The organism is Dendronalium phyllosphericum CENA369, from assembly GCF_016056275.1.
Lineage (GTDB): Bacteria > Cyanobacteriota > Cyanobacteriia > Cyanobacteriales > Nostocaceae > Dendronalium > Dendronalium phyllosphericum.
In genome coordinates this window covers 1-40686 of record NZ_JAECZA010000034.1, presented here as the reverse complement: position 1 = coordinate 40686, position 40686 = coordinate 1, and the positions used below count along the sequence as shown (strand labels likewise).

The window sequence follows — 40686 nt, the reverse complement described above, 5'->3', positions numbered from 1 at the left end:
ATACAATGGTAGACATAGCCGAGACCTTGATTTTTCTTAGATATTTTTAGTCTCGGCATTTTTTGTCACTTTTTTACCGATTCTCAATCAATCGTCGCGATCGCCTTTTTGTATAATCAGTTGAGTAAATTCATACATAGCAAGCTTTTTGTGCTTTCCTATCCGTCGAACTCACGTTAAATTAAAATGAAATCAAATTTTGATTTGTAGCTTTAAATAGAATTTTTTATAGTTACTTTTTGTCTCAGTCCTAATAATTATTTTGGGTTACTTCTAAATAAATATGCTCCAACCGCACTGGTTGACGGGCAATTGAATCAATTGCTATCCCTTCAAAGCGGGTAATAATTTCTTTTAATTCCAAAGGTTCTGGCAACCAAAAAGCTAGTTCGTTACCATAATATCTATAGGTGAAGCCGTATTCTGCGGCACGAGCGATCGCTTGTTCTTCTTGTGTGGTTTGCACAGCTACAATTTCTTTTGCCGGAATTAGTGTGCGTAACTCGGCTAAACTACCCTCAGCCAAAATTTGACCCTTTTTTATAATACCAATCCTTTGGCAAAGACGCTCTGCTTCATCTAATAAATGAGTTGTTAAAAAAATTGTAATTCCTTGATTTTGGAGTTGACGAATTAACCCCCAAATATCGTAACGCGCTTCAATATCTAATCCAGTTGTAGGTTCATCAAGAATTACTAACTTAGGTTGATGTACCAAAGCTACAGCAATATTCAACCGTCGCCGCATTCCCCCGCTGAGTGATTCTACTGGATTTTTTGCTCTATCTAATAAATTTACTGCTGCCAAAGTATCATTCACTTGTCTCTGACGAGTTGCCCGATCTAAACCATAAATGTCAGCAAAAAATTTGAGGTTTTCTTCACAAGAGAGAGTTTTATAGAGTAAATTTTCTTGAGGTGCGATGCCAATTATCTTTTTTGTTGCTTCAGAAATAGGTTGATTATTGATTGCAATATTACCACTATCAGATTGTAAGAGATTACAAATAATATTAATTATTGTCGTCTTTCCGGCTCCATTTGGCCCTACTAAACCGTAGATTTCTCCTGAGTGAATATGCAAATTAAAATCTTGTAAAACTTTTATTTCTTTATAAGATTTATTTAAATTTTCAATCTTCAACATACAACAAAACTATTCATGCAGGTTAAGAACAAGGACTTTTCAAACATCCTCTTAGCCGAGCTTAAGAACAACATCGAAGATACGACCGGATTCTTCTTCCTCTGCTCTCCCCTGCTCGTTTCGTTTCTGACTTTTCACGGGAAGTCTTAAAACCTTCGTTTATGCTGGGGGTAGGGGGTAGGGGGTAGGGTGTAGGGAAAATCATGAAAGTCTTACCACACCCCACACCCCATACCCCGTCCCTTTTTCTAGATGACGTGAAAAGTCAGGTCTCGTTTAGGGTCGATGACTGCGACGAATCTCTGTAATTTGGTCTGCCACATCTAAAAGAGATTTCGGCATTTCTGGCCCTGTGAGAATAATATCAATGTGGGGAGGGCGTTTTGTCAAAAATGCTAAAACTTCAGCTTCGGGAATTAATCCAAAGTTAATTGCCAAACTTAACTCATCTAAGACAACTAGAGAATACTTATCTTCACACACTACTTGTTGTGTATGCTGCCACAGTTTTTGTAAAGCTTGATTTTCTACATCGTCGAGGTGCGGTGTATCGATACAGCGAGGCAAATCACAGCGAATCCAATCTAAATTTTGTCCTAACTGAATGGGTCGGTCGTGCCCTTGACGAATTCCGCCTTTGAGAAACTGCACAATTAATACTGGTGTACCTTGACCAGCAATTCTCAGTGCTTGTGCCATAACACTTGTAAAAAAATTACGATGCGTACTGGTGAAAACTTGTATAAGTCCTTCAATTGGATGTGGAAGGCTAAGAACCGAATTTATACTTGGGGTTTCTAACTGAGCAACCATAGCAAAAAGTTAAAAAAGTTACAAAAATTTAAGAAATTTTACGAAAATATTTACAAATTTACTTACTATGCCGATTCCGTTTTTAACAATTTAGAGTACCTGCTAATCTGCATCTTAGTCAAACACTAGGTTTATGCCGAAGTCAAGTCTTATGGATATTGACATTTTCGGTTTTTGCATAAAACTAGTCGTAACAATCAAAATACTTAATTGACATTTCCAAACATTTCTGAGTGTAGAAGTAGAAAATGTCAATATTAGGCTGATATCCAGTTGTTAGATGTCTTGTTGGTTTGGGCAAAACATATTTAAAATGTGATGAATTTTACCTATTGAGGAGTGAGTTGTTGTGAGATTAGTGATTCTGGGAGGGTCGGGATCTGGGAAAAGCACTCAAGCGCAAAGGCTTTGCAGATACTTTGAAATTCCTCAGATTTCTACGGGGGAGATTTTGCGGCAGGCGATCGCTAAAGTTACGACTTTAGGTCGTCACGCACAGCCATACTTGGCAAAGGGGGAATTAGTCCCCGACGAAATGATAATTGACTTAATTCGGTTACGGCTTAAAAAGGCTGATATTAGTTGTGGTTGGGTATTGGAAGGTTATCCTCGTACTGCCTTCCAAGCGGAGGAATTAGATTTTTTGTTAGATAATTTAGGACAAAAGTTAGACTGGGCAATTTATTTACAAGTACCAGAAGCAGTGATGGTAAGTCGGTCTTTGGGGCGATCGCTTCCAGATGACCAACCCGAAATCGTGCATCGCCGAGTTGAAATTTTTTACGATCGCACTGTCCCCATCTTAGAATACTACGATCGCCGCCGCCGATTATTGACTATTAACGGCGATCGCTTACCAGAGATGGTAGAACAAAATATCTTGACTCTGCTCGGTGTCCCTTAAGGGGAATGGGGGAGATAGAGAGACAAGACAAAAAGCTTCCATCGTATTTCAATTAGCAACGCTAGAAATAAGAACTAATTAAGCTGTTACGCTTTGAAATTGCACATTGACCAAAGTTGCCTGTTGAGTAGACCTATGAGCAAAAGTTATTTTTGCACTCCTATGGGAAAAGGGGAAAGGGTAAAAGTAAAAGGTTTTTCTTATTCCTTTCCCTTTTCCCGACTTCTTTTTGAAGTCCGGTGTCAATACTCAGCGGTCTACAACCACTATGAGTATTTCTGAAAATTAAATGCGCTTTAGCTTAATTGGACTATGTAAAACAGTGTTTAGTTATCCTGACATCAACTTTAAGGAGTTGCTGTATACTTCTCAGTAAATCCTTTAATAGTGGCCGTTATTCAAATTTCATATTTCATCCTTCGAGTTGGATGCTGCCCCTAGAGTACAGCACCTAGATAAGTTGCAACACTAAGGTAATCTTAAGGCAGTATTCTTACTACATAAAAATTTTGAGGCTACTCCAATGGTTTGGCAGCGTCCCGACGGTCGGCAACCCTACCAACTCCGTCCCGTAGGCTTTCACACAGGTTTTACCCACTTTGCTCCTGGTTCTGTTCTAACAAAATGTGGCGATACTCAGGTACTTTGTACTGTCAGTTTCAGTGAGGGAGTACCCAAATTTTTAGCAGGAACTGGCAAGGGTTGGTTGACATCTGAGTACCGAATGCTACCTGCTGCTACTCAACAACGGCAAGAAAGAGAATTGCTGAAATTATCTGGACGGACTCAAGAAATTCAACGTTTAATTGGGCGCAGTTTGCGCGCAGCAATAGATTTCGAGGTTTTGGGAGAACGCACCCTGACTGTCGATGCTGATGTTTTGCAAGCAGATGCTGGCACTAGAACGGCAGCAATTACAGGTGGATTTGTCGCATTGGCTAATGCGATTTCCCAATTGATGCGGCGGGGAGTAATAAAGCGATCGCCTCTGTGCGGACAAATAGCAGCAGTTTCTGTAGGTTTATTACAGGAAGAACCATATTTAGACTTGAATTATGTTGAAGATGTGGCCGCAACAGTAGATTTAAACGTCGTCATGAATCAGCACCTGGGAATAATTGAAATCCAGGGAACAGGTGAGGAAGGCAGTTTTAGCCGTACTCAGTTGAACCAATTGCTAGATTTTGCAGAAAAAGGCATTCAGCAGTTGTTGATCGCTCAACGAGAAGCGATCGCTGACTGGGAGGAAGTGTTTGTAGGAGTTAGGAGTTAAAAGAGACGCGATTATACTCTTACTAGTGTCTACGCGTACTAGCATTTTTCCTTGTTAGGCAGCTGTTGAATATCACAATTTGTTACTTATTACTTAGTCCAAAGCCGAAAAATTAATGATTTAGATGAATCTTTAATAAGATTTGAGAAGTAGACTCTACCAGTTCTAAGTAACAAAATATAGCGGTTCTGACTTTGTTGCGAACGAGACAATCATCACAGCGGTAATTTATTTAGTAAAACTGACTACTGATTTTTAATTAAGGTACAGACGCGATTCATCGCGTCTCTCCCAATACACGATTAATCGCGTCTCTCCTAAATATGCGGTGAATCGCGTCTTTTCTAACTTTTAACTTCAGCCTCCCATCCTTGATGTTAAAAGTTTCAAAAGTTAAAAAGGGAGGTTGTCATAATTTAGCTATTGTATTGCTGGAAGTCGGCAATGATGAAGTCATGAATAAAACGGTTGAAGTCCTACCGGATCGGTCAGCGCTGGTTGCGCGATCGCTGGAATTGATCCTGTCCAAATTGGAAACTGCCATTGAGCAGCGGGGGCGATTTACTATCGCTTTAGCCGGCGGCAGTACACCTAAGCCGTTGTACGAAGCGATCGCCGCTGAAAAACTGCCTTGGGATAAAATCCATGTCTTCTGGGGGGACGAACGTTATGTACCACCAGAGCATCCCGATAGCAATGAACTGATGACGCGGCAGGCGTGGCTAGATCGCGTTGATATCCCAGCAGCTAATATTCACGCCATTCCAACTTTAGAAGGCGATCCAGCAGCATCAGCCGCGAAATACGAACAGCATCTACAAGAATTTTTTAATTCTAGACCTGGAGAGTTCCCCTCTTTAGATGTAGTATTGCTAGGAATAGGTGATGATGCCCATACCGCATCTTTATTCCCCCACACTGAAGCTTTAAAAGTGCGCGATCGCTTGATTACTGTGGGTAATAAAGACGGTAATCCCCGCATAACCTTCACTTACCCATTCATTAACTCTGCTCGCAGCGTCATTTTTCTAGTTACTGGTGCTAATAAACGACCAGCTTTAGCTCAAATTTTCGCACCCGTAGCAGATGAGTTAACTTACCCATCTCGCTTAATCCAACCCCAAGGAGAACTTTGGTGGTTACTGGATGCGGAGGCAGGTTCGGAACTATAACATTAACTAGCCCATCAGCAGTAATTGTTAAAATCGAAAGCTAGAGTCGCTCTTTTAAGATTCTGCTTGATGGGAGCTGCCGTACCTGCGGAAATCCGTAGAAAAGCGTTCATATAGTTCTCTCTGCTTGCCAGTACTATTTTACGATGATCTTGAACAAAGGCTTAAATCGATGATCGTCTGCCCTAATTGCAATCACCCCAATCCCAACGGCGCTGTCCAGTGCGAAGCTTGTTATACACCGTTACCAGCTACAAGTAACTGTCCCAACTGTGGGACAACTGTGCAGGCAGATGCTTCTTTCTGCGGTCAATGTGGTTTTAATCTACACTCAACTGCTGTACCTGCTGCCGCTACTGCTGTGGCAACAGCTGCTCCAGATATGACATTAGAAGTACCGCCATTAGTTACTCCTGACCCACTTTTAGAACTTTTACAACCAGATGCTCTAGGAATCAACTCAACTCCTTCAAATTTGCCACCGACGGCGATGGCAGCACCACCCGAACCAGCACTGGAACCCGCAGCCCCACCACCAACTGTGGCTGCTTCTCCTGCCGTGTCCGAGCAAGTAATTTCTACGCCGCCCCCAGAACCAGCAGCATCTCCAGAGCCAGCGCCAGCAGTAGCAACCCCAGAACCAACACCAGCGCCCCCAGAACCAGCGCCATCGCCTACACCACCAGCGCCTGTGGCAGCAGCTTCCAGAACGCAATTACAGCAGGTAACGGCAAGATTATTCCACATCCAAAGCGATCGCGAGATTGAATTACCGCAAAGTTTGTCTGTGATTCATATTGGTAAGCCTAACGATCGCATTCCTCCAGATGTGGACGTTTCCGGATTTTCTAATTCAGAAATTGTCTCGCGGATTCATGCAGATATTCGTGTAGAGGGAGATGCTCACTATATAGAAGATGTGGGCAGTTCTAATGGCACTTATATTAACAATTTGCCCCTGTTACCGGGAAATCGACACCGTTTGCGCCCAGGCGATCGCATTAGTCTAGGTAAGGGAGACTTAATGACGTTTCTCTTTCAGTTAGCATAGTTAAGAAGTTAGAAGGCAAAATAACCATTGCTGATAAAGCAAACTTTTAGCTTTTTTAACCGCACAATTATTTTTGCCGTGCTGAAATAGTGCACTATCATGCATAACTGATAATTCGTAATTCGTAATCAAGAACTAGTAGTTAGAAATTACGAATTACGAACTACGAATTAAAAAGCCACCTATGACAGAACCAGGAAAATTTGAACCTTTACTCGCTAGAGAGGCCCCGCCAGAAGTGGAACGTATGGGGCTAACTTGGCTAACGGTTGCAGCGATCGCCACTATCTTACTATGGCAAGTTCCAGCGGGAGATTATATTTTATACCCGTTTACCATTCTGGCAACTTGGTTTCATGAAATGGGTCACGGCTTAATGGCACTGCTATTAGGAGGACAATTTCAGAAATTAGAGATTTTTGGTAATGGTTCGGGTGTCGCAACTTATGGCATTTCCCGCTCATTAGGGCCAATTGGCCCTGGTTTAGTCGCCGCCGCCGGGCCAATGGGGCCGCCGATTGCTGGTGCAGCTTTGATTCTGGCTTCCCGTAGTTTTAAAGCAGCTTCTTTAAGTTTGAAAATTTTAGGAAGCTTTTTACTGCTTTCAACATTAGTTTGGGTGCGTTCTTTGTTTGGATTGGTAGCAATTCCCCTGCTAGGCTTAACTATCCTCGGTATCGCTCTCAAAGCTCCTCGGTGGATGCAGGGGTTTGCCATTCAATTGCTGGGCGTACAAGCTTGTGTGAGTACTTACCACCAACTCAATTATCTGTTTAGCTACAGTGCTGGCCCTTTGGGACTGTCTGATACAGCGCAAATGCAGCGATATTTGCTGTTACCTTACTGGTTTTGGGGTGGATTGATGGCGATCGCATCTCTAGCGATTTTAGTTCAAAGTCTGCGCGTCGCCTATCGTTCTACGTAATGCGTAAGAAACATCACAGAAAAGCCATTGACTCTTTAAATCAAAGGATTGCTGAACATCAAGAAAAGATTAGACTGGAATCAGAGAAGGATTTCCCTGACAAAGGTTTAATTCAGCATTGGGAAAAAGAGATTCGTGCTTTTGAAAAGGCAATTACTAATTCAACTCTCAGTAACTTAATTACTGAATTGGGTATAGAATGCGGTAGAGTACAAGCCTTAATTAACCAGCTTCTGTTACCTAGTTTAACTACTAACCAACAAGCTGAAATTTTAGCAGAATTACTAGCTGCCGCAGTTCATCTCCACACTCACTGTGACGAAGATTTTCAGATGCTAATCGCTGATGAATTGGAAAAGTTGCCTGATGATGAGTTGTGATAAGGAAAAGCGATCGTATCGTTGATTATTTCTAGTATTACTGCTAGAGAATTTCAGCTAAACTATGATTGAATCTTAACCGAATCGTCCGCTGATATACTCCTCAGCCTCCCTCGTTTCCGGAGAAGTGAACATTTGCTGTGTAGAACTAAACTCAACTAATTTACCGCGACGTTTGCCATGTTCGTCAATTTCTGTATTGAAAAACGCCGTCCAATCTGCGACTCTTGAAGCTTGCTGCATATTATGAGTCACCATGATGATGGTGTATTGCTCCTTCAGTTCTAAGCAGAGTTCTTCGACTTGACGGGTAGAAATTGGGTCAAGAGCAGAACATGGTTCGTCCATTAATAATACATCTGGCTTCATGGCGATCGCTCGTGCGATACAAAGCCGTTGTTGTTGTCCGCCAGATAATGCAGTACCCTTTTGTTTGAGTTTATCCTTAACTTCATCCCAAATCGCGGCGCGTCTTAAAGAATCTTCTACCAATTCGTCAATATTACCTTTATAGCCATTAGAACGCGGCCCAAAGGCGATATTTTCGTAAATTGATTTCGGAAAAGGATTTGGTCTTTGAAAAACCATTCCTACTTGGCGGCGCAATTTTACAGAATTGATTTTTGGGTCGTAAATATTGCGATCGCGATAATTTAACCTCCCCTCTACCTTAGCTCCAGGAATGAGATCGTTCATGCGATTGAAGCAACGCAGTAGGGTACTTTTACCACATCCTGAAGGCCCAATAAAAGCAACAATTTGTTTTTCGGGAATTTTTAAATAAACATCTAGAAGTGCCAAAAATCCACCATAATATACTTTCACACCTTCAACATTAAACACAGAATTATCTTGTTGGTTGAGTGTGGCATTATCTAATTGACTTCTACTATTGCTATATGACATTTTGTTTCTCTCCCAATAACCGTAAATACCTAAAATTACCGTGAATTAATTGGCTTTATTACCTAATTGATTGTGAAGCGTTGCCGAATATAAATTGCCACACCATTTAAAACTAAAATCAAGATTAACAAGGCGATAATTGTCGCTGCTGCTGCATTAGCAAAACCTGGCTCTGGACGAGTAATGTAACTAAAAATTTGAATAGGTAATGCCATAAACCTCTGGAACAAACCAGGATTGAATGTGAGAAAACCCACAGCACCAACAACAATTAAAGAAGCTGCATCACCAATGGCACGCGATATTGAAATAATCACTCCTGTCAAAATACCAGGAATAGCATAAGGTAAAACATGACTGCTAATAGTTTGCCATTTTGTCACACCTAAGCCATAGGAAGCAAGTCTTAGAGAATCTGGAACGGCGCGAATTGCCTCTCTAGCTGTGACGATAATTACTGGTAAAGACAATAAAGATAAAGTTAATGCTCCAGAAATTAAGGCGGGGCCAAACCCCAGCAGATAATTAAAAACTCCTAAACCAAGCAATCCATAGACAATAGAAGGTACTCCCGCTAAATTGCTGATATTAATCTCAACAATTGCTGTCCACCAAGCTTTGGGTGCATATTCTTCGAGATATAAAGCTGCTCCCACACCAATTGGTACGGTAACACAAATCACGACAATTCCTAAAAGAATGCTGCTAATAATAGCAGGACGAATACCACCTTGGTCGGGAAAACGCGAAGGTGTTTCTGTCAAAAAGCCAGGCGACAAAAATCTCGATAATCCGTCTCGGAGAATATCAAAAAGTAGCAATGCTAAGATAAATATCCCAACCAGCAAACCTAAGAGAAAAAGTATTTCAAATACTTTGCCTAATGTTTCTCTACTTTCAACATTATCGGTAAATTCTGCTGCTGAATCCCAAGATTCATTTCGTTGATAAGTTGTAGCCATGCTTATTACTCGTACTTTTCTTTAAAGCGATTAGCAATCCAGTAACTGACAATATTTAAAATTAAGGTAATTAGAAATAAAACAGCACCAACGGCATATAAAGTCTTAAAATTGAGACTACCGCGCGGACTATCCCCACCAGAGATTTGTGCCATGTAAGCTGTCATTGTTTCGACTGATTCTGCCAGATTAACAGTTAGTCTTGGTTGTTGTCCGGCGGCGATGAGAACGGTCATTGTTTCACCCACAGCACGAGAAATTCCCAGAATAATCGAAGCGATAATTCCAGAAAGTGCTGCCGGAAGAACGACTCTAAAAATTGCTTCTAGTTTAGTGATACCTAAAGCGTAAGCACCTTCTCGCAAAGACCTTGGAACCGCTCGAATCGCATCTAAGCTGATAGAACCAACAGTAGGAGTAATCATTACTCCCATCATTAATCCCGCACTTAAAGCGTTGAATATTTCTAGAGGTACAATATGCCGCAGTAATGGCGTGACAAACAATAGCGCAAAATAACCATAGACTACCGTTGGTATTCCTGCTAACAGTTCTACTGCTGGGCGTAAAATTGCTGCAACTTTGGGTTGAGCGTACTCACTTAAATAAATGGCAGAAGATAAACCTAAAGGAATAGCCACAGCCATAGCGATCGCAGTTGTTAAGAAAGTACCATTAATCAACGGCCAAACACCAAAATGTTTATCTGCAAATAAAGGTGTCCACTTAGTATCAAGAAAGAATTGGGCAAAGGAAACTTCTTGGAAAAAGCCAAATGTCTCTTGAAATATAATTACGACAATACCAAAGGTAGTTAAAACAGAAACTAAAGCACAACCAAATAAGATAGTTGCTATAATTTTTTCGGAAATATCTTCAGATGCATTTTTATCTAATGCCTGTCTAGATATGCGATCTGAGTTGTCTGGAACGTTATAATTTTGCATAAATTCAGATTTTACTACAATCAAACTTCGATAAATAGCAATTGTCTAAATAAATTTTGCGATTGGTTCGCCCGGTTTAGCTTTCTTAAATTTTGTACCCGTTTCACCAGTTGCAAATTTTTGTTTTACTTTTACATAAGCTTCATCAGGTAATGCCACATAACCAACACTATCTACCCATTTCCAAGAATTTTCTAGATAAAAATCGACAAATTCTTTGACTGCTGGCTTAGTATCTAGGGATTTTTTGCTGACATAGATGAAGAGGGGACGAGACAAAGGTGTGTAGATATTTTTGATTACATTGTCTACTGGAATTGGTTTTTCACACTTGCCTTGAGGACTTTCTACTGCAACGAGATTTAGTTTGTCTTGGTTTTGAATGTAATAAGATATCCCTACATAACCTAACGCAGAGGCATCACCTGCTACTCCTTGTACTAAGAGGTTTTGATTTTGAGTAGCAGTGTAGTCAGTACGCCCATTTTTGGCTTTACCTGTCACAGCTTGAGTCATATAATCAAATGTTCCCGTATCAGAAGCCGGAGCATATAACTTGAGTTTTTGCTTAGGAAACTTGGGATTAACTTGATTCCACGTTAAAATTTTGCCGTCTGATTTACCGCCCCAAATTTTCCCTAGTTCTTTAATAGTTAGACATTTGGCAAAGTTATTTTTTTGGTTGGCTATTACAGCAATACCATCCAAAGCTATAGGCAACTCAACGAATTCAATCTTCTTACTTTGACATTTTTTAATTTCTTCATCTCTAATGGTACGAGAAGCACCAACAATATCTAAGTCGCCACCACAAAATTTACTGATACCACCACCAGTACCACTTGAGGCAACACTAACTTTAGCTTCAGGTTTTACTTTAGCGTATTCTTCTGCAACTGCTAGAGAAATCGGGAAACCAACAGCTGCTCCATCAATACTCACTTGGCTTTTCTTTTCTTCAGTGCTGCTACAAGCAGTGATACTAGAAGTAACAACCATTAGAAATGCTAGTAAAAAGCTTTGTTTAAATAGGCTATGATGACAGATCATAAACTCAAAAAATATTCAAATAATTAAAATTATTGATGCTCGATTTTTGCTTTTTAGATAATGCTATACAAGATAAAGCTTAAGCTTTTTTAGCAGCTTGAACTTTGTCAAAAATCGCTCCATCTCCAAAAAACTTTTCTTGGATATTATCCCAACCACCCAAATCCTGAGATGTGAATAAAGTATCAATTTTGGAATATTGTGATGATACTTCTTGAGTAACGGTAGGGTTAACAGGACGATATTGCAATTTAGCAAATTCGCGTTGGGCTGCTGTTGAATAAAGGTAATCAACAAATGCTTCTGCAACTTCTCTTGTACCGTGCTTATCAACATTTTTATCGACTATGGTTACAGGATTATCAATAGAAATATTGATTGTTGGTACAATATAAGGTAGTTTTGTGCCGTTATTTTCTGCCAAAATCACCTCATTTTCGTAGTTAATTAAGACATCTCCTTGACCTTTTTGGAAAAATAAATTGCTAGCCTCACGAGCATCTTTTGTCAGTACGTGAGTGTTTTGATAAACTTTGGTGACATAATCTCGTGCTGTTGTCTCTTCACCACCTGTTTGAGTCACCGAACCCCACAAAGCTAAGAATTCCCAAATACCGATACCAGAAGTTTTTGGGTTAGCTGCAATTACTTGCACGCCATCCTTTGCCAAGTCTGCCCAAGTCTTTATACTTTTAGGATTGCCTTCACGGGTAACAATAGCAGCAACCGATCTGCTAACAATGCCATTTCTGGGAGATTTTATTTCCCAACCAGACTTAATTAACCCTGCTTGTTGAATTCTATTGATATCCAAAGGAAGCGCTAGGTGTACGATGTCTGCTTCTTGGGAACCTTTAATTACAGCAGCGGCTTGAGCGCCAGAACCTCCATAACTCTGCTCAAAAGTGATGTTTTGATTGTGTTCTTGTTTCCACTTTTGCACAAATTTGGGAATAATTTGATCGTGTGCTGCTTTAGTAACAGAGAAGGAAACGAGCCTAAGTTTTACATCCGCTTTGGTAGCTGAACCACTTCCAGAACAGGCGGCTACTGCTAAACTCAAGATAGTACCAACTAAAAATAGACACACAAAGCTTTGCATAGAGCTTTGGTTCGGGCAAATTCTGATTATTCGTTTATACAAAGCTTGTATAGTCTGCAAAGTTTTCACAAAATAAATCTGCATTCCCGCTATGATGTAGGTAGCTATCTGTGTTAGATGTGGCAACTTGCTCATTAGAATTGTCTCCTAAATTCTCCGGTATCTTGAGCGAAATACCGTAATTATGAGAATTATAGAGCATGTAGAACAAAAGTTCTCATCTCGCTTCAATTTTTTTTACTAAGTGAGCAAGTCATCATAGAAGTTAACAATGAAACATAACTAGCTAATATGCGTTTATTTTGCAGCACGCGTGTAGTAACACCAATTCGTAATTCGTAAATAATACGAATTTCATTAATTTTTGCGACAAATGAATTGTTTGTAAGGGCGAACTTAACAGCGCCCCTACCAAGATATCTGTTGCATTCTTTTTTCAAATTGGTATAACTATGAGACTTGACACGATATTTGCTGTATGGGAATTTTTATCCAGAACTCACAACCGTTACCAGGTTCGGAAACACACTCGATCTGGCCGCCGTGTTTTTGTACAATAATCTGGTAGCTAATAGACAGCCCTAAACCAATACCTTGACCGGGTTGTTTGGTTGTAAAAAAAGGCTCAAAAATGCGCGATCGCATACTGCTAGGAATACCACAACCATTGTCAGCAATACGAATCTGGATAGAATTGCCTTCTACAAGTTCTGTGCGAATCTGAATCTGTGGTTTGTCAGTTGTGTTTGTCTTGACTATTGCATACTCACCACTGTTTGCTGAGTGTTCTAAAGCATCAATGGCATTGTTGAGAATATTCATAAATACCTGATTCATCTGAGCTGCATAGCAAACTACCAAAGGTAGATCGCCATATTCCTTAATTACCTCAATAGCAAGAGAATGAGTCTGAGGTTGCAGTCGATGTTGTAAAATATACAAAGTACTATCAATGCCTTCATGAATATCGACAGGCTTCATTTCTGCTTCATCAAGTCGAGCAAAAGTTCGCAATGACAGGACTAATTGCGAGATTCGTTCTGCCCCCATCATCATTGAAGTCAGAATTTTCGGTAAGTCATCAGCAATGAAATCTAAATCTAGTTCTGTGGCTTGTATTTGGATTTCCGCTTTTGGCTTGGGATAATTTTTTTGGTAAAGACGCAGCAATTTAAATAAATTTTCAGTATGTTCGGTAACGTAAGTAATATTGCCGTAAATAAAACTAATCGGGTTATTGATTTCATGCGCTACACCAGCTACCAATTGCCCTAAGCCAGCCATTTTCTCACTTTGAATTAATTGGCTTTGAGTGTGTTGTAATTCTTTAATAGCCAGGGTGAGTTCTTCTTTTTGACGCTGCGTTTGTTCGAGTAATTCCGCTTGTTGCAGTCCGACTCCTAACTGAGTACCAATTTGCATCAATAAATCCACCTCATCTTCTTGCCAATGACGAGGTTCGGTATTTTGATACGCCGCAAGTAATCCCCAGAGGTTCTCACCCTGAAAAATCGGCACAATCATACATGCCCTAGCTTCCATTAGTTCGAGCAAAGCAGTATGACGGCTAGAAGAATTGGTGATGTGAATGTCTTCAATAATTAGAATCTTGCCATTGGCAAAGTCTCCGCCTTGGGTGTTTTGCAAGTAATCATCTGCGATTACAGGTACGAGTTCCCGCACCTGTTTCCAACCCTGAGCTAAAGACTCAGCCACAAATTCACCACTCCAATTAGACCCAAAGCGATAGATAGTTACTCGGTCAACTTCTAATAATCGCCGGACTTCTTGAGTGCTAGTAGCAAAGATTGTTTTTAAGTCAAGAGACTGGCGAATTTTCTCTACAGTTGCAGCTAAGGTCTTCTGTCTTTGTGTAGCTTTGCGTTCTCGTTCTGCGGCTTTAGCCAATTGCTCGGCTTGCACTTGTACTTGTTTTAAAGACTCAGCTTGCTGTAATGCCACTCCCAGTTGCACGCCAACTTGTGCTAACAAATTGATTTCATCATCTTGCCAATAACGGGGCTGAGAGTTTTGATAAGCTACTAACAATCCCCACAATTTCTCACCCTGGCGAATCGGTACAAAAACTTCATTACGTGCATACTTACCCGCCTGCGTTCCCTGCAAAAAAGCGCGTTCTGTCACAGGTTGTGGCTTGACTATTGGTGTCCAACCATCAACAATGGAATCGGCAACAAATTCACCACTCCAATCGGGATAGAAGCGATAAATTGCCACTCGTTCTACTTCCAATAGCCGTCGGACTTCTTGAGTAGTGGTTTTAAAGATAGTGTCAATATCCAGAGATTGGCGAATTTTCTCTACTGTATTTGCTAGTCCTCTTTGCCTTTCTGCGGCTTTGCTGAGTTCAGCTGCTTGGCTCTGCACTTGCTGTAAGAATTCTGCTTGCTGCAAAGCTACACCTAGCTGAGTGCTAACTTGGGTGAGCAACAACACCTCATCTTCTTGCCACTGGCGTTGTCCGCCGTTCTGGTAAACTGCCAGTAAACCCCAGAGCTTTTGACCGTGGTAAATAGCGATGATTACATAAGCTTTTGCTTGATAAATCTCTAAAATTTTAATGTAGCAATCACTAAAGCCAGCATTGTAAATATCATGACAAACACGATATACTTCACTTTTGCTAAAGACACTACCCCTTGTAGCTTGTAAGTAAGTATCTACAACTGGGCTTGAAGCTAAATCTTTGACACTACATTCGCTGACATTTTCAAGCAATTGTGGTTGTCGTAACTGCTCGTATATCAAGGAAGACCAACCCTCTGCGACTGATTCAAACACAAATTCGCCACTCCAATCTGGATTGAAGCGATAGATAGCTACGCGATCGGCATGTAGTAGTTGCCGGATTTCTGCGGTGCTAGTACGAAAAATACTTTCCAAATCAAGAGACTGCCGAATTTTCTCGATAGTTATAGCTATGGTTTTCTGCCATTCTGCTACTTTTTCTCTTGCTTTTGCTTGCGCTAGCTGTGTAGATTGTATTTGTACTTGTTGTAAGTAATCTGCCTGCTGTAAGGCAACTCCTAAATGTTCGGCGATTAGTTGCACAAACTCAATTTCTGATGCTTCCCATTGCCGAGGACTACTACACTGATGAATACACAGCAACCCCCATAAATCTTTACCTTTCATCAGAGGAGCGGCTATATTGGCACGTACTTGGAATCTTTCTAAAATCTGGGCATGGCAATCACTCACGCCAGTTTCGTAGATATCAGCTATTACTTTGATCCGACCTTGTTGATATAGTCCGGCAAACTCCGCAGCAAAGCAGTGGTCGCGTAGTTTAGCTGTGAGTGCTGAACCCCATTCTGCTCCCACATCCTCATAGATAAATTCTCCTTCCCATTCCAACTCAGGATAAAAACGAAATACTCCAACTCGGTCGGCATTCAACAGTTGTCGCACTTCAGTGACAGTAATTTTAAATATGGTGTCAGTATCAAGAGATTGGCGAATCCGAGCAATGACTCTAGATAAAGCTTTTTGTTTATCGCTATGATGCTGGTAATATTTTATATCTTGCTGATATTCTTGTTGGTCTGGAGTTGTTGGTATAAGTTGGGGAATAGAAGAATTTTCCATTGTCAGTGGAACTTTAAATATTGAAAGTCTTCAATCTTATGATTCCCTCAGTTATGGAAAAGGTAACAGTGATTTCCTATGTCTGTAGATAAAAAAGTGTAGGGACATAATATTTAGAGACTTTCAAATCAAAAAATACCACTAGCTAAGAGTTAATTGTCGACCATTAACAGTCAAAAACCAATAGTAAAGAGTAATTTTTTGGTAAAAGTTCTCCTATCCTGTCCCTACAAAAATATTGTGCAACTACAAACGAATTATCGCCGTTTAGGAGATGTACGTCGGAGTTCGCGTTTTTCTTGTTCTCGGCGACGGCGATCGCGCCAGTCTGCCAGCGTCAAGTATCCAATGCCACCAGTAACCGCTACCAGCAGCACAAAAGCAACTAAAGCCAAAATACTCAGGAATGGACTTTCCACAATTCCTCTACAATCCGTTACGTCCCCAAACTACCATTGCAATTGACCAAGTAAACACGACCAAGAGTGATACCCAACCTAGTGTCAAAATCGCCATAGTCTTAATTTTTAAAACAATTACGAAACGTCTCTAATATTTATCATACTGGGAAAGCAGGGATCGCAAACAAGGCATCATCTTCTGTGGGACTTTCCAATCGAGACAACTGTAAAAAAAATGCGATCGCGCTTTACTACTCACCCAAATGGGAATACTAACGGTTACAGGTATTTCAAATCTAGTAACCTCTAGTATCATGTTGACTTTCAACTATCCTTTCCATTCCCTCGGTTTTATTGCCCACGGACATTGTTATCTCTGGAAAACTGGACTAGTTTGGCTGCATATTATTTCTGATGCCACTATCGCCCTTGCGTATTATTCGATTCCTTTTCTCCTGATCTACTTTGTTTCCCAGCGCAAAGATGTTCCTTTCAACTGGGTCTTTCTGTTATTCGGTGCTTTTATCATTGCCTGCGGTACTGGACACTTAATAGAAATTTGGACGCTTTGGCATCCAGATTACTGGATTTCAGGTAGTATCAAAGCTTTTACGGCGATTATTTCGATTTATACGGCATTTGCATTAATTTATCTCATGCCTCAAGCTCTGACACTGCCAAGTCCAGCCCAGTTAGAAGCTATCAATCAAGTGCTTTCAACGGAAATTGTAGAGCGCAAGCGCATCGAGCAAGAATTACGCCAAGCTGAAGAAGTTGCAAAAAACTCCAGTCAGGCCAAGAGTGAATTTCTTGCGAATATGAGTCATGAGCTACGTACACCACTCAACGGTATCCTCGGCTACACACAAATCCTTCAACGCACAGAAGCCTTGACTGAGAAAGGACGTAAAGGAGTTGGTGTTATTTACCAATGTGGTTCTCACCTATTAACCCTGATTAATGATGTCCTGGATCTCTCCAAAATAGAAGCCCGGAAGCTGGAATTACACCGTGTAGATTTTTACTTACCTGCGTTCATCGACAGTGTAATTGAAATTTGCCGTATCCGCGCAGAACAAAAAGTCATTGCCTTTCACGTCCAACTCGATCCTAATTTGCCAACGGGCGTTTATGCTGATGAAAAACGCTTGCGACAAGTATTAATTAACTTACTTAGTAATGCTATTAAATTTACTCATCAAGGCAGTGTTACTTTCAAAGTCAAGATCGTTAGTCAAGAATTAAACAATCGGGAAAAAACCACATATAAAATTCGCTTTGAGGTAGCAGATACTGGTACTGGTATCGCCCCCAAACAAGTCGATAAAATCTTCTTGCCCTTTGAACAAGTAGGAAATCAGAAACGACAAAGTGAAGGTACTGGTTTGGGATTAGCTATTAGCCAAAAAATTGTTTTATTGATGGGCGGTCAGATTCAAGTACAAAGTGAAATAGATAAAGGTAGTACTTTCTGGTTTGAAGTACAATTGCCAGAATCTAAAGAGTGGGCAAAGGTTTCAAGAGTAGTTGAACAAGGAACCATTATTGGTTATGAAGGGTCAAAGCGCACTATTTTGATTGCAGATGATAAATGGGAAAATCGTTCGGTGATTGTCAATTTACTAGAGCCAGTAGGGTTTACTGTTGTAGAAGCTAGTCAGGGTCAAGAAGGATGGGAACAAGCTCTCGCCTACAAACCAGACTTAATTATTACCGACTTAGTAATGCCGATATTAGATGGATTTGGGTTCATCGCGCGTTTGCGCCAGTCTTCTGCATTTAAAGAGATTGCGATCGTCGCTTCGTCAGCAAGTGTGTTTGCTGTTGACCAATATAAAAGTATTGATGTTGGTGCAGATGCATTTTTACCAAAGCCTGTGGAAGCGGAAACACTGCTGGAACTGCTACGACAATTTTTGCAATTAAATTGGATTTTTGATGGCACGGTAGATGCAATCAAAAAAACTGATGCAGATAGTTTAGAGCATCCATTTGAGATGATTTATCCTGGCAAAGAGGTTTTACAACAGTTACTTGAACTGGTACAAGACGGGGATATTCAAACAATTTTAGAAATGGTTAAACAACTTTCGGAAAATGATAAAAAACTAAATACTTTTACTCAGCAGATTATACAACTTGCTAGCAATTTTCAACTAAAAAGGTTGGAAAGTTTTATTCAAGAAAACATTAATTAAAGGACTCGTTAATTCAAGAATACTATTATGTAATAGTTGACTGTTGATGATAACATTCCCAAAACGATCGCGCCAAATACTTTATTTATTGAGGTTCTCTACTTTTAAGTAATTTTCACTTTTAAATTCATCATGAACAAGACCGAAAAATCTGGATTTATTTTGATTGTGGATGATAATCCCACAAATTTGTCCGTTCTGTGCGAAGCACTCAATAGTGAAGGTTTTCGTTTCCGCGTTGCAGTTGATGGCGAAAGTGCGATCGCTCAAGCCGAACGCAATCAACCAGAGTTGATTTTATTGGACGTACAAATGCCAGGGATTAGCGGATTTGAAACTTGTCGTCGCCTTAAAGCTAATCCTCTGACTGAAAACATTCCGATTATTTTCACTACAGCTTTAGCAGATACCGAAAGCAAAACCAAAGGATTTTTTTTAGGGGCTGTAGACTATATCCCCAAACCGTTTGCTCATGAGGAAGTCATCGCTAGAGTGCGCGTGCATTTACAACTGAAAAAACTGACTGAATCTTTAGAAGAACAAGTCCGCGATCGCACTACTGCTTTGCAAAAGGCTCAAGTGCAATTGGTGCAGCAAGAGAAATTATCAACACTCGGAGAGTTAATCGCTGGTATTGCCCACGAACTCAACAACCCGATAAATTTTATTAGTAGTAATATTCCACCTTTGCAAGAATACCTTGCAGGAATAACCTATATTCTTCAACTCTATCAAAAAGATTATCCCAACCCAACAGCTCAAATTAACACTGCTATTAAGGACTTGGATCTCAACTTTGTTCTCGAAGATTTGCCAAAAATTTTGAGTTCGCTCAAACTCGGAACGGAACGAATTCAGCACCTTTCTAATTCCCTGCGTAGCTTCTCTCGCTCCGATAGCGATGCCAAACTACCTGCGGATTTGCATCTAGGACTAGATAGTACGTTGATGGTTTTGCAACACCGCCTCAAAGCTAATAGCGATCGCCCCGCTATTGAAGTTATGAGGTGTTATGAAAAATTGCCTATGGTAAACTGTTATATCGGGCAGATGAATCAAGTATTTATGAACATTCTGGCAAACGCAATTGATGCCCTAGATGAAGCCATAATACAAGGCAAAATAAAAGATGGAATTCCTCAGATTAAAATTGCAACAGAAATAAATGCCGAACAATGGGTTGTTATTCGGATTGCTGATAATGGGATGGGTATTCCCGAACGAATAAAACAGCGGCTATTTGAGCCTTTATTTACCACAAAACCCGTTGGTAAAGGTACTGGACTTGGCTTATCCATAGCTCATCAAATTATTGTGGAAAAACATCAAGGCTTATTGAAAGTAAAGTCTCAACCAGGTATGGGAACTGAGTTTACGATTAAAATTCCGAATATACAAGAATAAAATATAGTGTTGTTTTCTAAATAATAGGGCTTACCATGGGTTACGGAAAATCGAACCATAGAGGCGCAGAGTTCACGGAGTAATGAGAATTTGAGAGGTATTTTGCGTAAGTCCTAAAAAATTAGAAAACGTTTCTATTATTTTGCATACTGGGGATTGAGTACTGGAAAAATTTTCTTATCCCTAGGTAATATGAACGGAATTTCAGATAATCAACTCATGGCTGAACGCTTAGAATCCCTGAAAGCTGGATTTGTTGGGGGTTTTTCTGTGTGTTTTGCTTTTGTTATTACCTGTCTTGTCAACACTCTCGTTCTGGCAAAATATTTCCCTAGACTCGCCTCTTTGCAAGTTCATTTTAATTGGCACTGGTGGGTAAGTGGAGGAATTGCCATTGTTTGTGGTTTGCTGTTTGGTGTCACTTACCGCTATATCATCCGTTCAGATAAAAATCCTCAACTGCAAGCTGGTGGTGTGCTAGCTTTTGGCTTAGTGCGGGGATTAACTCAGGTAGAAGCTGGTTGGAATGTTGATATTTTACCTTGCGTACTGTTAGCTGGTGAAAGTGTATTATGGTTTGCAATAGCTGCGATCGCTATTAATACTGCTATTCAACTTGGCTGGCTTAAATCTTTTCCATCAATATGAATTACTTGCTCAAAATTGAATTTTGTAGTTTAACAAGCAGGTGAGAACTAAGCTATCAAGCTACTTTCTTTGCTTTTTTGCAGACTGAACTGCTCTTGACTCTACTATAAATGGTGGGATTTCTTGAAGTTCAACCTCGGTCAAACTATACTGTTCGCAAACCAAGCTCAAGCGATTTCCGGGAGTTTTTACAGCGTTGACAGAGTGGGTGAGATCGCCTTGAAAATAAACTAAAGTATTCACCTGAGGCTTAATTTGCCCAAGTTGGCGTTTGGGCGATCGCAGTACCAGTTCTCCTCCCTCCAGATTGGTAGGAACTCGCACATAAAGGACACTGACAACTAAAGGCGGTTCAATGGTTTTGCAATAAGAACGCAAAGAGCGATCGATATGCGGATCGACGCGGGAGCCTTCTTTTAGCTGTAAAGGATTGAGATAAAAAGCGTTACAGTGAGGCTGGAGAGCTAAATCAAGGTAAGGTTTGAAGTAGGGAAACTGTTGTTCGACTTGTGTTAAGTGCGATCGCTGGAATACTACAGAAAATCCCTTAGTACATACAAAATCGCGGTTGAGGTTGTTGATCGCAAAGTAAGGACAAGCCTGAATTTCTCCCCACAAGTTGTTTAAGTAATCGTTGGGGAAGGCGTTTGGTTGTTGTTGATAATGTTTCACTGTAGATGAGAAGATGGGGCGATCGCTAAAGTAAGCAGCGTTCAATTGTTGCTAAAACTGATTGAGAAAGTGTTGAGAAATCATAGCCGCCTTCTAAGCCAAATATAATTTTCCGAGTTATCCCCAGACAATAGTCAGTGAATAAAGCATAGTCTTGCGGTTGTAAATTAATACTTGCTAAGGGATCGTCTGCATTGGCATCATAACCAGCACTGACAATTAATAAATCAGGCTGAAAGTTGGCTAAAAACGGCACTACCTTGTTTTCCCACAATGGCTGATATACAGAGATATCGCTACCAGGAGGTACGGGCAAATTTAACACATTATTATGAAAGCCGCACTCGGTTGCTTTGCCAGTACCGGGATAACAAGGATACTGATGTAGGGAACAGTAGGCAATTTGTGGATTAGTTTCGACGATCGCCTGAGTACCATTACCATGATGCACATCCCAATCTAGAATGGCGACACGGTTAATTCCTGCTTGTTCTAGGGCATAGAAAGCAGCGATCGCCGCATTGGAAAATAAGCAAAATCCCATTCCTGCATCGCTTTCAGCATGATGTCCCGGCGGACGTGCCAATACAAAAGCCGGATTTGCTGTTGCTAGCACAGCATCAACTCCATCTAGCCAAGCACTCACAGCCAACAATGCCACATCATAACTGCGCGGTGAAACAGGCGTATCGCCATCCAAATAACCACCGCCACTAGAGGCGATTTGCCAAAGTTTCTTGATGTAGTTAGGCGTATGGGCTTGCACCAATAACGACATTAAAGATGGTTTTTCTGGTGTTGGAGTAGGCGATCGCCATGCAATTTTTTCTGCAAATGTCGCTTTCTTCAAGGCGTTGACAATCGCTTTCAAGCGTTCTGGGTTCTCTGGATGGTAGTTTCCAGTCTTATGATCCAGAAACTCGTCAGAATAGATGACTGGCAGCATAAGCGAAAAAGTTTGACAGCAGGACACTTAAGCCATTGTATCTTCATCAAAACAGTCCTGCGGAGCCACTGCATAGCTTTGGTCAAAACAGTTAAAGGTAGCCTTTCCTCTCTTGCAGCCCTGACTCAAACTATGATTTTTCATTACTTAACTAAAATCAGGAAGTTAGTAAATTTTATAACTTTTTATTTAGAGAATTTCCTGAATAACACTAACTTCTTCCGTCAAAAGAAGTAGTGGTGTTAGTCAACTGATATACAATGAGTGATATAAGTCTACTGATGGCTGGAATATTGACAGCAGGGCAAACAACTGCGCCCAATGATTTGCCGAAACAACCTGTAATTCAGTCAAACAGAGCAGTACAAGAATCAAAGCAGGAACAATTATCTCAAATATTCCCACCTGCTGAAATTACACCACCTGAATTCGTACAGCCAGACGGTAATTTTAACGTCACTACATCAAATCAAAATAAAGAGTATCGGAATTTACTTACAAAAATCAAACAAAAGAGTCACTCTCAAATCTCTTCTATTTTGGCTGAGTCCCAAGATTCCCAAACTGTAGCAACTCAAACGCAAAAGCCAGAAAGCAAAAAACAAAAAACAGGAATTTTATCTCCCCCTACTTCCTCATCTCCCTCATCTCCCCCTACTTCCTCATCTCCCCCATCTCCCCATCCCCTCGTCTCTAATCCTCCCATTTACCCAGCGCAAGAATCTGACACTCAAGAACCAGACAACCAGATGTCTCAAATAACATCAGTGTCGCAACTAAATGATGTGCAGCCCTCTGACTGGGTTTTTGGCGCTTTACAGTCTATAGTAGAGCGCTATGGTTGCATTCCTGGAGCTACTGCTAGTACTCGTGCTATTACTCGCTATGAATTTGCCGCTGGTTTAAATGCTTGTTTAGAGCAGATTAACGAAATTAATAACAATAAAATCAATACTCTTAACAAAGAAGATTTAATTTTACTGCAACGCTTACAAACCGAGTTTCAGAGTGAATTAACACAATTACAGCAGCGTGTGGCAACTGTAGAAGAACGGCATAACAAATTGCAGGCAAATCAATTTTCTCCAACTACCAGATTATTTGGTCAAGCTATTTTTAGCGTACAGGGGACAAATAGCACCGATGTAGATTTATTTCCTAGAGATGGAGTACCCGAACGTCGAGGACAAACGAACCTGACTTTTGCAGATAGCGTACAGTTAACGTTAGCAACTTCGTTTACAGGACGCGATTTACTGCTAACAGGGCTGTCTGCGGGAAATTTAGGTTCTAGTGCGTCTTTGCTGTCTACCAATATGGGGCGATTGGGTTTCGAGTCAAATACAGAAAATAATCTACAAATTACCGATTTGTCTTATCGATTTCTACTCTCGGATAACTTGGGAGTTGTTGTCGGGACAGCTGGTGTCAACCCAATTAATACCTTTCGTGGCATTAATCCCTTAGAAGGTTCTGGTGACGGTGCAATTTCTCAATTCGGTCAGCGTAACCCTATTTTAAGCATTGGCAACGGCACTGGCGGTATAGGGTTTGACTGGCAAATTAGCGATCGCATCAGTTTGCAAGGTGTTTATAGTGCTGAAATTCCCGGTTTTCCTGGTAATAGCCAAACGGGGGGATTATTTGGCGGTAGATTTACCGCTGGCGCTCAACTTACTTTAGCACCCACTGACAACATTGATATTGGAGTGCATTATCTTTATTCTCATTCTCCTGATGAATTATTGGGAACCAGTATCGGTGATGCTCAATTGATTTCTCCTTTTGCACAGCCTACAGCTTTCAATACCCATGCTGTCGGTGCAACTGTGGCATGGCGCGTTAACCCGAACCTACAATTGGGCGGTTGGGGTGGCTTTTCTTCTTCAAAGCCAGTTAATCTCTCTGGAAGCGTAGAAACCACAAATTGGATGGTGTTTGCGGCTTTTCCTAATTTGCTGCGTTCTGGCAATTTAGGCGGTATTCTCGTGGGACAACCTCCCAAAATTACTTCTAGCACCTTGCCCGATGGATTTAATTTTCCTAACTTTTCTAATGGGGGAACGCCAGGCGGACGCAGTGATACATCCCTCCATGTAGAACTTTTTTATCGCGCTCAACTCAACGAACATCTGGCGCTGACACCAGGGATATTTGTGATTTTTAATCCCGATCACAACGCTGCTAACGACCCTTTAGTAGTTGGGGCATTAAGAGCAACCTTCCGGTTTTAATTTTGTACTGATGTAAATGTAATCACAAGGGGTTTAACCCCCTAGTAAGTATTGAGTAAATACTTGCGATCGCTTGCAATTCTTATTTATCTGCCTTAATTACCCAAAAATGGCATTTAAAATCAGTTGGCATTAGTCATCTACCGAAAGCCGAAAAACAGCAACTAGTTTATCAAGCAGTTACATTTTGAACTTTTTTGTCACGCAATAGGAGCGGAGACTGTAAACCTATGCGTGTTTTTTAATATCAATTAAGGAGCATTTTTATGCAATTAAGTTCGTCAGCTACTAAATTTGGTTATGTAGTTTTAGGTAGCAGCAGTTTAGCAGCCTTGCTTGTTGGTTTGGGAGATACAAGCGCTTCCGCGCAAATTACCATTCAAAGCACTGGCGCATTATCAGGAACTATTCAACTTCCCAACAACAATCCTAATTTCAATAACAGAGTGACTCGTGTTGATACCGATTCCAACGGTACTTACCAACGCAACACGGGTTCTAAGAGTAATCCTAATTATGTTACTGTCTACCAGTCTAATTATGTGAAAGTAGAAACACGCTCAGACGGCAGTCTGCATTACTTTGTTGACTTTAAAGGTATTCCTGTTATCTCCTTTGATGGCGTTCTCAGTTCCTCGATTCTGTCTGGCGGTACGTTGACACCGTATACTTACCAAGGAAAAGTACCAGGAACCAAATTTCAAGGCGTAGTTCAGGATGAATTTGGACTCACAAAAGCCTTCTACACAGGTATTGTCACCGATCCAAATACTGGAAAGCAGTATCAAGGAACCTTTCAGGTAAGCGGACAAGGGCCGCGATATAGCGATCGCAACGGTGGTCTAAGTCCTACAGTCTTTGATTTCAAGTCTGATTTACCGGGTAAGCCAACGGTCACATCCTGGAAAATGAACAACGTACCTTTAGTGAGATTGACAATTACAGTACCAGCCGATGCTACTCCCATCAGTAGTAATAATACGCCAACTCCCACACCTACACCCACTCCCGCACCTGTTGTGAGTAATACGCCAACTCCCTCACCTACACCCACTCCCGCACCCGTTGTGAGTGTTAATAATACGCCGACTCCCGCACCTGTAGTAAGTGTAAATAACACACCGACTCCTGTAGTTGATACGAGTAGTGCGATCGAAGCAGCACCGCAGGCATATACTTCGCAAACACCAACAGTAGAAACAAATAAGGCTAATTTTTCGACACCTGTTACTACACCCAATATTGAATTCAGTAGCGGTAATTCATTTGCAGCTAATCCCGCAAGTTTAGCAGCTTCTACTGTCACCTCAAGTAGTTGTTCGACAAATTCTATCGATTGCCGCGCCAGACGTAATACCTCTAAACAGGCAATTGGCCCCCGTAGTCGAGTGTTAGTGCGTTAATCTAGGAGCTAAGGAATCAGCAATCTGAATTATTCTGGAATTAAGCCCAGCCAAATTGAAGTTAATTTAATGGCTATGGCTAGGGCATCTTTCAAAAAGACAAATTCTATAGGAAGTTTTTATTAGCACCAAAAGTTGCTAGTAAAAACTTCCTTTCTGTGACAGATTTACCCTTGATGATTTTCTGGCTATACTATGTGTTTAAGCTGGTAAAGTGAAAAATTAAGCATTAGCCATTTTTACTGTCCAGTATAGAACACACAAAAACCTTTCTCTGTTTTGACAGTTTCACCAAGTAATTACTGAAGTTAAGACTACAGAGCGAATCCATATCAATCACGCGTCTTGCCAGTCAGCATTTTATGAAAGAAGAATTCATTGAATTGATAGCCAGAGTTTTGCAGGTCTTGAATATTAACAAGAGCTGGATGACTTGGAATTTGTTTCTAGCTTTTATACCTTTAGCTTTAAGTGTTTGGCTATTTCGTCGTAGCAACCGCGGTCGCTCTTGGGTTTGGTGGCTAGGATTCTTGGTTTTCTATGCTTTTTTACCAAATGCGCCTTATCTGTTAACTGATATAATTCACTTGATAGATGATATTCGTACAATTCAATCTGTGTGGATAATTACCCTGATACTCATTCCTCTTTACTCAGTGGTAATTTTAGCCGGATTAGAAGCTTATGTAATATCTTTAATTAATTTGGGTCACTACTTACACCGCATTGGCAAAAGTCAATGGATTTTATGGGTTGAACTGATTACCCATATTCTTTGTGCTGTTGGAATTTATTGGGGTCGGTTTTTACGTTTTAACAGTTGGGATTTTATTACTCAACCCGATGCCTTAGTTACCAAAGGTGTAGAGGAACTCTTAGGTAAACAGCCGTTGGTGATTATGGCTATCACTTTTACGATCCTGGTAAGTTTGCAGTGGATTATGAAACGCGTTACTTTGGGTTTTGTAGCGCAACTACATAAAGGAATAGCTATCAAATCACAAAGAACTAACACTCCGAATCTGGATAATTGAAGATTTTTCTCTAAATAGCTGCTTACGATAGCAATATTATTTAATTTGTGAAAATTTAAAGCCATACATCCCCGACTTATAAAATAAGTTGGGGATATTCGTTTTACAGAATGATTTAGGATACTACAGCAAAGTGCTGAGTGCTGAGTGCTGAGTGCTAAGTAAAAACCCAGTTTATGTAAGGCTTTGAACAATCGCAATTGTCTTAAGAGGTTGTTTAAAAAGTAGTTTGCAGGTAAAAGCGATATTGATTGTGGACGACCAACCTGTTCTCTCCTTTTCCCCTCTATTTTATCCATCTTCAGAATGGTGTCCGTGGCGGATAATTTCTTATCAAAAGAAAGATGAAATCTCTTGATTCAGGTATTGAAATAAATACATAGGGTTCAGCTTTATATAGACTGGATAGGAGTTTCATAATATGACGATATTATCTATTGATGAACTAAAAACTTTAATCGAACATCCTCATAGTCCCTGCGTCTCTCTGTATATGCCTATGCAAAAAGCAGGGCCAGAGATTCGACAAAACCCAATTCGTTTTAAAAATTTAATCCGTGAAGCTGAGGAACGCTTGGATGCGATAGGGATTCGCCATACTGAGGCGATAAACTTTCTCCAGCCGGCTATGGAACTCGATACAACTGATTTTTGGGAACATCAAGACCACGGGCTGGCAATATTTATTTCTTCGCAGGTATTTCGCTATTACCATCTACCGATGGAGTGTCAAGAATTGGTAGTTGTGAGCGATCGCTTCCATCTCAAGCCGTTGCTACATTTAACTAATAATGATGGTAAGTTCTACGTCCTCGCTCTAAGTCAAAAGGATGCGAAGTTTTTTGAGGGAACGCGCTCCGGTCTCAATGAAGTAGAAGTAGAAAATATGCCTAAAAGTATTGATGAAGCTCTACTCTACGACGAAACCGCTAAAGAAGGCCAATTTCGCATAGCTACACCCAAAGGTAGCACCTCAAATCCTTTTACGCGATCGCAACCAGGTGCATTTCACGGTCAAGGAAGTCCAGACAGAGACCAGCACCAAGAAGCGATTCTGCAATACTTTCACGCAATTGATGCCGCATTGCACGAGAAACTGCGAAATCGTAAAGCTCCTTTAATTTTGGCAGGAGTGGAGTATCTGCATCCTATTTACCGAGAGGCGAATAGTTATCCTCATCTCCTAGAAGAAGGAATTACCCGCAGACCAGAACTTTTCCAGGCGGAAGAATTGCACGCCGAAGCTTGGCCAATCGTTGAACCTCTATTTCATCAGTCGGAACAAGATGCAATGGAACTTTATCAACAACTCGCTGGCGAAGTTACTGGCAAAGCCTCTAGCGATCTTAAAGAAATCATTTCAGCGGCTTACTATCAAAAAATTGATTCTTTGTTTGTACCAGTAGGACAACAAATTTGGGGTGAGTTCGATTCAGATTCAATGGCTGTCGATTTGCACCCCCAACCACAACCGAATGATGAAGATATGTTGGATTTTGCTGCTATTCATACGCTTTTAAATGGCGGTACAGTTTACGTTGTGAAGCCAGAACAAATGCCTAATGATGCGCCGGCGGCGGCAATTTTCCGATATTGACCGTTTTTGTAGTGTTGTATACAGTTGAACCAGCTACATACAACACCCACAATCGATACTATGCGTGCCTTGATTAACCAATCTGCGATCGGTTTAGCTATTTTGAGCATGACGGCTGTATTATCACAGCCTGTTAAGGCAGAGGTAATTACCGGACAATCGGGCAATGTCCGAGCAGAAATATCCTTTGACAAACTAGAGGAATATCAATACAAAAATGTGCGGTTGCAAATTATACGGGCGGGTACAACTGTTTTGGATAAAAAGCTGCCGCAAGAAAGTGAATATGACCGACCTGTTGAGGTACTTACAGACGACAAAAAGTTACCAGTGCTAGACTTGGACGGCAACAAAGAACCAGAAGTAATTGCGGATTTTTTTACAGGCGGCGCGCACTGTTGTACCTATTCTTTGATTTACCGTTATGACGGCAAGTCTAAGCAATACATTCAGACTCGTCATGAATGGGGTAATAATGGCTATCGTTTGCAAGATTTAGACAAGGATGGACTGCCAGAATTTGATAGTCAAGACGATCGCTTTGCCTATGCTTTTACATCTTATGCGGCTTCTGGCTATCCCCTGCAAATTTGGCAGTATCGTCAAGGAAAAATGATTGATGTGACTCGCAGCTATCCCAAGTTAATCTACAGTCATGCTGCGGAACAATGGCAAACTTACATGGAGGCACGGCAACAAGGTGATGATGGCAAAGGATTTTTAGCATCCTATCTGGCAGATAAGTATCTACTTGGTCAAGGACAGGATGGTTGGCAGCGAGTGCAGCAAGTTTATAAGAAAAGCGATCGCACTAAATTCTTTGCCGATTTACGTAAGTTTTTACGGGAGACTGGATATATTCGATAAGTTGGTAGTGAGGAGTTAACAGTACTTCTCACTCTTAACGGCTAAACTCGCTGGCAATAGTAAACTTTTGGCTATGAAGTCTAACGCCATATTCTGCCTTAATCAAATGAGTAACCTGCAAAAAAGATTTCTACTGGCTGATTCTCTGTATAAAGAACAATGTATCGTCCTTCTCCACGACTAATGCTAGACCAAAATTCTTCACAAGCATCTAGGTCTTGCTCCTCTATCAAGATAGATTCAACCATTTCTCGTGTTGGTTTATCAGTTCCAAATAGTTCTAGCAAATCATTCCTAGATATAGGAGAAACAGCTGAAGATTCAGGAACGAGTGAAATACCAAGCATATCCAAAATAGAAGCCGTTCCCTCACTTCCATACTCATCAAGAACAGCTTCAATTGCGGCTTGGACATTACCGTACTCTTCGATTAACTCTTCGGGAGATTCTTCAGAGTTAATGTAGTCTCGGTCAAAATTCTCTAAATTACCAAAAAAATGTTCTAAAGCACCAAACCCATAACGTCCTGCACAAAATTCTTGTTCGCGCAGAACTTGTAATGCAGAATTAATGTCTGTGCAATGAGGAACAAAGTAATGCCAAGGTTTTCCGCCCATGATTTTTTGACTCTTATGGAGTGAACTGAAACTACTTTAAACTGCCCTCAAGTCTTCCTAGATTAACAATATTAGCTGCCTCACTACCTCAAGCAGCCTGATTTAGTTATTCAAGTTTGCGTCGTGCTGCTGCTAAAATTAAACTTTGTTCGGCACGAGCGATCGCTTTGTATGTTCGCTCAACTGCTTCCGGTTCCACAGAAATAGAAGTAATGCCCCATTGCACCAGTTGCTCGATAATTTCTGGATAGAGCGCTGGTGCTTGACCGCAGATCGAACATGGTATCCCCGCAGTTTTCGCCATTTGAATCAGTTGGGCGATCGCACCCATTACCGCCGGATGCCGTTCGTTATACACTTTTGTCAGCTGTCCTTGTTCTCTATCTACTCCTAGTAGTAGTTGCGTAAGGTCATTAGTACCAATGGAAATTCCGGCTACACCTGCTTTTACATATTCTGGCAGTAAAAATAACACACTAGGTACTTCTGCCACGATCCATAATTCAAACTGGGGTATCTGGGTTAACCCGACTTGCTCAACTTTCTGCCGACAAAAGGAAAACTCTGGGACGCTGCGAACAAAAGGCAACAACAGGCGAATATTGCTGTAACCTGCTTTTTGTACAGTTGCTAAGGCTGTTAGTTCTAACTCAAAAACTGCGGGATTGTTGATATAACTGAATGTACCGCGATCGCCTAGTATTGATGACGAACTATCAGTCGATGATGAGAACTCGTGCGATCGCCAATCTAAAGAGCGATAAAATACTGGTCGTGGTGCAAAACCACGAGCAAACTGCATAATCTGCTCAGTCCATTGCTCTAACAATTCTTCTTTGTGCCCACCTAAGAGCCACATATTAGGATGTTGTCCCTCCAGCGTTCCCAGTAGCATTAATTCTGAGCGCAACAATCCTACCCCATCCACAGGTAAGCTTTGTACTTGCTCGATTAAGCCAGGCTGACTCAGGTTAACCAACAGCTGGGTGGCAATCATGGGTAGATTCGGGATAATAACAGGATGGGGTGATGGCGTAATTGGGCGATTGGACTTGAGTTGTTCCCCGTCTTCTTTTTTGTCTACTCTGTCTTCTCTAATACGATATACCTCGCCGCGATCGCCATCCACAAGCAGCCGTTCGCCGTTTTCAATTATGACTGTGGCATCTGTGGCACTTACCACTGCTGGGATACCCAGTTCTCTAGCCAAAATCGCAGCATGGCTCGTCAATCCTCCCTGCTGTGTAACAATACCAACGACTTGTTGCAGTAGCGGTAGCCAATCTGGTGTAATCGTCGGTGCTACTAAAATTACTCCTTTGGGTATTTGTTCTGGTCTGTGTTGAGAATTGCTAATTATATAAGCCGTCGCTGTCGCTCGTCCCGTTGCTGCGCCCAATCCTTTAATAAACTGCAAATTGGGAATCGCTGATTGGGGGCTACTAACTTGCGTGATACTCAAACGGGGAAGCCACTCGCCGATTTTGGTTGCCAAAGTTGAACTAACTGACGTAACAGAGCTTTCCTCAGAAATAGTCCACTTAATAGTAAAGCTTTTCCCTAAGTCACTCATCAGTTGATTTCCCAGAGTGATTATTTGTTGCAGGTATTCTTCTTGTAAAGCGTACTGTTTTTGTTGGGCTTCCTCAAGTACATAAGCCAATATATCAGGATTTTCCGCTGTTATTACTGACCCAGCTAGAGATTGCGAAGCATCTAGTGCAGCATCATGAAAGCGATAAGCCAGCATTTTATTGCCTAGATGTCGCTCTAGGACAACTCCTGTGTCTCCTTGGATGTAGTATGTATCTGGTAGTACATCGCCTTGGTAAATTGCTGTTCCTAATCCCCAAGTAGCCTCTATTTTCCATTTCCCAGAATTGGCATTTAGTAAGCCGCTAGCGATCGCATTTTGAACGGGCTGCACCAACACTGCTAAATTAATTTGTTGTAAACTAATTCCCACCTTTTGCCAATACAGTAAACTTTTGGCACGAAATAGCTGGCTCCAAGTGTGCTTTAATGCTTTAGCGATCGCTTCTTCATCGCAGTCACAAAAGATTGATTCTAGCAAACCAGATGTATTCCCCAAACTTGGCATTACTGTCGATAATGCTAGCGTTGGTCGCAAAATCAGATAATTAGTTTGCCATTCTTTAGCTGCCTTAAAGATTGTACTCACCCACTCTGGTGGTACAGTCGCTGTTGTGATTTCTTGACGCAAACGACCAGCTACTTGCTGAAGTTGTCGCCAATTAGCTACATCTAGGTGTAACGAAGAATCAGGTAAATCAGCGACTAATGACTCTGAATTATTAAGAGTTTCTAAGAATTGCCGTAAAACGTCTGCTGAAATCACAAAACCGGGTGTTACCGGATAGCCCCGCTGCATGATTCTGCTGAGGTAAAATGCTTTGTCACCTACTTTGGCGCGGTCTAGCATTTTGATTTTGTCAAGCCAATAGATATCCACTCAATTTATTTGTCGTCAATTATTAATTTGCTACTAGTATTCGACCAACCCAAAATTGCTGGACGAAGGTAAGCAGAGTCAGCAGACCAGATAAAGGGACAATAGAATTTTTTAAAGGTCTAATCACCATTTGTTTAACTTAAAACTCCTGTGTTTTTCGTCTAATATTGACGTAAATTATAAGTGAATTTTTATATCTTTTAGCAATAATATTCTTCTAATTAGACTAACAAGAAAATAGAAACTCTTGTTTTTTTGATAAAAAAGTATTCTGAAATATTTTTCAGCCTCACAATTTGGAGGTTTTGTAGTAAAATCCAGAAAACAAGGTTGATTTTTGGAACTACATTACCAAGCAACCGTAAAATGTAGTACTTTTTCTAAATATCCCGCATTGTTAAACACTTACTACCTTGCGCCCAATGATTTGCTAAACATTGTCTTCAGGCTGTGCCTTGCCTTGCTGACTGGGGCAATTATTGGAATAGAACGCCAGCTGAAGCAGAAACCAGCAGGTTTAAGAACTCATATGCTAGTGTGTCTTGGTTCGGCTGTGTTTACTATTATACCTATGCAAATAGATTCGCTACAATCACATCTTGATGCTCTCAGCCGTGTAATTCAAGGTGTTGCAACTGGTGTAGGATTTCTTGGCGCTGGAGAAATTGTACGCGAATCTTCGGAAAAATCAGCGCGACCAGAAATACACGGACTTACATCAGCTGCATCTGTTTGGGTTTCGGCTGGTTTGGGGATTGCAACTGGGTTGGGTTTATGGCAGTTAGCATTAGTTGGTGCTGTGCTAACTTTTATGGTTCTCCGCGTCTTTAAAAGATTAGAACATTGACTAAATAACGAATAATTAATGACTAATTAAATAAGGTCAGTGCTTTGGCAAAAATTGGTTCTTCTGACCTAGTGCGGAGAATTGATTTTACTAAATAGATAAATTCCCAATCTTGTTGGCGATCGTTCTCAATTGTTTTACTTGCAGCGTAAAAACTCACATCATTAATACAGAATTCATTTGTAGTACCTGTTTGCAATTCTGGTTTTCTCTTATCCCAGGAAATAGATTTACCGCGTAATGTAAATTGAAACCAGAAAATCTCATTATTATTTAATTCAAAAAAGACATCAAAAAAAGGCTCCTCACCTTGAAACCAAATTCTCGTCTTCCCAGCTTTTTGACTTTGCTTAAGCGATTTTTGCTCGATTGCTCGTAATGATGCACCTAGCGATGCAATCTCATCTTCATTTAATATGTCATTAGTTTTAGGCATAGTTATGAAATGGTTGTCATAAGTTCATTACAAAATAGAGCAAGTTTTCATAGAAAATTGCTGCAAAAATACTTCAAAATCCTAAAAATATAGTATTTTCAATATTTAATTTGCAAGAGCGATACTATAGCCGTCGCCAGTAGTGTTAGGACATCAACAGACGATCAAACCTAGACACAAAAAGACTTTTCACCCAGTCACCAGCTATAGTTCGTAATTAGTATTTAAGACTTGTAAAATTTTATCTAAGTTTCCAAGAAAACTATCTTTACTAGGCAACATGCAGCATTATCTAGGAATTTTTGATTTACTAAAGAGTAGCTGGTGATGAGATGATTTCTCCGGCTTTCACAAAAAGAATTTGGGAAGAATTCAACCACTGGGAATCAAAAGAACTCAGGTGAGTAGTAGTAATTAAGGTTTGAAAACGGTCTTGAATGGTATCGAGCAATTGATTTTGGCGAGATGGGTCTAATTCGGCTAGGACATCATCAAGCAAGAGCAGTGGAGGCTCTTTAACAACTTCTTCAATTAGTTGCAATTCTGCTAATTTTAGGGCTAATACTAAGGTTCGCTGCTGACCCTGAGAACCGTATTGACGAGCGGGTGTCTGGTTAATAGTCAATTCTACTTCGTCACGATGGGGGCCGACAAGAGTAGTGCCTCGGTACAGTTCGGCAACGGCTCGCTGTTGAATTTTGGTCAAAAATGCTTGCTGCACTTCTTCCGGTTGGTTTTGCACCAAAGGAACGCTAGGGGCATACTTGATTTCTAAAACTTCTGTACTGCCGCTGATATTAGCGTGCCAAGCAGCAGCGATGGGGGCTAATCTTTGAATGGCGCGATCGCGTCTTCTAATTACTCTTGTGCCTGTGGTCGCTAATTGGGCATCCCATACAGCCAGTTCTGATTGCTGAGTGCTTGGTGAGTCTTGATTTTTTTTCAAATAAGCGTTGCGTTGCCGTAATACATGGTTATATTGCTGCAAAATGTGAGCATACACTGGTTCGAGTTGGATTAAAAGTGTATCTAGCCAGTTGCGCCGACCTTCGGGACCGCCGCGCACGAGTTCTAAATCCAAGCTGGAAAACTGTACTGCATTCAATACACCGAGAAAGTCCATGTGTCGCCGCAGAGACTCGCTATTGAGGGCAACACTACGACGACCGTTGCGCCGGAGAGTTAAAGTTAAGTCACTAATGCCAGTTTCTCGCTCTAGGGTGGCGTGAATTTGAGCTACGTCTTCCCCTTCTTTGACTAAGTCGCGATCGCGTGCCATACGGTGCGATCGCAATGTCGCCAACAACTCCACTGCCTCCAACAAATTAGACTTTCCCTGAGCGTTATTGCCCACCAAAATCGTTTTGGCAGCAGTAAATTCAACCTTTTGCTCTTGGTAATTACGAAACTGTCTCAGGTGAATGTTTTTTAAGTACATAAAAACAAGAATTAAAAATGCAAAATTAAAAATGTGGACATTCCCTTTTTTCATTTTTAATTTTGCGAAAATTTGCCAGGAGGAGCCACTGCGTTGCGCGGGTTTCCAAGGCACTCCGTTCGGTCGCCAGACTTGAAGGAAGTGCTGCCGCGTTGAAACAAGTGGCGTTGGTTTCTCTCCGTAGCAAACTTTTCAAGGCGAATTTTTAATTTCTAGACACTTTTCTTGCCCATCAACCGTAGGAATAGCTTCTCCAATTCAATCCACACAAACATCAAGGCACTAAAGCCAATACAAATCCACAACTCTGTGGGACTTAGCCAGTGAGTACCAAAGAAATCTCGCAGAGGCGGAACATAAACCAGCATCAATTGCAAAATTGTGGTGACAACAACCGCTCCTAACACAAAGAGATTGGAGAAAGGATTCATCTCGATTGTCAGTCGGTTGTTAGAGCGAATTGCGATCGCATGACCCATTTGGGCAATACATAAAGTTGTAAAGACCATTGTTTTCCAAGCATCGCGATCGCCTTGATACCCTGGTGCATGGGTATGACTGTAAGCCCACCACATTAAAGCAATGGTAATAATGGCAAAAATGATACCAATGCGAATCATATAAGAACCCAAACCCCTTGCGAAAATACTTTCGCGGGGACTGAAAGGCGGACGCTTCATCACGTCTGGTTCTGGGGGTTCCACAGCCAATGCCAAAGCTGGTAAACCGTCTGTCACCAAATTCATCCACAAAATTTGTAAGGGGGTCAAGGGAACGCCTCCCAAACCAATTAGGGGTGCGGCGGCAATTGTCAGAACTTCGCCAATATTACTACCCAAGATGTACTTAATAAAGCGGCGAATGTTGGTGTAAACTACTCTGCCTTCCTTGGTGGCGGCGACAATGGTGGCAAAGTTGTCATCTAATAGCACCATGTCGCTGGCTTCTTTACTCACATCAGTACCAGTGATGCCCATAGCAATACCGATGTCAGCTTGTTTGATGGCTGGGGCATCGTTGACACCATCGCCTGTCATGGCGACAAATCTGCCGCGACGTTGCAATGCTTGGACAATTCGCAGTTTGTGTTCTGGGGCGACCCTAGCATAAATGCTTACCAAGTCCACATTTTGTTCTAGTTCTTGGTCGCTCATCCGTTGCAATTCTTGACCTGTGAGGACGCGATCGCTTTCTTGGGCAATTCCTAAATTGGTAGCAATTGCTCGTGCTGTTAACTGGTGGTCGCCAGTGATCATGATTGGGCGAATACCTGCTTCCCGACATTCTTGGACGGCTGCCCTGACCTCTGGGCGAGGCGCATCTAACATTCCCACCAATCCCAACCAGATTAAGTCTTGCTCGTATGTCTCTTCTGACCCTTCTGGCGGAATTTCTGCAAGGGGTTTATATGCAAAACCCAAAACTCGCAAACCTTTACTCGCCATGGTGTCGTTTTCTGCGAGGATTTGGCTGCGTTGTTCTTCTGTTAAAGAAACTGCGCGATCGCCTAAATAAATCTGCGTGCAGCGTCCTAAGACTATTTCCGGCGAACCTTTGCTAAACATAATGTAAGGTTCGGATGCGACCAAACCAGCAAGGGCGGGGTCAACTGAGGTCAAAGATTGTTCGCCCGTTGCTACTTGTTCCACTCGGCAGATCGCGCTCATACGTTTGCGTTCTGAAGAAAAAGGAAACTCGGCAACGCGGGGTAACTTACTGTTCCACTGATCTTTTTCGATACTAGCTTTCGCTGCCAGTGTTAGCAATGCTCCTTCTGTGGGATCTCCGATAATTGCCCAATCGGCATTTTGTTTTTGCAGCACCGAGTCATTACAAACAACACAGGCTACTAGCAAAGCTAAGACATCTGGACGCTCGTCTGCGGAAATTTTTTGCTCGTTTAATAGGAAATCTCCTGTGGGAGTATAACCTTCTCCTGTGACGCGAAAAGCGTGGCGATCGCCAGTGTAAATCGATTGCACCACCATTTTATTCTGAGTGAGAGTGCCAGTTTTATCAGAACAAATTGTGGTGACGGAACCTAATGTTTCCACTGCTGGCAGTTTGCGAATCAAGGCATTGCGGCGCACCATGCGCTGAGTTCCCAGTGCCAAAGTCACGGTAATCACAGCTGGTAAACCTTCTGGGACTACAGCAACCGCCATACTTAAAGAAACTTCTAACAGTTCTTGTAAGTTGCTAAAACCTCTTGCCTGGATGATACCGCCGATCACGACGATCGCGACTAAAATCAAAGAACCTGTTACCAGAACATTACCCAACTGGGTCATTCGCTGCTGCAAGGGGGTAGGTTCGCTCTCCACCGATTGCAACATGGTGGCAATTTTGCCTAGTTCGGTTTTCATCCCGGTGTTTGTCACCAGAACCTTGCTTCGTCCTTGGACAACTTCCGTTCCTTGAAAAACTAAATTAATCCGATCGCCTAAATCTGTTTCTTCTGGCAAAACCATGCTTGCCTGTTTATTAACAGCTTCGGCTTCACCTGTCAGTGCCGATTCTCGCACTTGTAAATTAGACGCTTCGATAATGCGTCCGTCAGCGGCTACTTGTACCCCAGCTTCCAGCAGCATCATATCTCCGGGTACTAGTTCTTTACCTGCTACCTCTATTACTTGGCGATTGCGAATCACTCGCACTAAAGGAGAGGCAAGTTTTTTCAGCGCTGCGAGGGCTTTTTCAGCGCGACTTTCTTGGACATAGCCGAGAACGCCATTGAGGATGACAATGGCCATAATGGCGATCGTGTCTTTGAATGGCACTTCACCAGGCTTCAAGTTGCCCGAACGCCAAGCCATGAGGTCTAAAATCCCAGAAATCAGAGCTACGGCAATCAGCATCAACAACATAATGTTTTTGAACTGATCCAGTAGAATTTCCCAAGGGCTGCGACCGCCACTTTCTTCTAGTTCGTTGGGGCCATATTTTTGCAACCTTTGTTCAATTTCTTGGGGTGTTAAGCCACTGTCTGCGTTACTATTAAGCAGTTTTAGCGCTCGCTCAACTTCCAAACTGTGCCAATTGGCAGCACCTTCAGGCAGAGAATTAGCAGACATCGTGTAATTCACAGAAATTGGTTACAAAATTCGATCATAATTTAGTGATGGCTGGAAAACCATCAACTAAAGTTACATTAGAGCTGTTATTAAGTTTTTTGAGTTTAAACGCCAGCGATCGCATTGAGAAATTTTCGATCTGTTGACATATATGTGTTATCTCCGATGAAAGAGTTTTTCGCAACACATTGTACTGAATAATTAATATTAGTAGAAGTCTCAGGTTTGGTTACAGAAGGATATATCAAAATTAATCCTAGGTGTGCTAAACCGTTGAACAAATATGCTTAATATGAGTTTTGCACTCCCTAGTTTGACTGCTAGCCAAATGTTTGGGTCAAGGACAATTCGACCGCTTACCGCTGCTACCTTAAGTGGCATTGCTTTCATCAAAGATACGCTGCTTGCCATTGACACTGTTAAAGGGCATCTACTAGAGATTGACCCTACCTCTGACAATAGCAAAATTCTCAATCCCCACCAAGTCAAAGAATTTAACGAAGTGACAGGTCTGGCAGTGTGGGAAGATACTCTATGGGTGACGCGCGACAAAAGTGTTTATTTGTCTAAGCTTGCTTCATTAGGTTTGGAGCATTTTGTCACTTTACCTTATGCTGCTGATGGCGTTGCTGTTTGGGAATCAACAGTTTATGTTAGTTGCCAAAAGCTAGGCTCGATCGTCATTTTCGACCGCGACACGCGCAAAGAGATCACCAGATTTTATGCGCCTGGGGTTGGCGTAGAAAATTTGGCAGTTAGTCAAGAAACTCTTTGGATTTGCGATCGCACAGAACAAACAGTTTACTCTCTCGATCGAGCCACAGGAGAAATTAACTTCAGCGTCCTCACGCCGTTTGATTCTCCGACTGGTATTGCAGTACATACCAATGCCGATACAGGCCAAGAAAGTCTTTATGTTGCATATGCTTCAGATGAGCCTTATATCCGGGATAATCCCAACGCTGACCCCAACTATGAATTAACCTACCGCGATCGCACTTTTATTCATCCCCTGTATTATCACAACGAACCAGATAAACATTACGCCCTCTCTAATGGCTATCTGATTGAAATGTCCTATGCTGAGGAAATTTCGCCATTAGAAGAAGTATACTTACCAGAAGTAGAATGGCGCATAGCCTTGCCCTCGGAAACAGAGCGCCAAAAGCTAAAACATGTTGAACCTATTGGTCTACCCTTTACAGAAGAAATTATCGATGGGCAACGGGTAGCAGTATTTAAATTTGATGCTCTCATGCCTGGCGAACGGCATATATTTGGCTGGAAAGCTCTGTTAGAAGTTCGGGGAATTAAGTATCGGATTACTCCCAAAGATGTAGAAGATATTCCCGAACTCCCAGAAGAATTTCAAAGTCGCTACTTGGTGGATGATGACGATTTGGCAATGGATACTTCCATCGTTCGCCGGGCTGCCCGCGATGCTATTGGCTCAGAAACCAATTTACTGCGGAAAATGTATAACATCCGCAACTATGTTTATGATGAGTTATCCTATGGGATTAAACCATATATTAATACACCAGATATCGTTTTAGAACGGGGTGTTGGCTCTTGTGGGGAGTATGTCGGTGTCTTGCTGGCGTTGTGCCGTTTAAATGGCATCCCCTGCCGTACAGTTGGGAGATATAAATGCCCAAATAGTGGCGAACAGCAAGGTGTGCCCTTACAACCCGACTTTAATCATGTTTGGTTGGAGTTCTACATTCCTGGTTTTGGCTGGTTGCCAATGGAATCAAATCCGGATGATGTCGGGTACGGCGGCCCTTATCCCACACGCTTTTTTATGGGTTTAAGCTGGTATCACATTGAAATTGGCAAAGGCATCACCTTTGAAACCGTAACCAGTCAAGGTGCACGCCTTACCAAAGAAGATGTGCCTATAGGCGATTTAGCGATTAATCATATCCGGTTTACAATTCTTAAAGAATTGCCACCTTTTTAGTCAGTTGTCAGGAGGCAGGAGGCAGGAGGCAGAAGGCAGGAGAACTATTTATTGTCTCCCTCATCCCCCTCATCTCCCCCTGCTCCCTCATGCCCCCGTTCCTCATCCCTAATCTGACTTTTCACGTCATCTGGAAAAAGGGACGGGGTGTGGGGTGTGGTAAGACTTTCATGATTTCCCCTACACCCTACCC

Annotated in this window: 33 protein-coding genes; 16 read left to right on the top strand and 17 right to left on the bottom strand. The window is 41.5% G+C overall.

Translation table 11 applies throughout. The features are described 5' to 3' along the window. Positions 1–250 precede the first annotated feature (250 nt). Positions 251–1147: an ABC transporter ATP-binding protein gene (locus tag I8752_RS10835; protein ID WP_214432318.1), complete on the bottom strand. Its 897-nt coding sequence runs from the start codon at positions 1145–1147 to the stop codon at positions 251–253. Positions 1148–1423: 276 nt separating this feature from the next. Further along, a complete protein-coding gene (locus tag I8752_RS10830) occupies positions 1424–1960 on the bottom strand; it encodes a P-loop NTPase family protein (RefSeq protein WP_214432317.1) in 537 nt (178 codons plus the stop codon). A gap of 349 nt (positions 1961–2309) precedes the next feature. Between I8752_RS10830 and I8752_RS10825 the strand changes: the two genes are divergently transcribed. The 6 genes from I8752_RS10825 (at position 2310) to I8752_RS10800 (ending at position 7665) form a co-directional block, all read left to right on the top strand. Beyond that, on the top strand, positions 2310–2864 hold the full coding sequence (locus I8752_RS10825) for an adenylate kinase family protein (protein ID WP_214432316.1): 555 nt from the start codon (positions 2310–2312) through the stop codon (positions 2862–2864). A gap of 523 nt (positions 2865–3387) precedes the next feature. Further along, a complete protein-coding gene (gene rph, locus I8752_RS10820; protein WP_214432315.1) occupies positions 3388–4137 on the top strand; it encodes a ribonuclease PH in 750 nt (249 codons plus the stop codon). 455 nt (positions 4138–4592) lie between these two features. After that, positions 4593–5309 (top strand): 6-phosphogluconolactonase, encoded by a 717-nt coding sequence (pgl, locus tag I8752_RS10815; protein ID WP_214432323.1) that lies wholly within the window; start codon positions 4593–4595, stop codon positions 5307–5309. Between the two features lie 172 nt (positions 5310–5481). Continuing rightward, positions 5482–6360 carry an FHA domain-containing protein gene (locus I8752_RS10810; protein WP_214432314.1) on the top strand — a complete coding sequence of 293 codons (879 nt, stop codon included), beginning with the start codon at positions 5482–5484 and terminating at the stop codon, positions 6358–6360. A 184-nt stretch (positions 6361–6544) separates the two neighbouring features. Next, positions 6545–7285 carry a M50 family metallopeptidase gene (locus I8752_RS10805; RefSeq protein WP_214432313.1) on the top strand — a complete coding sequence of 247 codons (741 nt, stop codon included), beginning with the start codon at positions 6545–6547 and terminating at the stop codon, positions 7283–7285. After that, positions 7285–7665, top strand: a complete 381-nt coding sequence (locus I8752_RS10800) for a hypothetical protein (RefSeq protein WP_225895588.1) — start codon at positions 7285–7287, stop codon at positions 7663–7665. Before I8752_RS10805 ends, I8752_RS10800 begins: the two co-directional genes overlap by 1 nt. Before the next feature lie 75 nt (positions 7666–7740). Here the strand turns inward: I8752_RS10800 and pstB are convergent, their stop codons facing one another. The 8 genes from pstB to petN all read right to left on the bottom strand — a co-directional run bounded on the left by pstB (position 7741) and on the right by petN (position 16757). Then, the gene (gene pstB / locus I8752_RS10795) at positions 7741–8571 is read right to left on the bottom strand and encodes a phosphate ABC transporter ATP-binding protein PstB (RefSeq protein WP_214432312.1); all 831 of its coding nucleotides are present in this window, start codon (positions 8569–8571) and stop codon (positions 7741–7743) included. 62 nt (positions 8572–8633) lie between these two features. Then, positions 8634–9533, bottom strand: coding sequence for a phosphate ABC transporter permease PstA (gene pstA, locus I8752_RS10790; protein WP_214432311.1), 900 nt, complete (start codon positions 9531–9533; stop codon positions 8634–8636). Between the two features lie 5 nt (positions 9534–9538). Next, positions 9539–10480, bottom strand: a complete 942-nt coding sequence (gene pstC / locus I8752_RS10785; protein ID WP_214432310.1) for a phosphate ABC transporter permease subunit PstC — start codon at positions 10478–10480, stop codon at positions 9539–9541. 45 nt (positions 10481–10525) lie between these two features. Beyond that, positions 10526–11479, bottom strand: a complete 954-nt coding sequence (locus I8752_RS10780) for a PstS family phosphate ABC transporter substrate-binding protein (protein ID WP_225895587.1) — start codon at positions 11477–11479, stop codon at positions 10526–10528. Positions 11480–11609: 130 nt separating this feature from the next. After that, positions 11610–12767, bottom strand: a complete 1158-nt coding sequence (locus I8752_RS10775; protein WP_214432308.1) for a sulfate ABC transporter substrate-binding protein — start codon at positions 12765–12767, stop codon at positions 11610–11612. Positions 12768–13082: 315 nt separating this feature from the next. Beyond that, on the bottom strand, positions 13083–16241 hold the full coding sequence (locus tag I8752_RS10770; protein WP_214432307.1) for a GAF domain-containing protein: 3159 nt from the start codon (positions 16239–16241) through the stop codon (positions 13083–13085). Between the two features lie 257 nt (positions 16242–16498). Then, positions 16499–16660 carry a hypothetical protein gene (locus I8752_RS10765; protein WP_214432306.1) on the bottom strand — a complete coding sequence of 54 codons (162 nt, stop codon included), beginning with the start codon at positions 16658–16660 and terminating at the stop codon, positions 16499–16501. Positions 16661–16667: 7 nt separating this feature from the next. Continuing rightward, entirely contained in the window at positions 16668–16757 is a 90-nt protein-coding gene (gene petN, locus I8752_RS10760; RefSeq protein ID WP_010998401.1) for a cytochrome b6-f complex subunit PetN, read from the bottom strand. A 199-nt stretch (positions 16758–16956) separates the two neighbouring features. Between petN and I8752_RS10755 the strand changes: the two genes are divergently transcribed. From I8752_RS10755 to I8752_RS10745, 3 genes are all read left to right on the top strand, one after another. Then, positions 16957–18840: an ATP-binding protein gene (locus tag I8752_RS10755; RefSeq protein WP_404827085.1), complete on the top strand. Its 1884-nt coding sequence runs from the start codon at positions 16957–16959 to the stop codon at positions 18838–18840. Between the two features lie 132 nt (positions 18841–18972). Further along, positions 18973–20244 (top strand): sensor histidine kinase, encoded by a 1272-nt coding sequence (locus I8752_RS10750; protein ID WP_214432305.1) that lies wholly within the window; start codon positions 18973–18975, stop codon positions 20242–20244. Positions 20245–20436: 192 nt separating this feature from the next. Continuing rightward, complete coding sequence (locus tag I8752_RS10745; RefSeq protein WP_214432304.1) at positions 20437–20892, top strand: hypothetical protein; 456 nt, start codon at positions 20437–20439, stop codon at positions 20890–20892. Between the two features lie 60 nt (positions 20893–20952). Here I8752_RS10745 and I8752_RS10740 read toward each other — a convergent pair whose 3' ends face one another. Both I8752_RS10740 and I8752_RS10735 read right to left on the bottom strand, forming a co-directional pair. Beyond that, entirely contained in the window at positions 20953–21564 is a 612-nt protein-coding gene (locus I8752_RS10740) for a 2OG-Fe(II) oxygenase (protein WP_214432320.1), read from the bottom strand. Between the two features lie 25 nt (positions 21565–21589). Then, complete coding sequence (locus tag I8752_RS10735) at positions 21590–22510, bottom strand: histone deacetylase family protein (RefSeq protein WP_214432303.1); 921 nt, start codon at positions 22508–22510, stop codon at positions 21590–21592. Positions 22511–22770: 260 nt separating this feature from the next. On the opposite strand from I8752_RS10735, the gene I8752_RS10730 reads away from it, so the two are divergent. The 5 genes from I8752_RS10730 to I8752_RS10710 all read left to right on the top strand — a co-directional run bounded on the left by I8752_RS10730 (position 22771) and on the right by I8752_RS10710 (position 29645). After that, the gene (locus tag I8752_RS10730; RefSeq protein WP_214432302.1) at positions 22771–24744 is read left to right on the top strand and encodes an iron uptake porin; all 1974 of its coding nucleotides are present in this window, start codon (positions 22771–22773) and stop codon (positions 24742–24744) included. Between the two features lie 266 nt (positions 24745–25010). Next, a complete protein-coding gene (locus tag I8752_RS10725) occupies positions 25011–26147 on the top strand; it encodes a hypothetical protein (RefSeq protein WP_214432301.1) in 1137 nt (378 codons plus the stop codon). Between the two features lie 362 nt (positions 26148–26509). Further along, positions 26510–27181 carry a DUF1361 domain-containing protein gene (locus I8752_RS10720; RefSeq protein WP_214432300.1) on the top strand — a complete coding sequence of 224 codons (672 nt, stop codon included), beginning with the start codon at positions 26510–26512 and terminating at the stop codon, positions 27179–27181. A 421-nt stretch (positions 27182–27602) separates the two neighbouring features. Then, complete coding sequence (locus I8752_RS10715) at positions 27603–28778, top strand: baeRF7 domain-containing protein (protein WP_214432299.1); 1176 nt, start codon at positions 27603–27605, stop codon at positions 28776–28778. Positions 28779–28838: 60 nt separating this feature from the next. After that, a complete protein-coding gene (locus I8752_RS10710; RefSeq protein WP_214432298.1) occupies positions 28839–29645 on the top strand; it encodes a hypothetical protein in 807 nt (268 codons plus the stop codon). Between the two features lie 98 nt (positions 29646–29743). Here I8752_RS10710 and I8752_RS10705 read toward each other — a convergent pair whose 3' ends face one another. Further along, positions 29744–30262, bottom strand: a complete 519-nt coding sequence (locus I8752_RS10705; protein ID WP_214432297.1) for a hypothetical protein — start codon at positions 30260–30262, stop codon at positions 29744–29746. 106 nt (positions 30263–30368) lie between these two features. Next, entirely contained in the window at positions 30369–32705 is a 2337-nt protein-coding gene (locus tag I8752_RS10700; RefSeq protein WP_225895584.1) for a putative PEP-binding protein, read from the bottom strand. 424 nt (positions 32706–33129) lie between these two features. On the opposite strand from I8752_RS10700, the gene I8752_RS10695 reads away from it, so the two are divergent. Further along, positions 33130–33582: an MgtC/SapB family protein gene (locus I8752_RS10695; protein WP_214432319.1), complete on the top strand. Its 453-nt coding sequence runs from the start codon at positions 33130–33132 to the stop codon at positions 33580–33582. Positions 33583–33604: 22 nt separating this feature from the next. Here the strand turns inward: I8752_RS10695 and I8752_RS10690 are convergent, their stop codons facing one another. From I8752_RS10690 to I8752_RS10680, 3 genes are all read right to left on the bottom strand, one after another. Then, positions 33605–34018, bottom strand: coding sequence for a hypothetical protein (locus tag I8752_RS10690; protein ID WP_214432295.1), 414 nt, complete (start codon positions 34016–34018; stop codon positions 33605–33607). 310 nt (positions 34019–34328) lie between these two features. Beyond that, positions 34329–35456 carry a DNA replication/repair protein RecF gene (gene recF / locus I8752_RS10685; RefSeq protein ID WP_214432294.1) on the bottom strand — a complete coding sequence of 376 codons (1128 nt, stop codon included), beginning with the start codon at positions 35454–35456 and terminating at the stop codon, positions 34329–34331. Positions 35457–35668: 212 nt separating this feature from the next. Next, positions 35669–38530: a cation-translocating P-type ATPase gene (locus tag I8752_RS10680; RefSeq protein ID WP_214432293.1), complete on the bottom strand. Its 2862-nt coding sequence runs from the start codon at positions 38528–38530 to the stop codon at positions 35669–35671. Positions 38531–38822: 292 nt separating this feature from the next. Here I8752_RS10680 and I8752_RS10675 point away from each other — a divergent pair, with 292 nt between their 5' ends. Beyond that, positions 38823–40493, top strand: a complete 1671-nt coding sequence (locus I8752_RS10675; RefSeq protein ID WP_214432292.1) for a transglutaminase domain-containing protein — start codon at positions 38823–38825, stop codon at positions 40491–40493. Positions 40494–40686: the final 193 nt, after the last annotated feature.

Excerpts from the sequence above, each read along its gene's own strand:
- I8752_RS10835 (WP_214432318.1), bottom strand. The coding sequence starts at position 1,147 with ATGTTGAAGATTGAAAATTTAAATAAATCTTATAAAGAAATAAAAGTT.
- I8752_RS10830 (WP_214432317.1), bottom strand. The coding sequence starts at position 1,960 with ATGGTTGCTCAGTTAGAAACCCCAAGTATAAATTCGGTTCTTAGCCTT.
- rph (WP_214432315.1), top strand. The coding sequence starts at position 3,388 with ATGGTTTGGCAGCGTCCCGACGGTCGGCAACCCTACCAACTCCGTCCC.
- pgl (WP_214432323.1), top strand. The coding sequence starts at position 4,593 with ATGAATAAAACGGTTGAAGTCCTACCGGATCGGTCAGCGCTGGTTGCG.
- I8752_RS10810 (WP_214432314.1), top strand. The coding sequence starts at position 5,482 with ATGATCGTCTGCCCTAATTGCAATCACCCCAATCCCAACGGCGCTGTC.
- I8752_RS10805 (WP_214432313.1), top strand. The coding sequence starts at position 6,545 with ATGACAGAACCAGGAAAATTTGAACCTTTACTCGCTAGAGAGGCCCCG.
- I8752_RS10800 (WP_225895588.1), top strand. The coding sequence starts at position 7,285 with ATGCGTAAGAAACATCACAGAAAAGCCATTGACTCTTTAAATCAAAGG.
- pstB (WP_214432312.1), bottom strand. The coding sequence starts at position 8,571 with ATGTCATATAGCAATAGTAGAAGTCAATTAGATAATGCCACACTCAAC.
- pstA (WP_214432311.1), bottom strand. The coding sequence starts at position 9,533 with ATGGCTACAACTTATCAACGAAATGAATCTTGGGATTCAGCAGCAGAA.
- pstC (WP_214432310.1), bottom strand. The coding sequence starts at position 10,480 with ATGCAAAATTATAACGTTCCAGACAACTCAGATCGCATATCTAGACAG.
- I8752_RS10780 (WP_225895587.1), bottom strand. The coding sequence starts at position 11,479 with ATGGTTGTTACTTCTAGTATCACTGCTTGTAGCAGCACTGAAGAAAAG.
- I8752_RS10775 (WP_214432308.1), bottom strand. The coding sequence starts at position 12,767 with ATGAGCAAGTTGCCACATCTAACACAGATAGCTACCTACATCATAGCG.
- I8752_RS10770 (WP_214432307.1), bottom strand. The coding sequence starts at position 16,241 with ATGGAAAATTCTTCTATTCCCCAACTTATACCAACAACTCCAGACCAA.
- petN (WP_010998401.1), bottom strand. The coding sequence starts at position 16,757 with ATGGCGATTTTGACACTAGGTTGGGTATCACTCTTGGTCGTGTTTACT.
- I8752_RS10755 (WP_404827085.1), top strand. The coding sequence starts at position 16,957 with ATGTTGACTTTCAACTATCCTTTCCATTCCCTCGGTTTTATTGCCCAC.
- I8752_RS10750 (WP_214432305.1), top strand. The coding sequence starts at position 18,973 with ATGAACAAGACCGAAAAATCTGGATTTATTTTGATTGTGGATGATAAT.
- I8752_RS10745 (WP_214432304.1), top strand. The coding sequence starts at position 20,437 with ATGAACGGAATTTCAGATAATCAACTCATGGCTGAACGCTTAGAATCC.
- I8752_RS10735 (WP_214432303.1), bottom strand. The coding sequence starts at position 22,510 with ATGCTGCCAGTCATCTATTCTGACGAGTTTCTGGATCATAAGACTGGA.
- I8752_RS10730 (WP_214432302.1), top strand. The coding sequence starts at position 22,771 with ATGAGTGATATAAGTCTACTGATGGCTGGAATATTGACAGCAGGGCAA.
- I8752_RS10725 (WP_214432301.1), top strand. The coding sequence starts at position 25,011 with ATGCAATTAAGTTCGTCAGCTACTAAATTTGGTTATGTAGTTTTAGGT.
- I8752_RS10720 (WP_214432300.1), top strand. The coding sequence starts at position 26,510 with ATGAAAGAAGAATTCATTGAATTGATAGCCAGAGTTTTGCAGGTCTTG.
- I8752_RS10715 (WP_214432299.1), top strand. The coding sequence starts at position 27,603 with ATGACGATATTATCTATTGATGAACTAAAAACTTTAATCGAACATCCT.
- I8752_RS10710 (WP_214432298.1), top strand. The coding sequence starts at position 28,839 with ATGCGTGCCTTGATTAACCAATCTGCGATCGGTTTAGCTATTTTGAGC.
- I8752_RS10705 (WP_214432297.1), bottom strand. The coding sequence starts at position 30,262 with ATGGGCGGAAAACCTTGGCATTACTTTGTTCCTCATTGCACAGACATT.
- I8752_RS10700 (WP_225895584.1), bottom strand. The coding sequence starts at position 32,705 with ATGCTAGACCGCGCCAAAGTAGGTGACAAAGCATTTTACCTCAGCAGA.
- I8752_RS10690 (WP_214432295.1), bottom strand. The coding sequence starts at position 34,018 with ATGCCTAAAACTAATGACATATTAAATGAAGATGAGATTGCATCGCTA.
- recF (WP_214432294.1), bottom strand. The coding sequence starts at position 35,456 with ATGTACTTAAAAAACATTCACCTGAGACAGTTTCGTAATTACCAAGAG.
- I8752_RS10680 (WP_214432293.1), bottom strand. The coding sequence starts at position 38,530 with ATGTCTGCTAATTCTCTGCCTGAAGGTGCTGCCAATTGGCACAGTTTG.
- I8752_RS10675 (WP_214432292.1), top strand. The coding sequence starts at position 38,823 with ATGAGTTTTGCACTCCCTAGTTTGACTGCTAGCCAAATGTTTGGGTCA.